This window comes from Pandoraea sp. E26 (genome assembly GCF_000681415.1).
Lineage (GTDB): Bacteria > Pseudomonadota > Gammaproteobacteria > Burkholderiales > Burkholderiaceae > Pandoraea > Pandoraea pnomenusa.
In genome coordinates, this window is record NZ_AYXJ01000029.1 from 113242 (window position 1) to 170912 (window position 57671).

Genomic DNA, 57671 nt, shown 5'->3' on the forward strand with positions numbered 1-57671 from the left:
GCACAGCCGGACAGCCATGGGCCGGAAGCCAGGCGGGCGGTGCAGGCGCTGGCGGAACTGTTTAGTGGTGTGCGCTTTAGCCTGAAGCCCGCCGAGTGCGATCTCGGTACCTTTACAGTCGCAGCGGGTGTCGGCTCCAGGGAGGCGCGGGACGTGCTGGATCACGCAGAGAACTGGTCCTATCTGGTCAAGGTGAAGGGGGGCGGAAGTGACCGGAACGACTCACACGCCGTCGCTGACAAATATCAGCTTAGCCCAATGCTGGCTCCTCGATGGGAGGTCTCTGAACACCGGCGTGGAACCATTGAACTAAACGAGAACCTGTTCAATGCGATCTTTGATCCGCGAACGACCGCAGAGCACCTTGACAGGCTGAGCCGGGAAAGATTGCGGGGCATGGTAGAGCCATATATCAAGCAGAAAGATCGTCCCCATGATCAACAAGAAAAGTTGTTCTAATCAGTTATGAAGCTTGAATATCTGGCGAACCGTAAAAGCGTGCTCGATCTCTCCGGCAACATCGACGAACGTTGGGATCTCTTCATTTCTGCGTTCAATGACAGCCGCCGTGTGCAGTCGGTGTTTTCTAGTTTTCCCGCGAACGCGAAACGTTGGGTCGTGCTTCCCGAATACGGCTACTCAAGCACTGAAATTTCTGCCTTGCAGGATCCGATTGTGCCTGGTATCGGGGCCAACGAGGCAGACGTCATCCTTGCGGTTGCACAGAGCGTTGGCATGGACAATCTGTGCTCGGGCCGTCTCTGCGTTGATATGACGGGGTTCATGCGTCCGCACATTCTCTATCTCGTCAAATATCTGTCCGATCAAGGCGTAAGGCGCTTTGACATGGTATATACGGAACCAGCTCACTACTCACGCAAGGAGAACACAAGGTTCTCGAATGAACAAATCGAGTCTGTCCGGCAGGTAATGGGATACGAGGGGATGCACGACGATGAGATGGCTGGCGACGTGCTTGTTATTGGCGTCGGCTATGACCACGCACTTGTATCCCGCGTCGCGAACGATAAAGACGGTTCGAGACTTATCCAAATGCTTAGCCTTCCTTCGCTGAGTGCAGACATGTATCAGGAAAGCATCCTGCGGTTGGATAGGACTGGCTCGATCTTCAATCAGGACATGGAAGACCGGATGTTCTTCGCGCCGGCGAATGACCCGTTTGTCATCGCAGCAGAACTTAGCGACAAGTTTCAGGAAATTCAGAATCGTAGTCACGTCACAAACACTTATTTGTGCCCGCTTGCGACCAAGCCTCAGGCGTTGGGATTTTCCCTTTTTTATCTGAGAGAGCTGGTGGATTCAGCCGCTAGCATCATTTTTCCATTTGCAAGGCACTATGATCGCGAGACAAGCAAGGGCGTGGGTCGGACGTGGCTATACGAGGTCAACCTGTGACGCCAGCAAACGGACAGTTGCGGCTTTTTTCTGTAGCGCTCCATGCCATTGCTCAGTGCCTTGTGTCTATCCGCGTCGCGAATTGACAGGAGGCGCCGGGGTGAGGCCGTTTCGCGAGGAGGTCTATTGAGGCTCTCGCCATGCGGCCAGGCCGCGTCCTTGCCGGAATATCCGGGATTCCTGGCGGTCCCCAGCGAACGTCACTTCCATCAGTGATGGCTGCACGTGCTCCAGCCTCTGCCGGATTTCGGTGACGAGCCGGTAGTCCGGTGTCATGACCGATACTGCGCCAGTCGCCGGGTCAAGATGAATGCGGCCAGGGAACCTCGGATCGGCGAAGTCGGGCACTGGACCTCTCAAAGGCCATTCCTGCGTGTTCCACTTGTGACTGGCCGTGACCAAAGCGTCATTGCGAAACTTGTTCCAGATCGCTGATGTCTCCGGTGTCGGCCATGCAGGCTGGCTTGAGAGCGCTGTGATCTGCGGGCTCGATAGCCAGCGATTCATTTCAGCGTTGCCTGTGAACGTCGGGTTTGTCGCGTGGACCGCCGTTATGGCGGCTACGCGTGATGGCAGACCGTTACGAATAAGCATTGCCATCATCGCGGACGGTACGCCTGTTTCCAGTGTTGCCGCAGCGCCTCCCTCAAGGACTTCCGAATCGCCACCGTAGGCGCGTCGCCGCATGCGGATGGCCTCCATCGCCCAGACGAGCCGGTAGATAAACGCATCCTCGATGATGCGCATGTTCTCCAGACCGATCTCGGAAACCTCGGTGCCTTGAACCCAGGATCTGAGCAGTGCCTCCCAGTTGGCAGGTAGAGGATCGTCCGGAACAAACGGGCGTATCGCGAATAGATGCCGCCCGATTGCGATGAGTGCCGCGCTGAGCGCGTCGGGGTCTTCCCGCAGGGCCGCGATATCCGCCTGATCGAGCGTCGCCGTAAGTTCATTACCGATCGCATCGATGGCTAAGCCGGATTCCAGGCTCACACCCATCGCGAATATTGCTTTTCGCTGGACGAAGGTTGACCGGTTCCAGATGAGCCGCGCGCGGGCCTGCAGTATCCATCGTTGATCATTGTGCGAATGCTGGGCCAGTCGGGCGATCTGACGGGACCAAAGAGATCCTACAAGCGCTTCATCAATGAGACGAGGAAGATCGGCAATGTCTGCGTCTAGCGCCTCGACCAGCCCGAGGACGGTCGCATCGAGCTTTTCGATCAGATTCTCGATCGGTTCGGTATCGTTTGGCTCATCGTTCGGAAACCATGCGTCTTGAGCGTTGGTTAGGTATTCCATTGCGTCGGCACGCGCGAATACGTTGGCGCGCCTGAGACGCTCGAGCACCTGCGCGACGATGATCACGATACCGCTGGTAAGTGATCTAGCTCTAGCGGAGTTCACGAGCGTTCGCCACGCACGAATTCTCCATGGCAGCGGTTCATACATCACATGCAGTACGAGACCTTCAAGATCGACGAATGCGCGTCCTGCCCGACCCGCGACGTTCGCAAACTCCTCGCCTAAGAGCGGAACGCCAGCCCTGTAGAGGTTAGGGATCAGCAGGACAGCTGCATTAAGATTTAACCCCTGCGCCAGTGTGGGGGAAGCGATGGTGACCCGAAGAACATTGGCTGAGAGTAGTGCCTCGACCTGGCGAAGAAACGGTCCAGGAAGTCGGCCGTGATGAATGGCGACGCCGAGCCCAAGACAGTGAACGGCCGGATGATTCTGTCCCAGCCACTCCCTGCCGACCGCCATCGCCTGCGCAACCAGATTGGCATCTTCAATGAGGGGCACGAGGTAGCCACGCCTGTGCAGATCGACGATCGCCTCGGCGTATCCCTCGACGTGGTCCCGCTGGGTACAAAAAACAAGGGTACGCTTGCCTTGTGTAGAGAATTTCCAGGCGGCGGCCAGCGTCAATTCTTTGGTGTCGCGTGGAAACGGCACCCTGCGGCGACCGCGTCCGGGTTCTTGTTCAATGAAGTGGCGAATGAAAGGGCCATCGGCTTCCAGGTCGAAGCCTAGTCGAGCTGAGCGCCCCAGCCACGCCAACGTCCCGAAACGTTGCCGCGTCGGACGCCAACCGGACTGGATCGGGGCGCCGGGAGAATCATTGCGTATCCATGCGGTAAGGTCGTTGAGCTGGTCGCCTTCGGGTAGTATTGCCGAGAGGCAAACGATGCGACGACGGTTGCTGTCTGGCCGACGAAGCAGCCGTTGCACCAGGTTTTCGTAGCGTATCTCCCGTTCGTTGGGACCGATCAGATGGCCTTCATCGAGCACAACGAGTCCAATATCGTCAATGATTGTGCGGTCATTGCGGAGCGCGAAATCCAGCTTTTCTGGAGTCGCAATTACGATGTTCCTTGACCGCAGCGCGTCCTCATCGCCAAGCGCGGCGCCGCTTGCGCCATAAAGTGATGACACGGAAAAGCCAAGGCTAGAAAAGGTTTTCCGGAAGGATCGTTCGGTCTGGGCCGATAGAGCGCGAAGGGGGGTGACAATGAGCACACGGGCACCTGAAGTCAGTGCCATGAGGGATGCAATTTCCGCGATTCTCGTTTTACCGGCGCTTGTCGGCAAGGCGACCACAAGATCGTCCGCGGTATCCGCGGCACGACGAGCCGCCTCGGTTTGCGACGGCCATAGCTCAATTTCGGCAACGCGTCTAGAGAAGAGTTCGCCGATGAAGAGTTTTCGAAGCGCTTCATAGTTCTCTACGCCAGGTGGGCCGATGCGCGGGAGAGTGACGTGAAGGCTGCTTTGCCACAGGTCGTCGATCAGATTAAGCGAGATGCGCGCGATCCACCACATCGTCACGGCGTTGGCTCTTTTTGCCAGCGCGGTAGCGCGCTCCAACAGCGATCTTGCCTCGTCGATCAGTGTTGATACTCCAGTCTGGAGGCCAAATTCAAAGAAAGCCAGAGCGCGGAACACGGTCGAAGACAGGACAATCTGAATGACATCGTCGACCTCGAGTTCGTTCGCGCGTACCAGTTCAGTGATCCGTTCATCATTGTGACCGGGGTCGAGCAACCAGTCGCGCGCGCGTGTGCGCAGCGTATTAAGATCCCGGAGAATGAGCAGTGCGACAGCGTCTTCGGCGGGTGACGTATTGCGGGTGCCGGAGGGTTGCGCGAGAAGGGAGAGGGCCAGTGCGGAATAACTGCCGAGATGGAAAGCTGCTGCGCCGGCAATGCGGTATAGCCCCCGTGCCGGATCATCCGGGGAGCCGTTTTGCACGAGCGCTTCGAAGGCATTGCCCGCCCGCGTAAATCCGTGACGCCAGAGGTCCGGGGCACCATTGGCTTCGCGGAGTGCCAAGGACGCGCGCATAAGGGAGAAGGCGTATTCCGCCAGGTCGCTATCGATCGAGTCACCGAATGCCGGTGCGTCTTCGGCGAGCAATCCGTCCCGGCGGATCAGCGCCCGGGCCTCACCCCTTGCCTGGAGGCGTCCACGCGCGCCGTCTGCCGTGACTTGTATGAGAAACGCAGTGAGTTCGTCAATTGTCTCCAAGGACGAGCGCTCCTTCGTATGCAGTTCGAATGAATTCCTGGTGATCCGCTATGTGCAGGTGAACTACAACATGATTTCTGTCCAGACTCGCGGCGCCGAGATCTGTTGTGAGTGCCCGCGGCGGCCCGTTCCCGGACATCGTAAATAGCGCGTGGTTGACACGGGTCGCCGGAACCGATCGTAGCGCGACTTCGTCCCGGATCTTCCTGCCGAGCGTGGCGGGTGCTCCCTCCCGATCCATGAGACGGTCGGCGATGAACAGCAGTGACGTAGCTGTTGGCCGCCCGTCGTCGCGCGATAATGCGGCTCTCGCTTCGGCAATGGTAGCTGCGGTGAGGTTGGCCCGACTTTTGGCTTCCCCCTTAAGCAAGTGCAGTTCTTCGCCAGCGTCGGTCCTGATTCCTATGAAGTCGTCCCCGCGCAGGGCCATTTCGCGACCATCTTTATAGCGAAGCCGTCTCACAGGCACCTCGAAACCCAACTGTTCTTCGACCAGCTCCGTCGCAAGGATTTCGCCAAGCTCCCCCGAGCGTGCACGCGCCGAGCGCGGCATCCGCTCCGCGAGAATGGCGGCAGCCCCGGCGTAACCCAGAGCTTCAATGTCTTCTGCGATCCGTGCTGTTTCGTCGTAGTGAGAGCGCATCACTCCCGGCAATCGAGCGACAACTTCAGCTCTTCCACCGTCCCGCTCAGTAAATTTCAACAGGCGTTTGCGGCCATCCTGTTCGACCTCGCATGCACACCACTCCTGGAATAGCGTCACTTTCTTGTCCCCCCCGGATGGTTTTCTGTGCGGTAGCGGAGATTGTACCGTCACCGCGCAAAGCCTTGCCCCGTTTTCCGAGACGCGTCTCTTGTCATGCGATCTGAACAGTCCGAGCACTATGCTAGTCGGATTCCCGCACCGTCAAGACCAACGTTGAGATCGTGCGGGTCGCCGACATCAAGGAGGTCACTGCCAAGATCCACGAAGCGGCGGTGGCACTGCATGGTTGATCACCAATACCGCAAACAAACCCGTGTGGGAGCGCTGAGCGCAGGTGGGCAGCACCGTCGGCGGCTTAAGCGAAGGTCATAGGCGTTTGTGTAGACGAAGCGTTCGAAAGCAGCGCCTCCACCATGCCCCCTTAGGGTATGGGTCCGGGAGGTTGCAGAAGCGGCGGGTAACTCGGTTCTCGGTGTCGTCTAGGAACAATCTCAGTCCCACATTGCCTGGGCGCGGGTCCGTCTCTTCGAAAATCCGATCAAAGTCCGCATGTTCCACCGGGTCTGGGCGACCGTCCGGCCACTTCGCGAACGCGTGGACGATGACGGCGGAATGCGGTTCAATCCCGCCGGTGCGCTGAGCCCGGGGTGCTGCGATCGGTTCGCGGTAGTAGGTTGGCTGGTGGTACGCGTTACCTTGGAGCGCAAGGTAGAACAGGTGGCGCCAATGTTCCTCGTGATCGTCGGCGATCCGGCGGTGGACCTTGACCACGATCTCGTTTTTCAGCGCCTTGTACGTTTCCAAATTTCGGGCGGCGGTCAGCCAGTTCAACCGGTCCGCCGGGACCGGCTCCGTCTGGGCGCCGTCAACGGTCAGGGCGCTGTACGCGCGTTCGAGCGCGCGGACGGCTTGGTCGAGGAGCGCCGCGTTCTTCTGATAGCGCAATGGGCGGGTGATCGCGAAGACCGAGATGAGTACCGTCACCACCGACACGGCGCCAGCCAACAACCGCAACTCGCCTTCGTTGAGGCCCCCGACGAACGACACCACTGCGGTCCAGGCCGGCGACAACCACGCGATCATGTTCGACCTCCCGGCGCGGGCACGGTCAGAGCGACTGGCGTCAGCTCGACGCTCAGGCGGTATTCCATGAGCTGAACCCGCGGGGCGACCTTACCTGCGTATTTGAGCTTGTCGCTGATCAAGTTCGCCACGATCACACCGGACACGTTCTTGCCGTTGGCCAAGTGGTGCTCGATCCATCCCATGTAGCGTTGCACTTGGCCGAGGGCGGCGTCCGGCCCTCGGCCAAGTTTCAGCTCAAACACCACGAAATTGCCCTCGCGGTCCCGGAAGATGACATCCGCGGGCCCGCAGTCGGTCTGGTACTCCACGCCATCCCGACCGTCCGCGTCGACGAACAGGCTGAGGGGGCCGTGCGACGTGATGTTGGGAGGGTTGCGCGCTAAGTAGTCCCGCAGGTGGCTTTCGAGCGCGAACGCACCGCCGCCGAACCCATCGTCTACCGGTTCCGCGCCGTCAATGTCGGGCATGGCTACCGCCTCCTCGATGGCGTCGTCCAGGCGGCGCACAGCTAGGCCGTCCGACGTCTGCTCGATCGACCACAAGCCGTGCTTGTCCGCGTCGTACCACACGACGCGACCGCGGCCGGTGGCAAAGAGGAAGTCGTACGGACCGTTCGCCAGACGAGGCTTTTTGTTTTCCGGGTAGTTAACCCGACCGACCCGGTTGACTGTGCAGATGGCTATCTGGCAGGCGATGGTTGCTTCGTTGAGGTCCGGGTACGCGCGCAGCAGGAGTTGCTTAATCTCCACGTTGCTTGTCTCGCGGCCCAATGGAGCCACGGCTTCGTGGATGAGTTGCCAAATGGGCGGTCGGTTGGTGGTGCTCACGGGTCAGTTTGCTCGCGTTAATATTGTCGTCGAGTCCTGCGCTTATACGGTATCCAGGACCGCACTGAAAACGGCCTGACGGTATCAGAGCCGGTATTGTGCTAGCAAATTGTTCTGAGGCACTAATTCCCGCGATCTTTGAAACATAGCGGGGGGGGGATTTTCTGGTGTGGTCTGAAGTGAGTCCCTAAGTGCCGAGCGAGATTTTCGGTATTGCTGGCGGTATCGACAACGCGTGGTCGGGCCGACACGCCATGCCCACGCGGCTCTAGCCGCTGGGTTGACAATCGAGTGGGGATGATATGGCGCGTTGGGGCCAGCCCGATCCCTGCACGGTCACTAGGCCATTTTCGGACGCTCGGACACCTGTGGCAGGCGGCCTCCCGCCAACTGGACAAAGTGCGCTACGCTATACGGCGCGCTTTGAGTCTGTGGCCGCTCGCGGCTCTTTTGGCCTGCCCTGGGGCGGTTCGCGCGTTTCCTTACTGCCTCGCCGACGAAAGAGCAGGGGATCACCCGTCTACCGCGCAGAAATGGCCGCTGTCTGATGGATTGCCGTCATTTAGCCGGCCCAGCGACGAGCAGGACAACTGATTAACGACGTCACGGTGAAGCAAGGTGCGTCGACCAGTCGGTCATCATCGCTGCGCGTTTTTCGAGTAGATCACCGCGCGCATATGCTGCCTCGGCTTTATCTTTCAGCAAGTGGGCGAGCGCAGCCTCGGCCACTTCTCGCGGGTAATGCGTCGTTTCACCGACCCAATCACGAAACGTGGATCGGAATCCGTGGGCCGTCAGATCTGATCGGCCCATGCGCTTCAGCAACTGAAGGAGCGCCATGTTGGATAGCGGTTTATCTTTGCGCTGGCCGGGAAAAACGAACTCGTTCTGCTTAATTGACTGCATGTGTTCTAGCAAAACCTTGGCGGCCGGCGACAAAGGTATGCGGTGTTCCTTTCCTGCCTTCATGCGTTCCGCGGGGATTCTCCAGACTCCCGCCCCAAGATCGAACTCGTCCCAGCGAGCTTCGATGACTTCGCTAGTGCGCGTAGCCGTCAATATCAGCAGCTCCAGCGCTTTCGCTGCCATCGTGTTGGTGGCCCGTAGTTGCACCATGAATTTCGGTGCGTCGACATAGGGAAGGGCCGCGTGATGAACTACTGCCTGGACCTTGGATCGTTTGGGAAGCAAGTGGTCCAAGTGCCCTTTCCATCTCGCAGGATTTTCTCCAGTACGGTGTCCACGTGCGGTGGCCCAGTCGAGCACAGATTCGATCCGGCCACGCAGGCGCGACGCTGTTTCGGTCTTTGAAGTCCAAATTGGTTCGAGCACCTTCATGACGAGCCCGGTGTCAATATCCGCGATCGGTAGCGAGCCGAAATGGGGCGAAGCATAGGTCGCGAGCGTGTTGCGCCATTGATCCGCATGCTTAGCGTTCTTCCAGCCGCTCGAATGAGCGTCAATGTAGGCCGCAGAGCATTCGTCGAACGTGGTCACCTTGACCGCACTGACCTTTGCCAATGCCTGATCTTGTTGCTTCGCGTCGAGTGGATCGATTCCCGCGAGAAGCTGCCTGCGAACGTCGAGTGCCTTGATGCGAGCATCTGACAGACTGACTGTGTGGACGGGGCCAAGACCCATACCACGAGCTCGACCGTTCCTCATATACCGGAACAGCCAAGATTTGACTCCTCCCTTAGTGATCTGCAAGTAAAGACCTGCTCCGTCGCCATAAAGTCCAGGCTTCGATAGTCGATTGACCTGGAGCGCGCTAAGTTTGTTGATTGCGTTTGCCATACTGGGATTCTATCCGTTGACTATCAAAATGACTATCAAATTGTCGTTGGATTTGTCTGGAACGTTCTGGAAGTCGCTTGCCCCATCCATCGCCAGATCCCTTGTGAAATATGGGTTCTATGGATCTTCTAGGTATCTCTTGGAATTTGGATTGGCGGACCCTCTCTCCGCCACCGACACACAAGGCTTTGCGCGGTAGTGCCTGCTCCGATTGGGCGATAGATCCCCACTTGGGCGATAGAGCGGGCTTCGCAAGGTTCAATTCAGCACACGCAACTCAAATCCGTTGACCGATCCATTAGCGTTGTCGCCACCGACAGCAGGGCCTGGATCCTCGGTTTGAAGCCGATTGGCCGATCGGCCGCTTACGAACCTACTAGCCCATCAACCGGAACACCCGCGCACGGTGATCTCGTTGAATCCCAGCGGATACGCGACCGCCCGATAGCCGAACGGCGGTGACTTCTCGATCAAAGCCTTGATCGCCGCGCCGAACGTCTGTCTTCTCCTCGATCAGGACGTGAGCAGGTTTCCACCGCCTCATAAATTTATTCCAATGCCGATCGAATACAACCAGGCGCGCCGCCACCACTTCCGACCGTGACAACTTCGGTCACAAAATCCGAGTCAGATCCATTGCGCGACGCCCCGTTGCGTGCAGGCGCCGGAAAAGCATAGGAAATACCGATAAAAGCGGATCGAAAATTCCCACTTGTTCGCTCTGGCCCAGCGTTCTTAAACTCCGCTCTGTCGCACCGGATTCGACTACGAACGGTGTGAGCAAACCACACTAACAAGATGCGGAGACTACCCATGCTGATCGAACCTCTCGGTCATCCCGGGCGCGAGTTCGGCGCCGTCATTCACGACTTGCGCCCGGAAGAACTACGGACCGAAGCGACCATCGCCATGCTCAATGACGCACTCGCACGGTATGCCGTGGTAGGCGTGCGAGGTATGCCGCTCGATGACGAAGCCCAACTCGCGCTTGCCGATCGATTTGGCCCCATCCATCAGTCGATTCTCGACGCGTCTCGCCGGCGACTCGCCGACCGGCGACTTAACGACGTTGGAAATATCGACGTCAAGGGCAACCTCAAGGACGCGACCGCTCCTGCTTACGGAGATTCGAATTTGCTCTGGCACTCGGACCTGACGTTTCTCGCGCGTCCGGCTCGAATTACCTTACTGTCCGCGCGTGCGCTCCCGCCCGAGCCGCCACCCACCGAGTATGTCGACATGCGAGCGGCATGGGACGCCTTGCCGTCCGATCGCAAGGCGCTGCTCGCATCGCTTGAAGTCGAACACAGCGTGCTCGTACAACGCGCCAAATGCGGGTTCACGGATTTCACCGACGAGGAGCGTCGTCAGGCGCCCGCCGTACGCCACGCATTGGTCCGCCAGCACCCCGTGAGCGGCCGACGGTCGCTCTACCTGTCGTCAAGCGCATCGCATATCGTGGGCTGGCCGCTTGATCAGGGACGCACCCTGATCGAGGAATTGCTCGAGCATGCCACCCAACCGGCTTTCCTGCTGAGCTACGCCTGGCACGCGAACGACCTGCTTCTGTGGGACAACAGCGTCACCATGCATCGCGCGACGCCCTTCGAATCGACAGAGCATCGTCGTGAGCTGCGCTGGACGGCTGTCGTCGAAGCCGCCTGAGCCTCATATATAGAATGCGCCAAAGCGCATCGCCAGGAGACACATCAATGAGCACGGCTTCCCCGTCTGTATCTCTCGATCTTGCCGACGCCGAGCGCGCCGCATATCGCAAGATCGACCTGCGCATCGCAGCGGTCCTGTTCGGCTGCTTCGTTCTGTCGTTCATCGATCGCGTGAACATCAGCTTCGCACACCTTCAGATGCGCCAGGACATCGGTTTGAGCGACGAACAGTACGGCTTCGCGGTCGGCCTTCTGTTCTTCAGCTATGTCCTTTTCGAAGTGCCCAGCAACTTGTTGATGGTGCGGATCGGGGCACGCAAGACGCTCTCGCGCATCATGATTGCGTGGGGCATTGTTTCCACACTGACGTTCGCCGTGCAGACGCCCACGCACCTGTACTTCGCGCGTCTCGCCCTGGGCGCGGCCGAGGCAGGCTTTTTCCCCGGCGCACTGCTGTTTTTCACGCATTGGTACCCTGCCAAGCGGCGCGCACGAGTGATCGGAATCTTTGCACTTGCCGTACCCGTTTCCGGATTTCTCGGTGGCCCGCTCTCGGGCTGGATTCTGCATGCGATGAACGATGTCGGGGGAATGGCGGCGTGGCGTTGGCTATTCGTGATCGAAGGGATTCCCTCCATCGTGGCGGGGGTGCTGCTTTACTTCTTCCTGACCGAGCGGCCTAAGGATGCCCGATGGCTGACCGACGCGGAAAAGACGCTGATTGTCAGTGCCCTCGAAGCCGAGCGAAACGCCAAAGGTCAGGACGCAGCGTCGCATCACTTCGGCGCGGCATTGAAATCCCCGCGCCTTTACATTGCGGCGCTGGTCTATACCGCGGTGCCGTGGGTCGCCAACGTCATCACCTACTGGAGTCCGGCCATCATCAAGCAGGCCGGCGCAGCCAACGCCTTCGATGTCGGCCTGATATCGATGATTCCCTATGCGATCGGCGCGGTCGCCATGCTGCTGATCTGCCGCAGTTCTGATCTGCGGCTCGAACGCCGCTGGCATTGGGCTGCGTGCGGGACACTCGCAGCGGCGTCGCTTGTCGGATTGTCGTTCGTCATGCACGACCTCATGCTGACCGTCGTCGCCATCACGTTCCTCACGATCGGCTTTCTCGGCATCGCGGCGCTGTTCTTCACGATTCCGCTGGCATATCTGTCCGGCACGGCGGCAGCGGGCGGGCTCGCGTTGATCAGTGCGCTCGGTCAACTCGCCGGTTCGCTGGCGCCCATGGCGATCGGACACATCAAGCAGCAGACCGGCAGCGTTGCCGGAGGCTTGTACCTCGTCGCCGCCGTGGTAATGGCTGCCGTGGCGGTGGTTCTCTGGCTTATCCCGTCACGCACGCTGCACGAGCGCGACTGACGCTCGAATATCGGCGCCCAAGTGCGCCTGCCCAAACCGACCACTTCGTCGACCACTTCGTCGACCATTTTGGGCATCACAACCATTGGAGACACGATGAACAAGGTGCTGCGCCTCTGTGCGCTAGCGCTCGGGGCAACCTGCGCGCATTCATCCTACGCAGGCTCGAGCGTAGCGCTTTACGGACTGATCGACACCGGCATGACCTGGTCCAGCAACCAGAACGGAAGCCGCAACCTGGAGATGACCTCCGGCAAGCTGTCGGGCGCGAGATGGGGCGTGAGAGCAATCGAAGACCTCGGCGGCGGACTGCGTGCGCTCGGGGTGCTCGAGAGCGGCTTCAACTCCGCGAGCGGATCGACGCTGCAGAACGGCAGAATGTTCGGACGTCAGGCGTACGTGGGGCTCTCGGACAACCAGTACGGCACGCTGCGCTTGGGTCGGCAGTACACGCCGCTGGCCCTTTATGGCGGCTTTCTCACCGCCGCGCTGCGGTGGGGAACGTCGCTGATGGTCCATCCGCTCGATCTCGACTTGCTCGGTGGAACCACTCGCTTCAACAATGCGATCGACTACGAAAGTCCGAACTATGTCGGCGTGACGTACCGGTTGCAGTACGCCTTCAGCAATCAGGCCGCTACGGACAGCGGCGGCTTCGCCAATAACCGCGAATGGGGCGGGGCGGTTCGTTACGTAGGCCATGGACTCGAACTGTCTGCGGGCTACACGCAGATCGACCGGCCCGACGCCTTATCCAATTCCGCAGGGGCCGCGGTCGGCGACTATCAGACGGCGCTGCCATTATGGATTCGGCAGGTGGACGCCAAGATGTCCGGCGGCCCATCGACGGCCGCGCTGGCCGTGGGCACACAGAAAACGGGGATGGTTGCCGCCGTGTACACGATCGATCGCTGGAGTGTCGGCGCCGTGCTCTCCCGAACACTCCTGAACGATAACCGTATGACGCTTGCTCGCACATCGGGGCTCAACGGTCCCGGTAGCCTGGCGCTGAACGTCGCGGAAATCAACCTTGCATATCAGGCGACGCCCGCCAACGTCACCGGCATGATGCTGACGTACTCGTCGGGCCAGTTCCGTAGCGGCAGCACGCATAACGCTCCGCATTGGTGGCAGATTGGCATCGCCAACGACCACTTCTTGTCCAAGCTTACCGACGTCTACGTTGCCGCGGCATACGAGATCGGTTCGTCACCCGATGCAATCGCGCAAATCACGCTTAACGCCCCCTCATCGAATCGAACGGAAGCCGGAGTGAGCGTCGGTTTGCGTCATCGCTTCTAGGTGCACGAACATGAAACTCCTTTCATTCACGCATGGCGACGCCTCGCGGTGGGGCGCACTCGTCGATCGCAACGCGCACGGCTTCGACGTGGTCGACGGTCAACGGGCAACGCATGGCCGTTTCGCGACGCTCGACGAGGTGCTCCGCGCCGACGCCCTGGTCGATGTCGCCCAGGCTGTCTCGCAATCCGCGCCCACTTTCCGTTCCGACACGATCCGGTGGCGGCCTCCATTGCAGCGGGGCAAACTGCTTGCGGTCGGCGGAAACTATGCGGAACACGTGAAGGAAATCGGGCTGCACGCACAGGCGGCGCCGATATTCTTCAGTCGCTTCCATGACTCTCTGGTGGGCTCCGGCGAGCCGCTGATTCGTCCGCGTGTCTCCGAGCAGCTTGATTTCGAGGGTGAACTTGCGGTGATCATAGGCAAGCCCGGGCGCTACATCGATGCCGCTGATGCGCAGCGGCACATCGCCGGTTATTGCTGCTTCAATGATGGGAGCGTGCGCGATTTTCAGAAGGCGTCGATTGCGGCGGGCAAGAATTTCTGTGCGTCCGGTTCGCTTGGACCGTGGATCGTCACCGCGGATGAGCTGCCGGACCCGACCCGATGCGTGCTTCGTACGCGAGTCAATGGCGAGGTGATGCAAAGTGCGCCGCTGTCGAATCTGATTCACCCCATCGCGTCACTTGTCGCTTACGCATCGACCTTCACCCAGTTGGCCGGTGGCGATGTGATCGCAACGGGGACGCCGGCGGGCATTGGCGCACGCCGCACGCCACCGCGGTGGCTGGCGCCCGGCGACGTGGTGGAAGTGGAGATATCCGGTGTAGGCGTGTTGAGAAATCGGGTGGTCGACGAGTTATCGCAAGGGGCGGCGCGCATTGCGATGTAGCGCATCGTACTCAACGATACGATCCACCACCTGTCGAACGATGGACTGACGCTCGTCCGTACGGTAAGCAAGGGTCAAATCGTAATGCTCCGGCGGCAAGTCGGCCGATAGATCTTTCACCCGCGCAGCCTCGAGCAGCGGTTTGGCGAGCGCCGATGCCACCAGTCCGATGCCACCGGTCCATTCGATCATTTGCAGCATGCTCATCATGTTGCTGCAAGTGTTCACATTCGAAAGCGACGCGCCGTGGCGCCTGAGCGTCTCGAGGGAGCGCGGAAAGAACTCGGAGGGGCGTGACACAAACCACAGTGGTCGTTCGTTCATACAAGACGCAATGTCGGCGGACTGCGCGCTGTCTTCGTCAGCCGTGCGCACACCCATCAGCCAACGAAGCTCTTCCGGGGCGAGCCGCGAAGTTGCGAGCACCGGGTGGTCTATACGCCCCGCGATCACTGCGAGATCCAGCTTTCCGGACTCCAGCTTGTGCAGCATGTTCATGCTCAGATCGGTGTCGATGTCGTATTGCACCAGGGGCATGTCGCGGCGCAGCTGCGCGAGGACTTCGCCGAACCACGTCATCGTCACGATGCCGATGCCGAGTCGCAACGTGCCACGTGCCGACGCCGTGTCGGCGTGCGTCGCGACAGCCTCTTCAAGCTTGATGACGAGCGGTTCGACACGTTCGATGAATTGTCTCCCTTCTTCCGTCAGTTCCATGTTGCGTCCGCGCTTTCTGAAGAACTGGATGCCGAGGGATTGCTCGAGCTCGCGTACTCGCCCCGTCACCGTCGGTTGGGACGCATTGAGTCGTTCCGCCGCAGCGGAAAACGTCCCGGCGCGGGCGATGCAGCACACGGTCTCGAGATTGGTCAGGTTCAGTCGACTCATGGATAGTGGGGCGCCGCAAAACGATTGGAAAGATCGATCGGATGATATTGAAAATCCCGGCTTATTTGAATAGGCGCTAGCACGTAGACTGCATTGAACAGGAGACACTCGATGCAACCGACTTACGTTGAAAAGCTCGCCACCTTTATTGCTTCACGCACGGCCGACGCACTTGGCCGCGCCGTGATCGACAAGCTGCATGCTTGCCTGCTGTTCAATCTCAGCGTTGCGCTGGCCGCACCCCCCGCCGATAACGTGCGCCGGGCGCTCGAGCACACACATGCCGCGCCCGGCGATGCCCGATGCTGGCGAACCGGTGCGGCGCTGTCGCCCGCGGACGCGGCATTTCGCAACGCGGCGTTGATTACCGCGCGCGGCCAGAACGACACCCATGCCGCCATGAATGGACATATTGGATGCGTTGCGATTCCGGCAGTCATTGCGCTGGCGGAGGAAACCGGCGCGTGCGCCGGCGACGTTTGCGCCGCGCTGGCTTGTGCCTACGACGTTGCGCCGCTCGTCGCGCGTTCTGCCGCCATGAAGAGCGGCGAGCGTGGCTTTCGTGGCACGTCGTTGTATGCCGTATTTTCCGCGGCGGCGGGTGCGGCGCGCGTTCTGAGACTCGACGCTGTGCAATGCGCGGCGGCGCTGTCGATCGCGAGTCAGTTCAGCGGGGGCACAATGCAATGTTGGGCGGAGGGGACGCCTGAATGGCTGTTGCAGGTTGGCATGGCGAGCCGTGCTGGCGTCGTGGCGGCACGCCTGGCGCAATATGGCATGGGCGGCGCTGCCCATGCACTGGAGGGACCTAACGGCTTCTATCGTGCTTTTGCTGGAGAGGTTCCGCAGTGGCAATGGAATGGCGAGGCGCCAGACGAAATCCTGGCGGTGACCTTCAAGCCGTTCCCAGGCTGCACAATCAACCAGCTACCGGTCAAGACGCTGATCGACGGGAAGCGCCGCGACGGCTTTACGGCGAGCGATGTCGAACGCATGACGCTCGCCTTGCATCCCGCATACGCCCGTTATCCCGGGGTGGACCGTCATGGGCCGTTTGATAGCGCTTCCAGTGCCATCATGAGCGCGGCATTCATGCTGCAAACCGTGCTCGAGAACGACACGCTGACATTGGCCGACTTTACGCCAGGGCATGCGCCTGCCGCGTTGCACGACAGGAGCCGCCGAATCGAGGTGGTCGCGGACACGTCGCTTGCGCCGTTCCATTGCCGAATCGATGTTGTATTGCGCGATGGCCGCGTCGTGCGACTGGACTCCGGCGCACCGTCGGCGCTTGCCTATACGTTGGACGAAGTCAAGTCGCTGACCCGACGGATGTCCACTGAGTGGCGAGTTGCCGAACGCGACGTCGCGTACGATCGACTGTCGCGCCAGTTGGCCCAACTTTGCACGCCGGGCGCAAGTGAGCGAAGGTTTGACGAGGTCTTCGACCTCGCTCCCGTTATTGGAATCTCGCAACGGCGCGCGAAAATGGCCGGAGTATAGGTGTTGCCCATTCCTTCGAGGTGAAAGAGAATTTCGGCAATTCACCTCATGCCTGGATCGCGCCAATGGAACGCCGAGAGTCGCTTCCCCCGCTAAACCCTGCACGTGCTTTTGAAGCGACTGGGCGCTTGTTGAGCATTACAAAGGCGGCGAACGAGTTGGCGGTGACACCGGCGGCGGTCAGCCGGCAGGTGAGGGCGCTTGAGGATTACCTTGGCGTCGATCTGTTCGAGCGGGTGAAAGGTCGGCTCGAACTGACTGCCGCGGGTGCCAGCTATCTGGCCGAATTGATGCCGTTATTTTCTGCGCTTCGCGACGCGACCACAGGCATTCGCTCGTCGGGACGTCGGGCTGCCGTATTGAAGATTCGCTCGCCTGCCACCTTCGCAGTGAGGTGGCTGATCCCCCGGTTGGCCAATTTTCACCGGTTGCACGCAGACATCGAGGTGCAACTTACGACGTCTCCTGCGCCGCTGAATTTCGCTCGTGAAGCCATTGACGCCGGCATTCAGTTGGGAGACGGCACCTGGCCTGGGGTCAACGTACAACGCCTGATGCGCAACGTCCTTGTCCCGGTGGTGGCGCCGTCATGCCCGATCAACCGCGACGGCCAGCTTCGTTGCGAAACGCTGCTGCATTCGCTTGCGCGCCCCGAGGATTGGAATCTCTGGCTCAAAGCCGCAGGCATGCCGTTGAATCCGCGGCGACGTGAGATGCGCTATGAGACGTCGTTGCTTGCCTATCAGGCTGCGATCGAAGGCCACGGCGTCGCGATTGCGCAGGAAGCGCTGGTGCTTCCCGAGCTGGCCAATGGCACGCTCATCGCGCCGTTCTCGTTTCGGCTGGACCGCGGCGAACACACCTACTACTTTGCCTGGCCCGAGACGCGCCGCGCCTCGCCGGCGCTTGAAACCTTTCGGGATTGGCTGGTGACCTTAGTCGCCGAGTAGCCGAGTAGCCGAACCTCTTAACAAAAAGTCAAAGCGTCGGTTCGAAAAAGTCGATTGTCGCGTGCGAGCGCGCTACCTATGCTCGCCTGATGGCTTGGCATTCCGGCAAGTCAGGAGACAGGACAATCGAAAATGTTAAGAGACAGCCTAAGTCGCGTGCGAGTGCTCGATTTCTCGCACGTCCTCGCGGGTCCCGTGTGTTCAATGACCCTGGCGGATCTCGGCGCGGACGTCGTCAAGATCGAGCCGCCGGAAGGGGAACTGGGACGCAAGATCGGGCCACCTTGGGTGAATGGCGAGAGCCCGGCATTCATGAGCGTCAATCGCAATAAGCAGAGCGTTGCCATCAACCTGAAGACCGAGGCGGGTCGGCGCGTGGTTCGCAAGATGCTCCGTCATGCGGACGTCCTTGTCGAAAATTTCCGCCCGGGCGTGATGGCATCCATGGGGCTCTCTTTTGCGTCGGTGCGCGAGATCAACCCCCAGCTCGTTTACTGCTCCATCTCGGCGTTCGGGCAGGGCGGGGCCAATCGTACCCGCCCTGGCGTCGACGGAATCATCCAGGCGGTGAGCGGACTGATGAGCACCTTGGGATCGGCCAACGCCGATCCCCTGAAGGTTCCGGTGCCGATTGCCGACATGGTGGGTGGCTATCTGGCCGCGGTCGCCATCCTCGCGGCGCTCCACCGTGTCCGTGACGGTAAAGGGGGACAGTATCTCGATGTCAGCCTTTACAACGCAACCGTGATGCTGCAGCAGATCGGCTTCGCATCGTTTTTCGCGTCCGGTCGAAATCCCGACAGAGTAGGCAGTGCCGCACCCTATGCGGCGCCCAACGAAGCCTATCCGACGCAGGACGGATGGATGGTCGTCGTCGCCTATCACCCGGCGCGTTGGCGCGCATTGTGCGACGAATTGGCTGTCCCCGAGCTTGAGGCGGATCCGCGGTTTTTCGACAACGACGCGCGGGTGCAAAACCGCAACGCGCTCCACGAACGGCTCTCCGCGATATTCGCTGAGCGGTCCACAGCCGAGTGGATGCGGCGGCTCAGTGCGCGCGACATCATTTGCGCTCCGGTCGCGACGTACAGCGATGTCATCGAGTCCCGGGAGTATGCCGAAAGCGGGCTGGCGGCGACGATGGCGCATCCGGTCGCGGGGCGCATCCGGACGAATCGATTTGCATTGAGTGCCGCGGAAGGGGCGCCTGACTACGAGGACAGGGCCGCGCCGCTCAACGGCGAGCACACAAGGGACGTGCTCGCGAGTTATGGCGTCAGTCAGGAAGAGATTGCCAAACTGCTCGATGACGGCGCCATTCATCAATCTTCGAAGGGAGGCGCAGTTCATGCCAACGCAAGTTAAGGAGGGCGGGTCGCTGATTCTGACGTCATTGGATTCGGGGGTCTTGACGATAACGTTGAATATCCCGGAGAACGGGAATGCGCTGACCGTCGAGATGTCCGGTGCGCTCTCGGACACGCTCGAAGGGATTGGGCGCATGCCAGATGTCCGTTGTGTGCTGCTGCGCTCGTCGGGCGAGCACTTTTGCACCGGCGGCAACGTGAAGGACATGCAGAGCGGGCGTGATCTCATGGACGGCGGCGTAGAAGCAGTGCGCGAGCGCTTGCTCGGGTGTTTGCATCGCATTACGCGAGCACTCAGTGACATGGAGGTCCCGTCCGTGTGCGCCGTCAATGGTGCGGCGATCGGTGCCGGCTTCGATATTGCATTGATGTGCGATATCCGCATCGCTGGCGAGCGGGCCGTTTTTGCGGAGAGTTTTCTGCGGCTCGGTCTGGTTTCCGGCATCGGAGGCGCGTGGTTTCTCAATCGTGTCGTGGGACCAGCCAAAGCGCTTGAGATGACGCTGACGAGCGAGTTTGTCGATGCGTCGGAGGCTCGTCGCCTGGGCATTGTGTCGAAGGTCGTACCGGACGATCGCCTCGATGCCGAGGCATTGGCCCTGGCCCGGAAGATTGCTGCGCATCCACCGAAAGCCGCGCGCATGGCGAAAAGTCTGGTGCGCCAGTCGGCGACCGCTTCCCTCGCTGCCGCACTGGAAATGGCTGCCGGCATGCAGGCCATCCTGCTTTGCGGAAGTGAGCATAAGGCGGCGGTGACGACCTTTCTCGAGAAGCGGGCTGCTGCAAAGCGGCACTGACAGCAGGCAGAACAGAGCCGACGTCGCGATCGATCCGATCAACGACGCAACGGCCCGACAACCCATACATGGAGACACCCATGCTCGTCGATCAACGGGCGGCGCATGCCCGCCCCAGCATGTTTCGCATCATCGCCAGCGCAAGCGTCGGCACTTTGCTCGAGTACTACGATTTCTTTGTCTACGTCGCCCTGACCTCGACGCTCACGGGACTTTTCCTGCCATCGGCGGATCGGGTGGTTGCCGCGCTGGCCGGGGTGGCGACGTTCGGCATCGCCTACGTCGCGCGGCCAGTAGGCACGCTGATTTTCAGTCCAATGTCCGACCGTATCGGGCGAAAGAGAACCTTCGTCATTACGTTGTTGATCATGGGCGTGGCGACCGTGGGTATCGGATGTCTGCCCACCTACGCCGTCATAGGTAGTGCGGCGCCGGTCGCGCTGCTCTTGCTTCGGATCATTCAGGGTGTCGCGCTCGGCGGAGAGTACGGATCCGCGGTCGTCTATGTGATGGAGCATTCGGCACCGGGGCGCAAGGGAATGGCGACGAGCGTGCTTCAAAGCACGGCAAGCGTCGGCTTGCTGATCGCGTTGCTGATCGTCGCCGGTCTCAAATGGGTTCTGGATCCGGAGAGTTTCCTTTCATGGGGCTGGCGCGTTCCGTTCCTGCTCTCCGCACCGATCGTTGTCGTCGCCACCTGGGTTCGGCTCGGCATGACGGAGACGCCGATTTTCTCCGAACTCAAGGACGCAGGGTTGCTCTCCGCATCGCCGCTGAAGGATACGATCAAGAGCAGAACGTCGTGGAAAGCGATTTTCGTGACGATGTTCGGCGCTCAGGGCTCCACGTCCGTCTCGCTCTACACATCGATTGTCTACATGCTCTATTTTCTGGAGAACGTCCTGAAAGTCGAGACCGTGAGGGCGAGTCTTTGTCTCGGCATCGCCATCGTGATCGCCGCGCCGACTTACCCGCTGTTCGGGCGGCTGTCCGACGCGATCGGCCGCGCCAGAGTGATTCTGATCGGCATCGTGCTTTGGTGCGCGGCGGCCTACCCATGTTTCACCGGTATCCGCGCGAATGTACTGACGGCTCAGTGGACGTACGTAACAGCGCTAATTACGATCCTCGCGCTGCTCACGGCAATGATCATGGCGCCGCTGCCCGCCTTCATCGCCGAGTCGTTCCCGCCGCAAAGCCGAACCACCGGATTCGGGCTGTCGCAGCAGTTGGGGAACGTGATGTTCGGCGGGTTTCTTCCGCTCATCAGTCTGACGCTTGTCAATCTCACAGGGAATCAACTCGCCGGTGTCGCCTATTCGATCGTCTCCATGATCCCATGCCTGTTGGTGACGTGGTTCTGGGGGCTTCGACAGGACGCCCGCCGCCTCCGTGCCGCGGAATCCGCCGGGCGCCTTTCCATCAGTGCGCCAGGAAGTCGATGACCATGCGATTGAATGCGTCCGCGTGTTCCCACTGCACCCAGTGTCCGCAGCGATTGAACACGTGCAGTTGGGCGTTCGGCAAGCCGGCCAGCAGGCGCAGGCCGACGTCCATCGGCACGAACCGGTCTTCCCGTCCCCAGACGATCAGCGTCGGCGCCGCGACCTCGCCCAGCCGTGCACCGTAGTCGGTGAACTGCTTCGGATTCGCGGCCAGGCTCTTCACGAAGTTCTCGAGGTGTTCGCGATTCGCGAGCATGTTGTCGAGCCGGGCTTGCATCAGCGCATCGGTGATCGAGCTCGCGTCGAAGACGAACACGTTCATCATGCGCTTCAGGTTCTCGAGCGTCGGCGCCTTGTACAGACCGTTGAGCAGCTTGATGCCTTCCGTCGGCATGGCCACGAACTGGCTCGGACCGCCGGTGCCGCCGCCCATCAGGATCAGTTTGCCGATTCGCGCGGGATTCGCCAGCGCGAAGGCCACCGTGCTGTGTCCGCCCATCGAATTGCCGATGATGTGCACGCGCTCGATGTCGAGCGCGTCGAGCACCGCCCTGAGCACACGTGCGTTCAGTTCGGACCGCGATCCGGTGTTCACCACCGGATCGCTTTTTCCCCATCCGGGGCAATCCACCAGCAGCACGCGGTAACCGGCCTCGACCAGCGGCTCGACGTTGCGGCTGAAGTTGGCCCAGCCCGTCGCGCCCGGCCCGGAGCCGTGCAGCATCACGACCGTCTCGGCGCCATGGCCGGCGTCGTTGTAATGAATGCGAAATTCCGTGTCCGCGTCGCGGATCGTCACGAAACGGCTCGTGGACGCTTCCGTGAGCGTCGCGCCAACCGGTTGCGTTGTCGTCATGATGACTCCCTCTACGAATACTCAATTGTTGATGGCGGCGCATTTCGCATCGAAACGCGCCGCCTGCTCAAGAAACTTCCGGGCATTCGACGATGCTCGGTGCTGCCGGGTCAGCGCCCTGACTGAGCCATCCCGGCGACAACGCGCGGCGCGAACGTGCTCACCACGCTGAGCGCGGCAATCGCCGCGATCACGATCAGCGGAATGCTCGACGACACCAGCATCGACGCACTCTGTCCCAGCGCGAACAACTGGCCGGCGATCAGCGGCCCCAGGATCGAACCGAGACGCCCGACGGCCACGGCCGCGCCCACGCCCGTGCCACGCACCTCCGTCGCATATGCCTGACCGGCCATCGAGTACAGCACCGATTGCCCCCCAACCAGGAACAATCCACAGAAGAACGCGCCGCAGGCCATCGTCAGGGCGCCGTTGGCCGCCGACAATCCGGCCAGCGACAACGCAATGCCGAGATACATGCCGATCACGGTCAGGCGCGGCGAACAGCGATCCATCACTCTGGCAATGCCGATCGCGCCGATGCCGCCCCCGATGTTGAACATCATGATGGCCATGCCAGCCTGCGCGCGGGACAGTCCGTTGGCCACGACCATCGACGGCAACCAGTTCATCAGGAAGTACAGGACGATGAGTGTGCCGAGGTAACTCACCCACAATGCAATCGTCGTACGAGCGCGCCCTTCCTGCCAAAGCGCATGCGTGATGCTCGGTGTCGCGTCCGGCACGGCGTTCGCCGCGGCTGTGCCGGAACCACGTCTGGCACGCGAAGCAACGAACTGCGCGGACTCACGCAGACAAAGTCCCAGCAACGGCACCATCAGCAACGGACCGAAACCACCGACGTAGAACACGTGGCGCCATCCCTCGTCGCCCGGACTGACGATGCCGATGACGGCCGCCAAAGCCGCACCGAACGGCATGCCGCAATACATGGCGCCAACGGCCGTGTTTCGCTGGCCGTCCGGCGCGGCCTCGGCACACAGCGCAATCAGGTTGGGCATGGCCGCCCCCATGCCGAGACCGGTCAGAAAGCGCGCCGCGAGCAGCGATTCGAAGTTCCAGACGTGTGCCGTGACGAGCGAGAAGATGCCGAACAGCGTGACCGACAGCATCAGCACCCGTTTGCGTCCCCAGCGGTCGGCAAGGCGCCCGCCGAGCGCCGCACCCGGCAGCAGGCCGATCGCCCCGGCGCTGAACGCCCACCCCATCTGCGCCACCGACAGCGCAAACTCCTTGGCGATGCGCGGTGCCGCCACGCCGGCCGATTGCAGGTCCAGGCCCTCGAGCAGGGCGATGGCCAGACACAGTCCGATGGTCGCGAGGCTACCCTTCGTGGGCGCCGCGCCTTGCGGTGATGATGCTTGCATTGCTTTGTCTCCGGTTTCAGGAAAGTCCGCTCTTGTCGGCGGTCATGTGATATCTCGGGAATCGCGCTTGCTACCTCTCGATGCTCGTCCAGGCGTCCTCGGGCGTTCTCATGCGAACGTGGCGCGTACGCTGCCCAGGCCGTGGATTTCCGTCACGAACGTGCCTGCCCCGGTCACAGGCACCATCGCGCCGAGCGCGCCGGTCAGCACCACGTCGCCCGCGCGCAGTGGCGTGCCGAGTTGCGCCATGCGATCGGCGAGCCAGACCGCAGCATTGAGCGGGTTGCCAAGGCACGCCGCACCGTTGCCGCGCGAGAGCACCTCGCCATTACGCGACAGCGTCATCTCGCAGGCTGTCAGGTCGAGGTCGGCGAGCGAGACAGGCCGGCTGCCCAGCACGAACATCGCGCTCGACGCGTTGTCGGCCACGGTGTCGACGAAACGGATATTCCATTGCTCGATGCGACTGTCGACGACTTCCACGGCGGCGACCGCGTAGGCGGTGGCGCGCAGGACGTCGGCGAACGTGTGCTTCTCCCACGTGAGATCGCGTTCGATCACAAGCGCGATCTCGGCCTCGACCTTGGGTTGAATGAGGCTCGCGAGCGGCATCGGTTGCGCGTCACCGTAAGCCATACCCGCAAACAGCGCGCCAAAGTCCGGCTGATCCACGCCGAGTTGCCGCTGTACCGCGAGCGACGTCAGGCCGATCTTGCGGCCGACGATGCGCTCGCCTCTGGCGACGCGCGCATCGACGTTGCACTGCTGCACGGCATAGGCGCTCGCCATGTCGTCGGGGGCGATCTCGCCGCGAACCGGCGCGATGGGCGTGCGCGTGGCCTCGGCATGGCGAAGACGCTCGGCGAGGGTTTGAATCAGCGGGGAACTCGACATGAAAGACTCCTTTTCTCAGGCCGCGGCGGCCAATGACGTTTGCGGCTCGGCATGCATTGCGGCAAAGCCGGCAATCCACTCGGGAATCGCACGGTAGTAATCGAGCGACGCCCCGTAGTCACCATACGCGGCGAGCGCCGCGAATGCGGCGACCCACGTGCGGATTTCGTGGGCCGACTTGCCACCCTCGCGTGTGATGGAATCATTGCTGATGGCGTCGACGGCGCTCAGATTCCCGCTGGCGAGCACGTCGAGAAACGCGCGGTCCCACTGCGGATTGAGCGGATGCAGGTGACTCTTGCCCGCCGTGAATGCTTCGGCGGCAGCCACCGTGCGTGCCTGACGCGCCGCGCGCGACTCGGCAGAAGGATTACGCCCGGCGATCAGGCGCTCGGCGACTTCCTCGGTCGCGCCAATCAACTCGGGCACGGGGGGCTCATGCGAGATGCCGCCCGACCCCACCACCAGCACGCGCTTGTCAGTGCGTGCCAGGTAACGGCCGATGGCGTCTCCGAGCAGGCGCGAGCGGCGCAGCGTTGCCATCGGCGGTGCCACGGAGTTGATGAACACCGGCACGACCGGGTAGACGTCGAGTCCGCCCGCGAGCACTTCCAGGGCATAGGCGCACCCGTGATCGACCTGCATGCGATAAGACAATGAGACATCGACCTCCGACGCCAGCACGTGCTCCGCGAGCGCATGCGCGATGTGCGACGGCACCGGCAACTCGCCGGCCAGACTGTTGAAGTCGCCGATGGCCGTGGCCGCCGCGCCGATGCAGAAGGGCGGCATCACGTCGTAGAAGAAGCCGTTGAAATGATCCGGCGCGAATACGACGACCAACTCGGGATCGAACGCGCGCACGCGCTCGCGTGCCTGCGCCTGCACCCGCTTCACTTCCGACACGACCTCGTCGGGAGGATCGAAGTAGCCATGCAACGGCGTATGCGAAATACATTCGAGATGAATCGGCATCGCTCAGGCTCCGGCAACGCGTTGCTGTGGCCGCACGACGGCCCCGGCGTGGTTCGTTGGCGCGCGCAGCGGCGTTGGCTGGGGCATGACGATGTCGGCGAGCGCCACCTTGCCCGCCAGTTCGATCAGGGTGTCCGACACTTCCTGAGGTGCGCAGACTCCCGCGATGAAGCGATCGGGGCGCAGCAGCACCACGGATTGCGAACGCGCGCCGAACCAGTCCTTGAGGCGGTTGTGCGGATCGCCGATCGCGATCACGCCCTGCGGCACGTCGTCGGTATGCGCCATCTGCACGTCGGGCTTGGCCAGCACGAAGCGCACGCCCAGCTTCTCGGCGACAGCGCGCGCACGCGGCGTCAGGCCGAATGTCGGATCGGACCCCCAGCCGAGCACGACAAAGTGATTGCCGATCACGTCGTCCAGACGCTGGACCTCGCCCGTCGCCGTGCGCACCCTGGGCTGAATGAACAGGCGGCCGACCGGTGAACTGGCGAACGGGTCGCGGCCATATACGCAGCGCCCAAGCCACGAATCCCGCTTCTCGCTCATCAGGCCCAGCAGACGGCCCGGCGCCGAATTGCCCGAACGCTTCAGCAAACGGGCCAGCCAGCCGCCGGTCGATTTCGCGGGCGGAAGCAGCACCACTCCCGATTCGTAGCGCGGCATCGGCTTGAAGCGCATCTCCACGAAGTAGCGCTTGACCGACGGAAACAGGGTGAAGCTGCGCACGAACGCGTCGCGAAAGCGCACGCCGAAGCGCGTCGTCGGCGCGAAGATGTCGCCCGCGACCTCGGACAGATGGATCATCGAGCGCGCATGCGGCCGACGCTCGGCGGTGTAGGTATCGAGCAGGTCCGGCAGACTCTGCCCCTTGACCACCATCGCAAGCTTCCAGCCAAGGTTGTTGGCGTCGCGAATGCCGCTGTTGTAGCCCTGGCCCTGCCAGACGGGCATGATGTGTGCCGCGTCGCCCGCCAGCAGCACGCGATCCACGCGGAACGTTTCCGCCAGTCGCGCGTTGTGCGTGTAGACGCGCTTGCGGATGTAATCGACACGGTCCGGGTGCGTGACTACCTTGCGAATCAGCGCGGCCATGTTCCCGGGCCGGGAGAGTTCTTCCTCGGTCTCGCCCGGCATGACCATGAACTCGAAGCGGCGAATGCCGTGCGGCAAGGCCGCCGAAACATAAGGGCGCTCGTGATCGCAATGCATGTAGACGTGGGGGGCACCCACCGGGTCGTTGCGCACGTCGACCACGATCCACTGGTTGGGCTTCGTGCGCCCTTCGAACGGCACCTGAAGCAGGCGGCGAATCATGCTGTTGCCGCCGTCGGCGCCCACAACGTACGCCGCGCGAATCGTGCGAACGTCGCCATCGTTCGTTCGTGTGGTCAGCGTCACGCCCCGAGCGTCTTGCGCGAGCGCCTCGACGCCGTGGCCGAAGCACACGTCCACATGAGCGAAGCGCTCGAGTCCCTCGAACAACACCCGGTCCGCGAGCGGCTGGATGAATGCGTTGCGGCGCGACCAGCCGAACTCGTCGGTCCGCGGCTCGATCGACGCGAAGCAATGGCCGTCGCTGGTGAGGAACCGCATCCAGTGATCGGGGGTGGTGTGCGGAAGCAGCGCGTCGGCCAGGCCGACCGCCTGGAACACCCGCAGGGCCTCGTCGTCCAGGCCGATGGCTCGCGGGTAATCGATGAGTTGGTCGAGTTTCTCGACGATCGTGACGCGCACGCCCTGCAAGCCGAGGATGTTGGCGATCATCAGCCCGACCGGTCCGGCGCCGACGATGGCCACGTCCGTCGTGATGTCGGGCGTGGTGCCGGCCGCGGTATTTGCGGTATTGGCGGCATTGGCGGCATTGACGAATGCACTCATGTGTCTCGCTCCTGTTTTTTGAGCGCGAGCGCGCCCCGCGCGCCGGGCTGGCGCGTTCGAATGGCGTACTGCGTTCGTTGATTCAATCGCGGCTCGTGTCGTCCGCTAATCGTCGGGCTGGGGGCCGGCCGTCGAGCGACGCGTGTTCGGTCATGCTCGTCCGCACGGAAAGGAGGGTGTCTCCACTAGCTCTCTGATTTTTCGATGAGTCTAGGCAGCTGACAAAAAGCGCTCAACAATTTCGCCGAAATGTGCATAGAATGCACATCGTTGATTTTAAAAACTATTTAATGAGCAAATATCCGAATGTACGGGGGCTGTCGCGCGGCCTGCTGGTGCTCCGGGCGCTCAACGCGATGGAGCGCGGACGTGCGACGCCGCAACAACTGAGCGAGGCGACCGGGCTCCATCGCACCACCGTGCGGCGACTGCTGGAGACGTTGCTGGAAGACGGATTCGTGCGGCGCAGCACGTCCGACGACACCTTCCGCCTGGCGCTCGCGGTGCGCTCGCTCAGCGAGGGTTTCACGGATGACGAGCGCATCGCGACGATCGCGCCGCCGATCATGGGGCAGTTGATGCAGCGGGTGGTGTGGCCCTCGGATCTGACCACGCCGGACGGCGACGCCATGATCATTCGCGAGACGACGCATCGTTTCAGTCCCTTGTCCTTTCACCGCGCCATGGTCGGTCGACGCCTGCCCATGCTGTTTACGGCTGCCGGGCGCGCGTACTTCGGCATGTGTCCCGAGGCCGAGCGCGAGGACATTCTCGATTTGCTGCGCACGGGCGCGGGCGGGGAGTTGCAGCAACGCTTTGCCAGCGACGATGCGTTCATTCGCAATCTCGTGCGCCAGACGCGAGAGAACGGCTTCGGCTCCAATCATGGCGACTGGCTCGACCAGCGCAAGATCGGTGCGGTGGCGGTTGCCGTTGCGTCGCAGGGGCGTGTGTTGGCGAGCCTGAACGTGATCTATCTCGACCAGGCAGTGAGCCCGGCCGAGGCCGTGCGGCGATTCGTGCCACCCCTGCAGGAGGCGGCGGCGCAGATGGCGGCGGCAGTCGCTCAGGTGGACCTTGCGCGTGCGATGCCCGCCGACGATTAGCCGGCGCAGTGGGTTAGGCGCCCCGTGTCCGGGCGCTCGCGCCGCTCTGTGCGCGTGGCGTGCGCGACGAATTGTTCTGGCGGCCCAGCGGGTTTCGGCGACAATGCGAGCTTGTCGATTCCCCTGCGGAACTGCGCGAATTTGCCGACTTGCCGGCTGACCGACCATCATGAAAGTTGAAAACTCCGAGCTCGAGGCGTTCGTCGCGGTGGCTGAATTGGGCAACTTTGCGCGCGCTGCCAAAAAGTTGCACCTGACGCAGCCCGGCCTGTCACGGCGCATTCAGAAGCTGGAACAGACGCTCGGCGTCGAATTGTTGCATCGGACCACTCGCAGCGTTTCGCTCACCAGCGTTGGCCGCCAGTTCCTGCCGATGGCGCGCGAGCAGATGGCGCAACTTGGCATGATGCTCTCGTCCATTCAGGAGATCGCCGAAAAGCGCTTCGGCAAGGTGCGCCTTGCCAGCATTCCGACGGTCGTCATGCAATTTCTACCGACCGTGCTGCGCCGTTTCGCGGCTAAATATCCGCACCTTGGGGTCCAGGTTTTCGACGGCAATCACGATTTCGTACTCTCGCAAGTGCGTGCCGGACTGGCCGAGTTCGGCGTCAGTCTTCATCCGGGGACCGACGACGATCTGGTCTTCGAGCCGCTTATGGTCGATCGCTACGTGGTGGCGATGCACCGGGACGACCCGCTCGCCGACGCCACCTCGGTATCGCTGTCCGATCTCCGACAGTCCCGAATGATCATCGGCGGGCGCGACAGCGGCAATCGGTTGCTTCTGGAGATGCTGCTCGGGCAGACATCGATGCGACTGCGATGGTTTTACGAGGTGGAGCACATTTCGTGTGTTGCCGCCCTGGTCGACTCGGGCGTGGGATGTGCGATCCTGCCGGCCACCGCGGTGCGCGCGCATCATATGCCTTCGGTGCGAACGGTACCCATCTCGAACCCCGAGATATCCCGGACCATCGGTATCGTTCGACATCGCTCCGTCATGATGTCGCCCATGGCGGCAGAGCTTTGCGATTTGCTGAAGGTCGCGACGCGCTAGACGCTCAGGCATGCGAGTGCGCCATGCGGCGAAGCGTTGATGACGTTTTCGCATGAATCGCAAGCAGACCGGCATTGGACGCTGGCTTTATGGCTGTGGAAGATGGTGTCGAGTATCAAGGAGACACCATGCAGCAGCACTACGACGCCATTTTTCGAGGCGGAGAGGTTATCGACGGTACGGGCGCGGTGCGTTTCACGGCCGACGTCGGCGTGATCGGAGAGCGCATCGCGGCGATCGGCGACCTGGGCCACGCCCGCGGAACGACGGAGATCGACGCAACGGGGCGTATCGTCGCGCCCGGCTTCATCGACAGCCATACGCACGACGATGCATTCGTCCTCACGAGTCCGGATGTCGAGCCGAAAATCTGCCAGGGCGTCACGACCGTGATCGCGGGCAATTGCGGCATCAGTCTGGCGCCCCTTGTCGCCGAGCGCGAAGTGCCACAGCCGTTGGATCTGCTCGGCGCGTGGGACACGTTCCGCTTTCCGAGTTTCGCCGCATACCTGAGCGCGCTCGACGCATCGCCCGCGGCAGTGAATACCGCCGCACTGGTCGGGCATTCGACCCTGCGCGTTCGCCACATGACGTCGCTCACGCGGCCGGCCTCGACCCGCGAAGTGGCGGCGATGGCCGCCGACGTTCACGAAGCACTCTCGGTCGGCGCGTTCGGCGTCTCGTCGGGCACTTTCTATCCGCCGGCCATCGCGGCGACGCAACAGGAGTTGATCGAAGTCTGCGCCCCGATGCGCAAACTCGGAGGGGTGTTCGCCACACACCTGCGCGACGAGACCGCTCACATCATGGACTCGCTCGAGGAGGCTTTCGCCATTGGGCGCGCGCTCGACGTGCGCGTCGTCCTCTCCCACCACAAGGTGGCGGGCAAGGAGAATCACGGGCGCTCCGCGCAAACGCTTGCGCGCATCGACGCACAACGCGCCGTGCAACCGTTATGTCTGGACTGTCACCCTTACCCGGCGACTTCCACCATGCTTCGCGCCGACCGAATCCGGCAATCGTCCCGCGTCATGCTCGCCTGGTCGAAAGCGCGTCCCGATCTCGCGGGGCGGGACTTCCACGAACTGCTGCCACTGTTTGGCAATTCGATCGACGCCGCCATCGAAGCGCTGCGCCCCGCCGGCGCGATCTACTTTGTGATGGACGAGAATGACGTGGAGCGAATCTTTCGTCATCCGCTGACCATGGTCGGCTCCGACGGGCTGCCCAACGACACCATCCCGCATCCGCGTCTGTGGGGCACGTTCCCGCGCGTGCTCGGCGAGTTTTCGCGCAATCGCGGGCTCTTCTCGCTGGAGACGGCCGTGCGCAAGATGACCGGCCTGACGGCCGAGCAGTTCGGACTGCACGAGCGCGGTCTGGTGCGAGAGGGGTACGTCGCCGACATCGTCGTGTTCGATGCGCAACGCGTCATCGACCGGGCGACGTTCAGCGAACCGACGTTGCGCCCCGAGGGCATCTCGGAGGTCTTCGTGGCCGGCCAGGCGGTTCTCGCCGACGGCCGGCCAACGGGGGCGCGTCCAGGCAGGGCACTGCGCCGCGTCGCCGGCGCGCCATCGAATCAACAGGGGAAAGGACAATCATGACGGCACTCCACTCGCAAAGCCGCAGCCATGCCGGGAACCCCGGCAGCACCTACGCCGATCAACGCGTCGACGTCGATGTGCTCTATCGCAAGCTGACCTGGCGGATCATTCCGCTGATCCTGCTCTGCTATTTCTTCGGCTATCTCGACCGCGTCAACGTCGGCTTCGCCAAGCTCGAAATGGTATCGGACCTTGGGCTGTCCGAAGCCGCCTATGGTGTCGGGGCCGGCCTGTTCTTCCTCGGCTACCTTCTCCTGCAGGTGCCTGCCGGCTTTCTCGTGCAGCGCGTCGGCGTGAAGAAGTGCCTTGCCGGATCCATGCTCGCGTGGGGTGTCGTTTCCGTCGCAACGCTGCTGACGTCCGATCAGACGTCGTTCTACGTGCTGCGATTCCTGCTGGGGGTCACCGAGGCGAGCTTCTTCCCCGCCGTCATCGCCTATTTCAGCATCTGGTTCCCGTCTCGTCGACTCTCCAAGGTGATGGCGCTGCTGTTCCTCGCGATGCCATTCGGCGTGATCGTCGGTGGTCCGCTGTCCGGCTGGATCATGGACATCACGCACGGAGGCTTCGGCTTGCGCGGCTGGCAATGGATGTTCCTGGTCGAAGGGCTTCCCGCCGTACTGCTGGGGCTGTATCTCATGCGGGCCGTGACCGAACGTGTGGACGACGCCACCTGGCTCACGGATGCGGAAAAACGCACGGTGCACGCCGAAATGGCGACCGAATCGGAGGGCAAGCGCGCAAGCCTCGGCCCTGCGCTGAGAGAGCCGACACTGTGGCTGCTGTTTGCCACGTCGTTCCTCTATAACGTGGGGAACTACGGCCTGGTGTTCTGGTTGCCGACGATGATCAAGGCGCTGGGTCAGTTGAGCAACTTCCAGACCGGGATGATCAGTGCCGTGCCGTATCTCGTCGCTTCCGTTGCCATGGTGCTCAACGCCCAGCATTCGGTGCGTACGGGCGAGCGTCGCTGGCACACGGCATTGCCGGTCGTGATCGGCGGCGTGGCGTTGCTCGCCAGCGTCAGGGTACAGGCGCAACCCGTGCTCGCAGTGGCATGTCTCACGGTCGGTGTCGCCGGCATCATGAGCACATTGGCGATGTTCTGGAGTCTGCCTTCGCGCATTCTTGCCGGCACGGCAGCCGCAGGCGGCGCCGGTCTCGTCAACATCGGCGCGGCCGTCGCCGGCTTCGTCGGACCATCGATCATGGGATACCTCAAGGGGATCACGGGCAGTACCGAGACGGGCGTCGCGCTGCTCGCCATCACCTTGTTCGCGGCAGCGGCACTGATTCTGATGATTCCGCGCCGCTTCATCGGACGTACGGCATGAGTCCGACGGACGCCCTCTCCATCGCGGCGGCGGTACGCGCAGGTCGGAGGACCGCGGAGTCGTTCGTGCTCGCCGCGCTCGCGGACATCGCGAGATCGGACGGCGACATCGGTGCCTGCGCTGCCGTCTACCGCGAAGCGTCGCTCGAGGCTGCGCGCGAGGTCGACGCGCGAGTCTCGGCAGGGCAGTCGGTGGGGCCGCTGGCGGGCGTGCCGTTTCTCGTCAAGCACAATCTCGATGTGGCGGGCTGCGTCACCGTCGCTGGATCGCCCGCGCGGCGGAACCATTCTGTGGCCGAGCGTGACGCCTGGGCGGTCGCGAGGTTACGCGCGGCCGGCGCCGTTCCGGTGGGCGCCACACACATGGACGAACTGGCGTGCGGTGCGACCGGCGAGAATCCTCACTTCGGCGCCGTGCGGCTACCGCAGGATCGCAACCGGATGACGGGGGGCTCATCGAGCGGTTCCGCCGCGGCGGTCGCGGCGGGCTTCGTTCCGGTGGCGTTGGGCACCGATACCAATGGCTCCATTCGCGCGCCCGCGGCGCTTTGCGGCGTATGGGGATGGCGTCCCACCCACGGCGGTGTCTCCACGTCCGGCTGTGTGCCGTATGCACACACGCTCGATACTGTCGGCGCATTCGCCCGCAACATCGACGACCTCACCGTAATGTGGAAAATCATGTCGGAGGACGTCACGCGGACGCCCGGTGCCGAAGGGCGGGACGCGGTCCTTCGGGTGGGCGTACTCGTGGGCGACTTTCGCGAGAATTCGGATCCACGACAGCATGCAGCGCTCGCACGGGCCGCGGCATGTTACGACGGGGCGAAGCCGGTCGTTCTTTCGGTTGAGGAAATCGCACCGGTGCGCGCCGCGGCGGTGATCGTCTCCAACTATGAAGTCGCGCGTGAGCATGGGGCTCTGCTGCAGGCGTCGTTGTCGGAAATGATTTCGCCCCGGTTGCGACAGCGTCTGGAAATCGGGCTTGGCATCTCCGACGGCGAGTATGCCGCGGCCCTCGCGTGTCGCGAACGATGGTGCGAGCGAATGAACGCACTATTCGCCCACTTCGACGCACTGCTCGCACCGGCGACTCCATATTCCGCGCCGCGTTTCGATACCCCTATACTCGAGATGAACGGGCGGCAGTGGGTCGTCGCGCAGACGCTCGGCATGCTCACACAGCCTGTCTCGTTTGCCGGACTGCCAGTCGTAAGCGCGCCGGTGCCATCTTCGGACGCGATTGCCTTGCCATGTGGCGTACAGGTCATCGGCGCATGTGGCGCGGATGCGATTGCCTTTGCCGCTGCCCGCCGATTGAGCGAGCGGTTGTGGGGCGGTGAGGCGAAGGCGCAACGCTGATCGCAGGCTCGGCGGCAGTCCGGGCATTACCGACATCGCCGTACCGCCACTGCGCGAGCATCCCGAACAGGAGGCAATCTAAAGTTTCATTTCCACTGGCCGATAACCCGATATGTGGGGTTCTGCGCCGACATTCCGCTGGTGCGGTGTTCGCGCAGGGCCCGGATTGCATAACGGTCGACTGAAGGGTCGAATATCCGGACCTGGTGAAGTCATGCCATGTGGGGGAAGTGTGGACAGTGAATTTGAAGACGTGCAGATCACCGCACTCGAAAAGCTGGATGCTCAGGGGATGGATGCGTTGCCGTTCGGCGTGATCGGGTTCACCTCGGACGCGATGGTGACGACATACAACGCCACGGAGTCGAAAAATGCCGGATTGAGCCCGCAACGCGTATTGGGTAAGCATTTTTTCGAAGAGGTCGCGCCTTGCATGAACAACTTCATGGTCGCGCAACGCTTTGACGATGCGTCCGAACTGGACGAGATCATTCCGTATGTCCTGACGCTGCGCATGCGCCCGACGCCGGTGCGTTTGCGGTTGCTCAAAAGCGCGCATTGCGCGACGCGTTATGTCCTCATCGAGCGGAGGACGGGCCAGTGAATGCACCGAATACGGACAACTACGACCTCGAGTCCGAGTACGAAGCCTTGCTGTCGTTCATGTATCTGTCGCCGGTCGGGATTGTCCGCAGCGACAAATCCGGCGCTGTCGACATGATGAACCCGCTTGCCGCGCAGCTGCTCATGCCGCTGGTGAGAGGCGGGAGCATCGAGAACATCTTCGACAGCCTGGCATCCGTCGCGCCGGAGCTTCGCAATCTGGTGGCCAGTTTCGAGGCCGAGCGCGGGCCGGTTTGCGAGAATCACCGGATTTTCGTCACGCCGGCCAAGGACGACGCCGTCGTGCTGGCATGTTCCATCATTAAGGTGAGCGCGGACGTGCTGATGATGGTGCTGACGGACATCTCACGCCAGGTCGCCGCCGAGCGTCGGGCGCGACAGACCGAGTCGTGGCTTGCGGGCATCTATACGAGCGTCAACGATTTCGCGTACTTTACGCTCGATGCGCAGGGCTGCATCGACACCTGGAACCCGTCGATCGAGCGTCTGACGGGCTATGAAGCCGCCGACGTGATCGGGCACATGCTGTCGCGCTTTTACGCCGACGACGAGATTGTCCTGCACCGTTCGCCAGAACATATGGCGCTCACGCGCGACGACGGTTGGCACGTGGAGGAGTTCTGGTGCAAGACAAGATCCGGACGGCGCTATTGGGGGCAACTGCTCGTTGCGGTGCTGCGTGAGGAGGACGGGGAGATATCGGGATATTCCGCCGTGCTCAGGGACATCACGGAGCGGAAGATCCACAGCGACAATCTCGCGCGCCTCTTGACGACGGACCATCTGACCGGCGTGACCAACCGTGCGCACTTCTTCGAGATCGGGGAATCCGAAGTCGCCCGGTCAAAGCGAAACGGTCGTACATTGTCACTGGTGATGCTGGACGCGGATCACTTCAAGCAGATCAATGACAATGCCGGGCATCAGGCCGGCGACGAGGTCCTGAAGCGGATCACGGACGAGGCACGGGCGCTTCTGCGGCGATCGGACATTGTCGCCCGGCTCGGCGGGGAAGAGTTTATCTTGCTGCTCCCGTCGACAACCGCGCAAGAGGCAATGGCGGTCGCGGAGCGACTGCGCGTCGCCGTCGAGCAGGCGGCGATCGAAACGGCGGTGGGGCAATTGAATGCGACGATCAGCCTTGGGGTCGCCAGTCTGGAAGATGAGAACCAGACGCTCCAGGACTTGCTGGCTGCCGCCGATCATGCGCTGTATGACGCGAAGCAAGCCGGTCGAAACTGTGTCCGCGGCTTCGTCGTGCCGACGGAAGATGCCGCGAATGTTGTCGGTGAATCCGGCAACGCGGTGTCGACGTAGCGATCGTCCGGCCACGGCCGCAACGTTTGCAGACTCAACCAACCCATAGACGCAGCCGGAAGAAAGATGAATGCTTTCAAGATTCACAGCCACGACGAGGCGGCCGCGCAATCGGCAAGTTGCGCCGGATGCCGGAACACGACGCCGTTGCCGGTCGAGATAGATTTCGCCTTTCAGCCCATCGTCGACGTCGACACCCGGGCTGTGTTCGCATGCGAAGCCCTGGTGCGGGGTGCCAACGGGGAATCGGCATATTCCGTGCTCTCGCAGATCGACGATGCCGCGAAATACCAGTTCGACCAGTACTGCCGACAAACGGCAATTGCCCGCGCGGCGGCGTTGGGGCTCGACGCGTTTCTGTCCATCAACTTCATGCCGAACGCCGTCTACCGACCGGAGGTCTGCATAAGGAGCACGCTGGACGCCGCGCAGGCAAACCATTTCCCGCTCGAGCGGATCATCTTCGAGACGGTCGAAGGAGAGCATCTGGCCGACCGTACTCACCTGGTCCATATTTTCAGAGCCTACAAGGAATACGGGTTCCTGACGGCAATCGATGACTTCGGCGCCGGATACTCGGGGCTTTCGCTCCTGGTGGACTTCCAGCCCGACATCATCAAGCTGGATATGGAACTGCTGCGCGGCATCGACACGGACACCGTGCGCCAGCGAATCGTTCGGAATGTCATTTCCATGTGTCACGACCTCGGCATCAAAGTCGTCGCGGAGGGTATCGAAACCCGCGGCGAGCGCGATTTCTTCATCGCGCATGGCGTGAGCCTGATGCAGGGCTACTTCTTTGCAAAGCCGGCCTTCAAGGCGATTCCGGCGATCGACGACGCGTCCTATCTGCGCTGAGCGTCGCGCGACCGGTAGGCGCGACGTCGACAGGGTCGTCGCCGCGCCTCCGTTCGTCGAGTCCGCCGACTACGCCGCCATTGCCGCGCCGTCGCTGCGCGGGTCGTGCGCGCCGCTGGCCAGACCGTCGTCGGCGATGGCGATGACACCCGCCTGACCTGCCAGGGGGCTGTGCGGCGGCAGCGGCGCCACCGCATGACCTCGTTCGGCGAGCGACACGAACACGGCTTCCCCGGCATCGCGCTCCAGCTTCAGATTGTCGCGACTGTCGGAGAATGTCCTCCCCAGCAGGAAGCGCGGATGCGACAACGCCTCGTGCGGCGGCATGCCATAGTCGATCAGGCGCGTGAGCAGCGCGCTCAGCGTTTGCGGCTGTCCGTCCGCGCCCTGTGTCCCATACAGCAATCGCGCCCGTCCCGCCCGAAGGTACATGCCGGGATTGAGCGTGTGAAAGGGCCGCTTGCCGGGCACCAGCGCATTGGGATGCGCACTGCCCGCGGGCCGGAACGCCGCGCCCCGGTTGTGCCACAGCACGCCGGTGTCGCCGGCCATCACGCCGCTGCCCCAGTCGAAGTAAATCGTTTGCAGCACGCTGATCGCCCGACCGGCCGCGTCCGTGGCGGCGAAGTACACCGTGTCGCCCTCTCGGAACCGATGTGGCCAGTCGAGCGCCACACGGTCGTCGATGCGAGACGCCGCCTCGCTCAGATACCAATCCGATAGCAGCGTCGTCACCGGCACATCGACGAACGCCGGATCGGCGACGTAGCGATCGCGCGCGATGAACGCCTGCTTCACCGCCTCGACCAACCGGTGGTAATACGTCGCGCTGCCGTGCGCGCAGTCCTTCAGTCCCAGGCGTGCCAGGATTCCCATGATCTGCAGCGTCGTCACGCCTTGCGTTGGCGGCGGCAACGTCGCCAGCACTCCGTCGCCGTATGGCAGCGTCAGCGCGGGAGTGAGATGCACGCGTGTGGCCGCGAGATCGTCGCGTGTGATCGGCGAGCCCGCCGCATGCAATCCATCGGCCAGACGCGTGGCCAGCTCACCCTCGTAGAACTCCCGGGGGCCGCCGTCTGCCAGCCGCCGCAGCGTCCACGCCAATGCCGGCTGCCGGAAACGTTCGCCAACCGCCGGTGCGCGGCCATCCGGCAGGAACTCGCGCGCGAAGCCCTGCCAGGTCGAAGCGTCGCGCATCTCCTCGGCGCGGTACGCGTACCAGAAATCCTGCGAGGCGCTGGTCGGGAAGCCGTCCTCGGCGGCGGCAATGGCCGGCGCCAGCAGCGATGCCCACGACAGGGTGCCGCCCCATTGTTCCCGACTGACGCGGTACGCCGCTTCCCATGCCGCGACCGTGGCCGCCGTCGTCAACGCCGAGCCGGGCCCGCGCGAGGGAATGGCCCCGCCGTCGCGCAGTGCCTGCGGCACGTGCCGCGCCGCCTGCCCGATGCCGGAGATGGCCAGCGGTGTGTCATCGCCGACGTCGCCGGGCTCGCCGCGGGCCAGGAGCCAGAAGCCGTCGCCGCCCAGCCCGGTGAAGTGCGGCATCGTCACGCACAGCATCGCTGCGATGGCGATGCCCGCTTCGATGGCATTGCCGCCTTGACGCAATACGTCGCGGCCGGCGGCGCTCGCCAGCGTGTGCGGGCTCGTGACAAGACCCGCGCGCCCGATGGCGCAGGTGGGCGGAGCCGGGGGCACCGACTCGCGCGCCGTCATGCCGCGGCTCCCGCCTCGTGCGCACCGCCGAGGTAGGCCGCCGCGAGCCGAGCGTCGCCGGCGAGCTCGCTCGCCGGGCCGCTCACCGTCACCCGGCCTTCTTCGAGCACGTAGCCCCGGTCGGCGATCGACAGGGCCATCGCCGCCATCTGGTCGACGAGGAGCATCGACAGCGATTCCCGCCGCAACGCGTCGAGCGACGCGAACAGATCCGCAATGATCTTGGGCGCGAGGCCCAGCGACGGCTCGTCGAGCAGCAGCACGCGCGGCGACGACATCAGCGCCCGCGCAATCGCCAGCAATTGCTGCTCGCCGCCGGAGAGCAGGCCGGCGCGCTGATGCTGCCGCTCGCGCAGACGCGGGTACCGCGTGAGCATCTGCTCGATGCGAGCCTCGAGCGTGGCGCGCGGCAAACGTCCGCAAGCAAATGCGCCGAGACGCAGGTTGTCGAGTACTGACAGCTCCGGGAACACCTGACGCCCTTCGGGCACGAGCACCACGCCCAGCGCGGCGATCTTCGCGGCGTCCAGGCGCGACAGGTCGCGCCCGTTGAAGGTGACACCACCACTCACCGGACGATGCAACCCGGCAAGCGCGCGCATGAGGGTCGACTTGCCCGCGCCATTGGCCCCGAGCAGCGCAACGAGTTCGCCCTCGCGCACCTGTATCGAGACGTCGTGCAACACCGGCGCCGCGCCGTAGCCGGCCGTGAGCTTGCCGACGCCCAGCACCTCGGGGTTCGTGGACGCCACGCGCGCGACGGGCACGGCGGCGTCGGCCGAGACGGCGCCGAGATAGGCCTGACGCACGCGCTCGTCGTGGCGGATTGCCGCAGGCGTGCCCTGCGCGAGGAAACGGCCCGCATCGATCACGACAATGCCGTCCGACAGGCTCATCACCAGCGACATGTCGTGCTCCACCAGGCCCACGGCCACGCCGCTGTTCGCGATCTGGCGCAACAGCCTGCCCAGTTGTGCCTTGTCCTGCGTCGACAGGCCCGCCGCCGGTTCATCGAGCAGCAACACGCTGGGGCGGGTGGCGAGCGCTCGCGCAATTTCCACGAGACGACGGTCGACGTGCGCGAGATCGGACGCCATCAGATCGACATCGCCGTGGTAGCCGCACGCGCGCAGCAATGCCAGCGCCTCGCCGCGTCGCACGCGGCTCTGCATGCGCGCCACGCCGAGCAGACCGCCAAGGCGTCCCGCACTCAGGGCGAGCGTCACGTTGTCGAGCACGCTCATGCCGCCGAACAACTGCGATGTCTGATACGTGCGTGCCACGCCGTTTCGCGCGCTGTCGCACGCGCCTGCGGCCGGAAGTGCCTGCGTGCCGAGCGAGCGGGTACCCGCGAGCGGCCGGTAGAAGCCCGAGAGCATGTTGAGCACGGTCGACTTGCCTGCGCCGTTCGGGCCGATCAGGCTCGTGACCCGCGCCGCAGGAAGTTCGAAGGACAGGTCCGACACCGCCTTCACGCCGCCGAACGTCATCGTCAGCCCGTGCGCCGCGAGTCCCTTGCGCTGAGCCGGCGGGAGCGCCGGCAGTGTCAACGTCGACGCCGTACCGTCGCCGGTGTCCTTTGGCGAGGCGGGCCGTCGCGATTTCCACCATTGCCCCAACACGCCGATCACGCCGTTGGGCGCGCCCCACAGCACCATCAGCAGCAAAACGCCGAAGCACAGCAGGCGCAGGTTCTCGAGACTGGCGAGAAATTCGGGCAGCAGGCCGACGATCACCGCACCGACCAGCGGTCCGGCAATGGTGCCCGCGCCGCCGATCATCACCACGAGGACGAACAGGATCGATTGCAGGAAGGAGAACATGCCGGGGGTGACCATGCCCTGCAGCGGTGCGAACAGGCCACCCGCCAACCCCGCGAGCGCGGCTGAGAACGCGAACGCCACGGTCTTGACCACAAGCGGGTTGACGCCGATCGATGCCGCGGCCGTTTCGCTGTCGCGCACGGCCCGCATCGCCGCGCCCCAGGTGCCGCGAGAGATGCGTGCGTAGACGATCAACGCGACGGCGAGCACGGCCAGCGAGGCGACGGCCACCACACGTTCGCTGCCCGCGAAGCCGAACACACCCGGCGGCATCACGCCCATCAGTCCGTTCTGCCCGCCGGTCAGTCCGCGCCATTCGACGGCGCCGTGCTCGACGATGAACCCGAACGCGATCGTCACCATGGCGAGTCCCGGCCCGCGCACGCGCAGCGCCGGCAGCGCCAGCACCGCGCCGGTGACGGCGGCCACGGCCCCGCCGGCGAGCCAGGCGAACCAGAACGGCCAGCCCGCCTGCGTGGTCAGAATGGCTACGGCATACGCGCCGATCGCGTAGAAGCCCACATGGCCGAACGACATCTGCCCGGTGAGCCCGAGCAGAAGATTCAGTCCCACGCCGCAAATCGCGAGCAGGGCGACACCGGCGATCACCACCACGAAATAGCCGTTCACGACACACGCCGCACCGGCCATGGCCAACAGGGCAATGGCGAGGGCGCCGGAAAGCGCAAGGCCGTCGCGCGTGGGCCCATCGCCGGAATGCGCCGGCGATTGCGCAGGACGGCGCGCCAGCGGCAAAGAAGAATCGCTCATACCTTGCGCACCTCCGCGCGGCCGAACATGCCGTCCGGTCGCATCGCCAGCAACACGATGACCAGGCCGAACGTGATGATTTGTGTGTAGCTCGAACCCAGCGTCGCCGTGATCATCGACTCGGTCACACCGAACAGCAGACCGGCGATCATCACGCCCCACGCACTGGACAACCCGCCGAGAATCGCCACGGCGAAAGCCTTGAGACCAAAGACCGTTCCCATGTCCGCCTGCACATTGAACAACGGCGCGATCAGCACGCCGGCGATACCGGCGAGCAGCGTCGAGATGGCGAATGCGCCGGCAATGGTGCGCTGGATGGGAATGCCCATGAGTCGCGCGGCATCACGGTTCTGTACCACCGCCAACATCGCGATGCCCCAGCGTGAGCGGCGCAACACGTAATGCAGCAGCGCGGCAAGCGCGAGTCCGACGACGGGGATCAGCAACTGTAGCGGGTAGACGCCGAGGCCCGCGTCGCCGATCCGAAGCGAGCTTTGGGCGAGCGGCGAGGGCAGGCTGCGCGGCTCCGTGCCGAACGTGAGCATCACGAGGTTGTCGAGCACGATACCCAGCGCCACCGTCGCCATGAGCCATGCGCTCGAACCGCGTCGCACGAACGGCTGCACGGCGAGGCGCTCGACCGCCAGTCCGTAGACGGCGCAAAGCGCCAGCGCCGCGACGATCGCCAGCGGCATGGGCCAGCCGAGCGTCTGCGAGAAGGTGTAGGCGAGCACGGCGCCGAGCATCATCGAGCTGCCTTGCGCGAAATTGACCGTCGCGCTCACGGCGAATGTCAGATGAAAGCCGAGCGCCATGAGCCCGTACATGCTGCCGAGCCCGAGGCCGGCGACGAGCGCCGAGATCCATTGCATGAGATGTCCTCCGCGACGCCGCTTCGCGGCGTCGCTTCATTGCAGGTGTCGAACGACCTGCGTTGAACGACTTACTTCGCGGCCACCTTCGCGGCCACTTTCGCACCGGTCGGCGATACCGGCACGATGCGGTTGTCGATGAACTGCGCCCACACATAGTCGTGCGCGGAAAGGGCGTCGTGCTGTTGTTCGCTGAACGGCTTCACGTACGTCTTGATCAGTCCTTCGTAGCGGTCGATCTTGTAGAAGCCGGTGCGGATCGCGTCGCCGTTGGTCGAACCCGCGCGATCGATGGCGAGCGCGGTGAGACGCATGGCGTCGTACGCGTTGGCCACGCCCACCGCCGGGGTGATGTCGTCAGGACCCTTGATGTCCGGGTACTTCGCCTTGAGGGCTGCCACGACGCGTTGGCTGACCGGCGTGGTCGCGCCAAAGAAGCTGTACGTCTGCACGAAGTGCACGGTCTTCGCGTTCGGGCCCGCCAGTTCGGTGAAGCGCCCGCCCGCGGGCCCCCAGTGCGAAACGATGGGCACCTTCCAGCCCATGCGATCGAGTGACTTCACAACCTGCGCGGACGGACCGACGTTGCCGACCATCAGCAGCGTGTCAGCCCCCGCGGCTTTCAGACGCCCAAGCTGCGGCGTGACGTCCACGTCGGTTGCCTCGAATTTCTCGATCGCGGCCGGCTTCATGCCCTTGGCCGCGAGCGCGGCGACGATGCCTTTCTCGTTCGACTCGCCCCATGGGTTGTTCACGAGAATCAGGCCCAGCTTCTTCGCACCGAAGGTCTGCTGTGCGTAGTTCACCATCGCACCGTCGACAATTTCATCGACTGCCGACACGCGAAACACGTAGTTCGGATTGGCGCCGTTGTGGGTAATCGGCGTGCCAGCGGCCCACGGCCCCATGAACGGCACCTTCTCCTGATTCGCAATGGGCACGATGGCCATCGACACCGGCGTGTCCAGACCGCCGAAGAGCACCGCCACCTTGTCCTTGTAGATCAGCTCGCGAGCGGCGAGCACGCCCTTGGCCGGGTTGCCTTCATCGTCGCGGCGCACCAGTTCGAGCTTGCGGCCGCCGAGCACGCCGCCGCTCGCGTTGATCTCGTCGATGGCGATGGTCATGCCGCGCGTGAGCGCTTCGCCCGCGCGGGCCGACTGGCCCGAAAGCGCCGTGACGAGGCCGATCTTGACGGTGTCGGCTGCGTAACTCGACAGACTCACGAACCCACAGGCGGCCGCCAGGGCCACGGTGCCGTTGCGAAGCCAGCGACGGCGGGAAGGGACGGATACCGGGGTCGCGGCGCTGGCGCCGACGGCGTGGTGACTTGCAGAGGCAGACATGGGCAATCTCCGTGGGGACACATCGAAGCGATGCATCGGAAGCGAATCGAAAGGGACGCAACGGCGTCCCGGCAACGGGCGTGGCCCGCCATGTCCCCGCCATACGCAAGAGGCATGCCACCTCGTCGACATTTCGAACGAATGACGTTGCGCGATATGAATGCCAAGGTGTTGACGATCTGGCACTGAAATTGCGAACGATTGCGTATGACGTTCGTTGACGATGCGCTTTGCGCCAACTCGGAACGCGCCCGCACTGCGGCGGTGCGCGAATGTTTCAAGACGACACACGATGACCCTTACGCTTCCTCTTACGCTTCCCGTCTCGCAACCTGACGATGCCGAGACCGGCGACGTGCGCTTCGGTGCACTTCGCACGCATGATCGCTTCGACTATCTGCCGATCACGGCGCGCGACACTTACCGCTGGCCCAATGGCGCGCGCCTGGCCGTCTATCTGGGCTTCAATCTCGAGCATTTCGCCTTCGGGGAGGGACTTGGGGCGAATCTGGGACCCGTCTCGCCACAGCCGGATGTGCTCAACTACAGCTGGCGCGAGTATGGCAACCGGGTTGGCGCGTGGCGATGCCTCGATCTGTTCGACGATCTCGCGATGCGCGCCGGCGTGGTGCTCAACACGGCGCTGCTCGATCACTGTCCCGACCTTGTGCATGCGTGCGTGGCGCGTGGCGACGAGTTGATCGGGCACGGGCATACCAATGCCCATCGCCAAAGCGATTTCGAATATGCGCACGAGCTCGATTTGCTGGCGCATTGCCGCTCGCGCCTGGCACAGGCAACGGGCCACACGCCGTCGGGATGGCTTTCGCCATGGATTTCAGAGACGCATCACACGCCCGACCTGCTCGTTCGCAACGGCTACCGCTATACCTTGAACTGGTGTCACGACGACCGCCCGGTGCGCATGCGCACTGCCCACGGCACGCTTTGGTCGGTGCCCTACCCGCAGGAAGTCAACGATATTCCGATGATCGTCGGGCGTCAGATGGACGGCGCCGCATTTGCCGACATGATTGCCGACAACTTTGACGAGATGTACGCTCAGGCAGAGCATCCGACGCGGGGACAACCGCTGGTCATGGGCATCGCGCTGCACCCGTACCTGGTGGGCCAGCCCTATCGCCTGCGGCATCTGCGACGTGTGCTCACGCCCATCGCTCAGGCGGCCGGACGTGGCGAAATCTGGCTGGCCACGCCGGGTGACATCGCCGCGCACGTGGACTCAGTGAGTGTGGCCGAGCCCGGTGCCATCATGGGATGAACCCGGCATGACGCTCAAACGCCATTGCCCCGACTGCGCGACTTCGACCTTACTGCCCTTGTCATCCATGCCTGCTGCCAAACCCCCCCTGACGCCACGTCGCCGCGCCGCCGACGTGGCTGCGTCCGCCGCTGACGACCGGGACACCGAATCCCGTCTGCGCTCGCTGCACTCGCCCGTGGCGAGCGATGACGAGCAGAGCGCCGAGACGCGCATCGAGACGCACATCTATCGCACGATCGTCGACGGCGTGCTAGCGCATCGCCTGACGCCCGGCACGAAGCTGCCCGAGCCGGAGCTCTGCCAGTTGTTCGACGTGGGACGGGCGGTCGTGAGGCGCGTGCTGGAGCGTCTTGCGCATGACGGCATCGTCACGCTCCGACCGAACAAAGGCGCCGTGATTGCGGAGCCGACGCCCGAGGAAACGCGCGAGATCTTCGAGGCGCGTCGCGCGCTCGAACGTTCACTGGTCGAGCTCGCCGTGTCGCGCGTGACCGACGACGACCTCGCCATGCTGCGCCGCCAGCTCGATGCCGAGCACGACGCCATGCATCGTTTCGATCAGCCGTCGTGGGCGCGTCTGGCGAGTGATTTCCACCTGCGTGTGGCCGCGCTCGCCGGTAACGCCGTGCTGCTGCGCTACCTCACCGAGCTGATCTCGCGGTGTTCGCTCATCGTGGGGTTGTACGAGCCGCCAGGCTACGCGCCGTGCGAGCACGATGAACACGCGGCCATCGTGGCATGCATCGAGGCGCGCGACGCCGCGGGCGCTATCGCCCGCATGCAGGCGCATCTCGAGGAGCTGGAGCGTCGCATCGAGACGACCCGGATGCGAGGTCAGAAGAGTCTGGCGTCGCTGCTGGGTCTGCCGGAGGTGGTTGAGCCCGGGCACGATGCGTCACCGCCCGCGCCCGTCAGGCGCACTGCTCGCAAACGCGCTTGAGACGCAAGGGATATCGCATGGAAATCGACTTTCGGGAAATCACCGCTTACCAGCGCTACAAATTGATGGCCAGCCTGATCGTGCCGCGTCCGATCGCGCTCGTCACGACGATCAACGAAGGCGGCGCCATCAACGCCGCACCGTTCTCGATGTTCAACATGCTTGGCGAGGAACCGCCGATCGTGATGCTGTCGATCAACCGGCTCGACGACGATTCCCTCAAGGACACCGCCACCAACATTCTCCGGGATCGGGAGTTTGTCGTGCATCTCACCGATGAGGCGATGACTGCCCGCATGCACGCGTGTGGCGAGCGCTTGCCGCCGACCGAGAGCGAGCTGACGCATGCGGGATTCACGCCGGTGGCGAGCCGTCTCGTCGCGCCACCGCGCATCGCGCAGGCGCCGGTGGCGTTCGAGTGCAAGCTGTGGGAGACGCTGGAGACGCCGAGCCGCCACATCTTCATCGGGCGCGTCGAGCGCATGCACGCGCGCGACGAGCTGATCGACACCGAAACCTGGCGGGTCCGGTTGCAGAACTACTTCCCCGTAGGGCGTTTCGGCGCGAGCTTCTATGTGGACACCCGTAATCGTTTCTCCCTGGAGCAACACGACGGTCAGCCTACCGCCGCGACAGCCGTCGACGAGATGTGAAGGGGCCGGTGAGTCAGCAGGATGAAGGTTCGGAGTCCGTCGATATTGATGGGGCGGCCAGGATTTGGGGGGGGCGGTTTTCGTCAGGAAATCCTGTATCGAACTAATAGAATTGATGTGGTTTCCTGATAATTCGGACGCCGATTTTAAAATAATGAAAATATATCAACGGCACGTTTAATATTTCTTTTTAAATGCGTGTGGGCCTTTACCAGAAAGGCTCCCGCTTGGAATTCTTTCGCTTTTTCGCGGCGGTTAAGGTCCGGGATCGGAAAACTTCGATCGATAACTTAAAGAAATTTCGGAACCCTTCCGTAATGCTCTGTCTGGGCCGGTTCTCACTGGCTAGGAATTCGAAGGGCGCGGCACTCTGCGCAAAGTCGGCACGACACGATAGCCGGCGCGCGGGGCGCCGTTCGGGGACCGCATGGGGCAGGGCGATGGCCATGCCCGCTGCGGCCTTCGGATGTTGCGAGCGGTACGACAACCAGAAAAACGAAAGATCAGATGCCTTGGCAATCAACGCGCGAAGTCTCGCCGTTGGCCGGCGGGATTGACGGGCACACTTCACACGGTTCGGGGATTCAGCGGTTTCGGGCGTCTCAGACGCGTCAAACGGTAAGACGGGTATTCGGCTTCAGCCTGGCGACGGTACTCGCCATGGCCGCGCATTGCCGTGCCGCGGGCATCGTTCCCGACGGCGGCACGGCGACGTCCGTCACCATTGGCGCCGATGGACGCCAGAACGTCGCGATCGCCCCGCCGGTGCGCGGGGTGTCCCATAACACCTACGCCAGCTTCAGCGTCGATCGCGCCGGGGCGACCCTCAACAACAGCGGGGTCAACGCGCGCACCATCGTCAACGAAGTGACGGGTACGGCCCCCAGCCTGATTCAGGGCCAGATCGCCGTGACAGGACCGCGAGCGAACGTCGTGCTCGCGAATCCCAACGGCATCACGGTCAATGGCGGTACCTTCGTCAATACCGGCCACGTCGCGTTGAGCACCGGACAAGTGTCGTTCAGCGACGTCCTCGTCGCGCCCGGCGTGTATCAGCGCAACGTTGTGCTCGACACCGGACGCGGCACGATCGAAGTCGCGGGCGGCGGGCTTGCGGGCACGCTCATCGGCCTGGAACTCATTGCGAAGACGGTCAGGGTGAGCGCGCCGATCACCAACGACTTTTCGTCGCCCACCGCATATGTGCGCGTGATTGCGGGCAGCAGCCGGGTGTCGCTCAACACCGGCTTCTCGCCCGACGACAACAACAACGACTGGGTCACGCTCGCGAGCCGGCAGCAGGCGAACCCCGATGCCATCGCGCTCGACGTCGAGCCGTCCGGCAGCATCACGTCCGGCCGCATCCAGCTGTTGACGACGGATCTTGGCGCCGGCGTGCGCCACGCCGGATCGATGATGGCCAACGCCGGGGATTTCTCGCTCACCGCCGCCGGCGATGTGCTACTGGCGCCGTCCAGCAGAATCGATGTCGCGAACAACCTCTCCTGGCAGTCGGCGGGACAGACCACCATGCAGGGCGCGGCTGTGCTGACGGGCGGGTCGATTCAGCTCTCGAGCCACGGCGTGCGCATCGCCAACGCCGGCGCCACGCAATCGACGCTGGTGTCCCAGCGCAGCGGCGTCGTGATCACCAGCCAGGGTGACATCACCAATGTCAGCAGCCTGATCCAGGGCGTGACGCGCGATACGGCGATGACGACGTCGGCGGGCGCGGTCACCCTCGACGCCACCGGTACCATCACCAACACCTCCGACGTGTCCCGCCCGGGCGGTGCGTTCGGTGTGGTGTTCGGTGTGAACGACGACGTCGTGATGCGCGCTGCCGGCGATATCGTCAATCTGAACGCCCGAGTCGAATCGAATCAGTCGGTGTCGATGCAGGCGCAAGGCGATCTAAGCAATGTCATTTCGCATCTCGAAGGTGCGAACGGCGGTGTCGCGACGGCCTATGCGAACAGCGGCCGCCGCTGGCTGCTCTTCTCCAAGCGCGACGAAGGCTTCTCCGTCGACTACGGCGCGATTCCGGCGCCGGGGCAACTGTCCTACATCATCGCCGACGCCGGCAACGTCACCCTCTCCGGCCGCAATGTGTTCAACACCGGCGGCACGGTGCTGACCAATGGCGGGAACATTCAGGTGACGGCGACCGGTCAGTTCGTCAATCAGGCGGTCATGGCGGGACAGGCGTCGTATCGGCGCTCGTGCTTCATTGTCTGCAAGGCGGAGGCGTCCAGCACGACGACCTCATACGGTGGGCAGATGCAGGCGGCCGGAAGCATTGCACTGCGTGCCGGACAAAGCGCCAGCAACGTTGGCGGCAACGTGATCGCGTGGTCCGGCAATCTGACGGTCGACGCCCCGCTCGTCACCGCGCAGGGCCTGCTCGGGTATACGGCCTACAACGGCACGCGTGGCCTGAAGGCCTGGTTCGGCAATCACTGGGCCGCCATCTATGCCCAGAACGACGGCGGCCTGTTCTCCGCCGCCTCGGGCGAAGTCGTGCTGACGGGACGTGGCCTGATCAAGGGCGGCGTGATCACCGGGGCCAGGGGAGTGAGGGCGGCGCAGGGCATCGAGACGGCCTACGTGCCATACCGTGAACCGGCGCGCATCGGCACGCACCTTGGCTTGATGACGTGGTTCGGGCTATGACGATACGCACAACGATCGCCACGCGTGCCTGGGCCGCGGCACTGGTTGTCATGGGGACGGTGAACACCGCGTTCGCGCAAACGCCACCGGTACCGGCGTTGCCGCCGGGCTTGGCCCCGCAGCAGGATCCCGGGCAACGACTGCTGGAAGAGCAGCGCAACAGCGCGCTGCAACGCGAGCTCGATCGTGGGCCCGCACAGATCGAGACGTCGCCCTCGGCCGCGCCCGGGGTTCCCGATCTGCCCGCGAACGCCGACGTCGATACCTTGCCCGACCCGGAGCCGACCTTTCGCATCGACCGGGTCGAGTTCAAGGGCGACGCGGTGCTCGCGCCGTCGCGACTCGACGAGATCTGTGAGCCGTTCCTGCACAAGGCCCTTGGCCGTCGCCGCATCGATCTGCTGCTGCGCCGCCTGACAGAGGCATTCGTGGCGGACGGGCTCATCACCACGCGTGCCTATCTCGCCACGCCGCAGAATCTGTCCTCCGGGACGCTCGCCATTACGATCGTTGCGGGCCGCATCAGCGGCTTCACGTTGAACGGCGGTGCATTGCGTCCGGCGGGCGACGGCAAGCCGGGCGACGGGGGAGGGCTGCTCACGGACGCGGGTACCGCGTGGGCCTTCCCCGCATCGGTCGGCGATGTGCTGGCGCTGCCCGCGCTCGAACAGGGTGTCGATCAGATCAACCGGCTGCGCCGCAATCAGGCGCAGATCCAAATATTGCCGGGGCAAGCGCCTGGTGAGTCCATTGTCGCGATTCAGAACCCCTTCGGCAGCCGTCTGAACTACAACGTTGGCCTGGACAACTACGGCAGCACGGCAACGGGACGGTGGCGCACGCGGGCATCCGTGGACGCCGGCAACGTCATCGGCTTGCAGGAGTCATTGAGCCTGGCTTACACCGGCACGCGCGACAGCAACGCGCTCGTCGTCTCGGCTGCCGTTCCCTACGGCTATCAAACATTCAGCTACACGGCGGCGCTCTCCGAATATCAGCAAATCATCGGGGGCACCGCGCTGCTCTACGGCCGCACCCTCAGTCAGATTTTCGGCTGGAACACGGTGCTCAGGCGATCGGCGTCGCAACGCGTGAGTCTGGACGCCACGCTCACCAAGCTGTCCACCGAGCGCGATGTCAACGACATTCCGCTGTCCCCGCAGGCGCTCACGATCCTGCGTGTCGGTATCTCCGGACTCTGGCGCTTCACCCGAAACGGGCAGCCGGGTGCGTTGACCGCGTCGCTGGGCGTCTCGCAAGGCCTGCCGTGGTTCGATGCCACGCGCGACTTCGACGGTATCCAGAAGCAGGACGCGCACGCGCAGTTCACCAAGGTGGACGCCGGCACGACGGTGCAATTGCCGCTCGCGCGAATCGGCCCGACGCAATGGACATGGCGTACCACGTTCACCGGCCAATACAGCGCCGTAGCGCTCTTCGGCAACGCGCAGATTTTCCTCGGCGGCACGGACTCGGTGCGCGGCTTCATGCAGGGAGGCATTGCCGGCGACAGCGGCTTCTACCTCCGGAACGAGGCCGTCTGGGCCAATGCCCCGGTATGGCAGGGACTGCGCTGGGAGCCTTACGCGTTCCTCGACGGCGGCAAGGCTCACCTGGTGGCCGAGCCCGGCTGGCCGACGCTGATCGGCGCGGGAGTCGGCGTGCGTGCGCAATGGCAGTTCCGGGGGCAGACGTTCTCGGGCGAGCTGATGGCCGGGCGCGCACTGGTGCAGCCCGCGTCGCTCGGCCCGAAGGGCAGTGTCGTGCTCGTCACGCTCAACTGGGCGGGATGAATTGTGAAAACGCAGGCGTAAGGGCCATTCGCTCGCGGCGCCTGCCAACGTTGTGGGAGAGATGTCGATGAAAGCGAAGTTCATCCGGGGGTGGGGTGTGGCGGGTGCCGCGGGCGTATGGGTGGCGCTGAGCGTTGCGATGGCGCCGGCGATGGCAGCCAGGGCGGCCAAGACCGACAGTCAGTCCGAGACGAAAGCCGGGGAGAAGGTCGACAGCAGGACTGCCGCGCCGAAGCCGCTGGGCGCCGATGTCGTCGCGAGCGTCAACGATGTCGGGATTCCGAAAGCGTCGGTGGACGCGATGGTCAAGGCGAGCGGCCAGCCGGACAGCGCGCAATTGCGCGAGCTGTTCAAGGGGCAACTGATCGCGAACGAATTGCTCAGGCAGGCGGCGCTACGGCAGCACTACGAGACGCGCCCGGAAGTGCAGGCTGCGCTGGAAGCCGCAAAGACGGTGATCGTCACGCGCGCCTACATGACCGAGCATGCGAAGGCCGCCCCGGTGACCGATGCCGACGTCAAGGCCAAGTACGACGCCGTGGTCGCCTCGCTGGGCGAGAACGAATATCACGCCAGCGCGATCGCTGTGCGCGATGCCGCCACGGCACAGACCGTGCTCGACGAGATCAGGAAGGGGGGCGATTTCGCGGCGTTGGCGCGGCAGTACAGCCAGGGGCCGAACGCTGCGCAGGGCGGCCAGTTGAACTGGGTGTCGTTCAAGACGCCGATCACGGCAGGCAATACGCAGAACTGGCCGCAGCCGATCGCCGAGGCGCTGGTGAAGCTGCCCAAGGGCGGCGTGTCCGCCGAGCCCCTGAAGGTCGGCGAGCAGTTCTGGATCCTGCGCGTCGACGACAGGCGCGCCACGCAGATCCCGAAGTTCGAAGAGAGCGCCCCGCTGCTGCGCAAGCAACTCGAGCAGGTGGCGATGGAAAAGGCCACGGCGCAAATGATTGGCGATCTCGTCAAGAGCGCACGCATCCAGCAGTAATCCGGGAGTCACCGATCGACGCCGGGCGCGGTCGAGCCGCCCCGCCGGGCGTCGTTCGACCTTGTCGCGTTTCGCCGAATCGCGGTTTGCCGCACGCAGTCGTCGGCGGTTAGCAGTGAGCAGGTCATCGAGCCGCCGCATGTTGCGTGGCGGTCTCGCGCTACACACGTCCAAAGAACGAACAGGTCACGTCATGAACGCATCTTCGCGAGGAATCACCGAAGTTGGGGAAAACGCACGTCAGTCGATCAATGTCGACGACGAGGCTATGGATTCCCACTTCCCGGAGAAGCCCGCGATTCGAGTGTGGCAGCGCGCCATTGCGGCGTGCGTTGCGCTGACGCTGCTCATCAGTCCGATCTCGGTGACGTTCGAACTGAGCCAGTCAGCCGCTCGCGAATTGGCCGCCAACGCGACCGGTAAAGCGGGCTTCGACGAAACCGCCCTGACGGTGCTGCGCTCGCTCGCGTCGTTGCGTCTTCGTGTCGGCATGCAGACGGTGTCGGCGGCGCCGATCACGGATCCGACGGCGCCGGTCGTCTTCGCACCGAAGATCACGACGAGCGGTAACGGCGTACCCGTCGTCAACATCACGGCCCCCAACGCGGCGGGCATCTCGCTCAACCAGTACCAGAGCTTCAACGTCGATGCTGCCGGACTGATTCTCAACAACAGCCTTCTCAACGGCACGTCGCTCAACGGCGGGACGATGGCCGCGAACCCGAATCTGTCGGGCCGCACCGCGAGCACCATCGTCAACCAGGTGACGTCGTCGGGCGGCGCTTATGCCTCCGCGCTCAATGGCCCGCTCGAAGTGTTCGGCGCGCCCGCCACGGTGATCATTGCGAACCCGAACGGCATTTCCGTGCGCGGCGCGGGCTTCACCAACACCATCGGCGTGACACTGACGACGGGGACACCGCAATTCCTCTCCGGGCCGGGCGGCACGCCTACCGATTTCGCTAACGCCAACGCGCTCGGCTACAACGTCACCGGCGGCCATATCCAGCTGGAAGGGAATGCGGGAATGACCGGCCCCGGCAGCGGCATCGAAGGCACCGTCGGCGCTATCGATCTCATCGGTCAGACGGTCGGCATCAACGCGCCGTTGTATGCGGGCACGCGCATTAACGTCATCACCGGAAATCAGCAGGTGCTGACAGAGGCAGTCGACGGCACGGGTACGCGCTACATCACGTCGGCAAACGGCACGGCCAATACGGCGCAAGCCATTCAGAGCGCTACGGGCAACGCGCAGGCGTTCGCCATCGACGCGACGCGCTTCGGCGCGATGACCGCCGGGCAGATTCAGGTCATCGGCACGACGGCTGGCCTTGGTGTGCGCATGGCGGGCGATCTCGCGTCGACGACCGGCGACCTCACGCTCTCGTCGGGCGGCGATCTGACCGTCGCCAACCACGCGGCGCAGCAGCAGGTGCAGATAACGAGTGCGGGTAATGTCGCGCTCAGCGGCACGGGACTCGGCGAGAACGGTTATCGGCTGACGGCGAGCGGCGATGTGACGTCGTCCGGCTCGCTGCAATCGGGCAAGGCAATGGACGTGCAGGCGGGCCGCAATCTCACGCTCGCCAACCTTCAGTCGAACGGTAACACCGCGCTGACCGCAACGAAGGGACTTGCGCTGAACGAGGCGCAAATCGGCGGTGATCTTTCGCTCTCGACGCAGGACGCTGCGCAGGGCGACATCCGTCTGACGGGCCCTGAGACCGTGGGTGGCGCGCTCGTCGCCAACGCGGCGCGCAGTCTCGTCGTGTCGGACAGCACGGGGGCCAACGGCAACGTGTCCGTCGTTGCGGGTGGCGATTTCCAGATCGCGCAGGCCGCAAAACTGACGGGCCATGGCGCGGTATCGACGCAATCGGGTGGTGACACGCGCATCGATGGGACGCTGGCGTCCGGCGCGCAACTCGACATGACGTCGAATCGCCGTCTCGACGTACAGGGCGATGTGGCGTCGAGCGGCACCGCGCACCTGAGCGCGGGCGAAACGCTGAACGTCGACGGCACGTTGCTCGGGCAAGCCGACGCGACGCTGCGCGCAGGCAGCGACATCACGGGCAAAGGCAAGCTCGCTTTCGGCATGGATGCCACATTGCGTGCCGGGCGCGACATCTCGCTGACCGGGGCGTTGCTCGCAGGTGGATTGGACGTCGAAGCCGCGAACGGCCTGTCGCTGGCCGATGTGCAGAGCACGGGTGTCGCCGCATTGCGTGCGTTGGGCAATGCAGGCGGTGGCGACATCGCCCTGCAAGGCAAGGTCTCGTTTTACGGCGCGGCGGCGCTCACGGCAGCGCGCGACATTCTCGTGAACGGCACCACGGCGGGTGCGGATGCTGTGACGCTGAACGCTTCGCGCGACGTCAACGTCGCAGGCTCGCTTCAAACGGCGGGCACCGGGAATCCGCTGACGATCGCTGCGGGCAATGCCGTCACCGTCCCGGGCACGATTCAGGCGAGCGCGGACCTCAAAACGAATGCCGGTGCGACGCTCGACGTAGCCGGTGCCGCGACCGCGGCGGGCGACGTCGCCCTGCAATCCGGCGGTGACATGCGCGTGACGGGCAACGTGTCCGGTCAACTCACCGGCAAGCTCGACGCAGGTGGCAATCTCGACATCGGCGGTGGCGCGCATTTCCTCGGCGACACCTGGCTGACGTCCGGTGCGAACGCCACGCTGAGCGGCAAGTTGCAGACGGCGAACCTCGTCGTCACGAGCCGCAACGCGGTCACGCTGGGCGATGTCCAGACCGGCGGCACGCTCGACGTGCTGGCGCGCGGTCTGGACGGCAGCGGCGACATCCGCGTGGCCGGACCGTTGGCGTCCTTCGGCGCGGCGACGTTGAATGCCGCACGCGATGTCGCCATTGCGAGCACGGGCAAGATTGAAGCGAACGACAGGCTCGTCATCACGGCACAACGCGATGCGCAACTCGACGGTAGCGTGGCGGCAGTCGGCGACGTGGCGATTACCGCGACGTCGGGCAATCTGAACACGACGGCGAATCTGAGCACGAATAGTCAGCTCGCATTGACCGCCGGGCAATCCGTGGCGCTCGGCGCACCGCAGACGAGCGCCATCGGCAACGCCACGGTCACCGCGGGACAGGACATCGTGCTGAACGGCGCGCTGGTCGGCCTCGCCGGTGCCTTGCAAGCCGGACGTGATCTCGTCGGCGCAGGGGCGTCGGCATTCACCAACACCGCGACGCTCGGCGCGAACCGCAATGTCAACCTGTCCGGCGTTTTACAGGGTAACGGTGTGAGCGTGACGGCGGGCAGCAGCGCGACGGTCTCCAGCGTCACGTCCAATGGCCTGTTCTCGGTATCGGCCAACGGCAATGCGGATGGTGGTGATGTCGTCGTCAACGGCGAGTCGAGCGTGGTCGGTGCTGTTAATTTGAAGGGCGCGCGCGACGTCGCTGTCGCAGGCACCTTGCAAACGGGCGCAGATGCCTCGCTCACCGGCGCACGCGACGTCAATATCACGGGCACGGTCCGCTCGGCGAAGGACGCGACGCTGACGGCGACGCAAGGAAGCGTCAACGTCGACGCGCAGGGCAAGCTCGGCGTGGGCGGACAACTGATCGCGTCGGCGGGGACGGATGTCGTCATGGGCGGGCAGACGGCCGTTGCGGGCAACACGACGCTGACGTCGGGGCGCGACACGCTCGTGCAGGGCGCGCTGAACGGTCAAGGCACCGGACGCATCGATGCAGGCCGCGACGTAAGCGGCGCGGGTTCGGCATCGTTCACCGGTGCGCTCGACGTGAGCGCCGCGCGCGACGTCGACCAGAGCGGCTTGTTGCAGGGCGGTGATCTGACGGTTGTTGCGGGCAACAGCGTCACCGTCAAAAATGCACAGTCGACCGGCGCATTGACGCTGACTGCCAAAGGCCTCGCAGGCGGCGGCGACATCGTCGTCAATGGCGAATCCGGCGCACCGGGCACCGTATCGTTGCAGGCCGCGCGCGACATCAACGTGGCAGGCACGCTCGGCGGCGGCGCGGGCACCACGCTCGACGCGCAACGCGACATCGTCGTGGGCGGCGCGATCCAGTCGGTAGGCGACGCCAACCTGACGGCGCACGGCGGCAGCATTCGCGCGACCGGCGGTGTGAGTGGCGGGGCGAATCTCTTGTTCAACGCAGCGCAAGACGTCACGCTGGGTCAGTCGACCAGTGCATTGCGCGACGTCACGATTAACGCCGGACGCGATCTGCAACTCGGTGCCGTGTTGCTCGGCGTGAACGCGAACCTGACGGCAGGCCGTACGTTGCTCGACACCGGTGACGGCAGCAGCACGGCTGTCTTCACGGGCAACGCCACGCTCGCGTCGGCGGGCGACACGCGACTCACGGGCGGTGTGCAGGCGAATGCCATCGACGCGACGGCCGGTGGCAACGCGACTTTCGGCGTCCTCAACTCGGCCACCGGCATCAAGGTCACGACGACCGGCACAGCGGGTACGCTGGGCGGTCCGGGCGACATCGTCTTCAACGGCGCGGTGTCGTCGCCGAATGCGTTCTCGGCGACGGCTGCGCGCGACATCCTCCTTGCAGGCAGCCTGGCGTGCGGTGCGGCGTGCGAACTGACCGCACAACGCAATCTGTCGATGACGGGTACGGCGCTCACGATGAGCGATCTCTCGTTGATCACGCGGATGGGCGACCTCGCCATCAGTGGTGAGGTGACGACAGCGGGTGCGCTGCTGGCGACGAGCGCGGGCAACGCAACGCTTGGCGGCAAGCTGAGCGTGCAAGGCGACTTGCGCGCTGCTGCTGCCAACGATCTCACGCTGACCGGGCAAAGCAACGTGCAGGGCATCGGTGCGTTGCGCGCCGGTCGCGACGTCCTCGGAGACGGCACAGCATTGTTCGGCGGCGACGTCACGCTAGATGCCGGACGCAACACGGCGCTCACGGGCGCATTATCCGGCCAGAACGTCGACGTCCACGCCGCGAACAACGCGGGCCTGCATAACGTGCAGGCGACCAATGCACTGACGGTAACGGCGGACGGCGGCGATGTGGCCATCACCGGCGACGCCGTCGCACTGGGCACGGTGATACTGACTGGCGCACGCGACGTCGCCGTGGCTGGCAAAACGGTCGGTGGCGACAACGTCACGGTGACTGCCGCGACGGGCGACATTCGTCTGCACGGCGATACGGCTTCCGAGCGCAATCTCACGCTGACGGCGGCGAACGGTGCGATCACGACGGGTAATGCGGGTGCGCAGGGTGACGTCACCGTCAACGCGGGCAAGTCGCTGACGATGCAAGGCGATACGACGGCCAACGGTCTGGTGCGTCTGACGTCAGGCGGCGATATGACGCTGGGCAATGTGCGCAGCGTCGTCGCAGACGCTGTTGCCGGGTTGCTGACGGCAGGTGGCAAGCTCAGCGCTGCGTCGCTCACGTTCGGCAATGGTGGCCTGACCACGCTGTCAGGAGGTGCGACGCAAGTCACGGGAGCCATCGTCGCAGGCGATGCCCTGACGATGACGACGACGGGCGACCTGACCGCGGGCGCTATCCAGGCGGGCAAGTCAGCCATGCTCACGGCGGGCGGTGTGGGAGACGTTCGCGTTGCGGGCGACATCGGCACGGGTACGAGCTTGACCGTCAATGCAGGACGCGATGTGACCCTCGGCGGCGCAGTGACAGCGGGTGAGGGCGTGAGCGTCACGGCCGCACGCGACCTGTCGGTGACCGGCGCGCTGTCGGCGAATCAGGACATCGCACTGACCGCGACGCAAGGCAGTGTCACGCTGACCGGCCCCGTTACTGCGATCCAGAACTTCACGGCAAAGGCGGGCGGCGCGCTGTCGATGGGCGCCGCGCAAGTCAACGGCGACACGTTGCTGACGTCCGGTACCACGATGGCACTGGGCGGTCATCTCATCGGCAAGGGCACGGCGACGCTGCAATCCGGCGGCGACATCACGGGAAGCAACGGTGCGCTGACGTTCGGTAAGG

41 protein-coding genes (2 of these 41 only partly in view) are annotated in these 57671 nt (G+C 63.8%); 26 read left to right on the forward strand and 15 right to left on the reverse strand.

Going from position 1 to position 57671, the window contains the following annotated elements; translation table 11 throughout:
• Positions 1–459 carry the 3' portion of a hypothetical protein gene (locus W930_RS0118380; RefSeq protein ID WP_028731223.1) on the forward strand. It extends 1599 nt beyond the left edge of the window, so the window shows 459 of its 2058 coding nt (coding positions 1600–2058); the start codon falls outside the window, past its left edge; its stop codon occupies positions 457–459.
• Positions 460–465: 6 nt separating this feature from the next.
• Positions 466–1416, forward strand: a complete 951-nt coding sequence (locus tag W930_RS28050) for a hypothetical protein (RefSeq protein WP_051610664.1) — start codon at positions 466–468, stop codon at positions 1414–1416.
• A gap of 123 nt (positions 1417–1539) precedes the next feature.
• Here W930_RS28050 and W930_RS28055 read toward each other — a convergent pair whose 3' ends face one another.
• From W930_RS28055 to W930_RS28060, 5 genes are all read right to left on the reverse strand, one after another.
• Positions 1540–4833, reverse strand: a complete 3294-nt coding sequence (locus W930_RS28055) for a DEAD/DEAH box helicase (RefSeq protein ID WP_152552664.1) — start codon at positions 4831–4833, stop codon at positions 1540–1542.
• A 97-nt stretch (positions 4834–4930) separates the two neighbouring features.
• On the reverse strand, positions 4931–5707 hold the full coding sequence (locus tag W930_RS0118395; protein ID WP_028731224.1) for a Hachiman antiphage defense system protein HamA: 777 nt from the start codon (positions 5705–5707) through the stop codon (positions 4931–4933).
• A 309-nt stretch (positions 5708–6016) separates the two neighbouring features.
• On the reverse strand, positions 6017–6733 hold the full coding sequence (locus W930_RS0118400; RefSeq protein WP_028731225.1) for a hypothetical protein: 717 nt from the start codon (positions 6731–6733) through the stop codon (positions 6017–6019).
• Complete coding sequence (locus tag W930_RS0118405; protein ID WP_235195559.1) at positions 6730–7563, reverse strand: endonuclease NucS domain-containing protein; 834 nt, start codon at positions 7561–7563, stop codon at positions 6730–6732. The genes W930_RS0118400 and W930_RS0118405 overlap by 4 nt, the downstream gene beginning before the upstream one ends.
• A 603-nt stretch (positions 7564–8166) precedes the next feature.
• On the reverse strand, positions 8167–9360 hold the full coding sequence (locus tag W930_RS28060) for a site-specific integrase (RefSeq protein WP_036656118.1): 1194 nt from the start codon (positions 9358–9360) through the stop codon (positions 8167–8169).
• A gap of 813 nt (positions 9361–10173) precedes the next feature.
• Between W930_RS28060 and W930_RS28065 the strand changes: the two genes are divergently transcribed.
• From W930_RS28065 to W930_RS0118435, 4 genes are all read left to right on the forward strand, one after another.
• Positions 10174–11025, forward strand: a complete 852-nt coding sequence (locus W930_RS28065; protein ID WP_025249777.1) for a TauD/TfdA family dioxygenase — start codon at positions 10174–10176, stop codon at positions 11023–11025.
• Between the two features lie 47 nt (positions 11026–11072).
• Positions 11073–12398 carry an MFS transporter gene (locus W930_RS0118425; protein ID WP_028731227.1) on the forward strand — a complete coding sequence of 442 codons (1326 nt, stop codon included), beginning with the start codon at positions 11073–11075 and terminating at the stop codon, positions 12396–12398.
• 96 nt (positions 12399–12494) lie between these two features.
• Positions 12495–13700: a porin gene (locus tag W930_RS0118430; protein WP_025249775.1), complete on the forward strand. Its 1206-nt coding sequence runs from the start codon at positions 12495–12497 to the stop codon at positions 13698–13700.
• Between the two features lie 88 nt (positions 13701–13788).
• On the forward strand, positions 13789–14595 hold the full coding sequence (locus W930_RS0118435) for a fumarylacetoacetate hydrolase family protein (protein ID WP_160117968.1): 807 nt from the start codon (positions 13789–13791) through the stop codon (positions 14593–14595).
• Here the strand turns inward: W930_RS0118435 and W930_RS0118440 are convergent.
• On the reverse strand, positions 14563–15483 hold the full coding sequence (locus W930_RS0118440; protein WP_028731229.1) for a LysR family transcriptional regulator: 921 nt from the start codon (positions 15481–15483) through the stop codon (positions 14563–14565). The two genes, W930_RS0118435 and W930_RS0118440, sit on opposite strands and share 33 nt — an antisense overlap.
• 111 nt (positions 15484–15594) lie before the next feature.
• Here W930_RS0118440 and W930_RS28070 point away from each other — a divergent pair, with 111 nt between their 5' ends.
• The 5 genes from W930_RS28070 (at position 15595) to W930_RS0118465 (ending at position 21545) form a co-directional block, all read left to right on the forward strand.
• Complete coding sequence (locus tag W930_RS28070) at positions 15595–16986, forward strand: MmgE/PrpD family protein (RefSeq protein WP_051610666.1); 1392 nt, start codon at positions 15595–15597, stop codon at positions 16984–16986.
• A gap of 65 nt (positions 16987–17051) precedes the next feature.
• On the forward strand, positions 17052–17936 hold the full coding sequence (locus tag W930_RS0118450) for a LysR substrate-binding domain-containing protein (RefSeq protein ID WP_028731230.1): 885 nt from the start codon (positions 17052–17054) through the stop codon (positions 17934–17936).
• A gap of 132 nt (positions 17937–18068) precedes the next feature.
• Positions 18069–19301, forward strand: a complete 1233-nt coding sequence (locus tag W930_RS28075; protein ID WP_023873208.1) for a CaiB/BaiF CoA-transferase family protein — start codon at positions 18069–18071, stop codon at positions 19299–19301.
• On the forward strand, positions 19285–20100 hold the full coding sequence (locus tag W930_RS0118460) for an enoyl-CoA hydratase-related protein (RefSeq protein WP_023873209.1): 816 nt from the start codon (positions 19285–19287) through the stop codon (positions 20098–20100). The genes W930_RS28075 and W930_RS0118460 overlap by 17 nt, the downstream gene beginning before the upstream one ends.
• 80 nt (positions 20101–20180) lie before the next feature.
• The gene (locus W930_RS0118465) at positions 20181–21545 is read left to right on the forward strand and encodes an MFS transporter (RefSeq protein WP_023873210.1); all 1365 of its coding nucleotides are present in this window, start codon (positions 20181–20183) and stop codon (positions 21543–21545) included.
• On the opposite strand, the gene W930_RS0118470 is transcribed toward W930_RS0118465, so the two are convergent.
• From W930_RS0118470 to W930_RS0118490, 5 genes are all read right to left on the reverse strand, one after another.
• Positions 21523–22401, reverse strand: a complete 879-nt coding sequence (locus W930_RS0118470) for an alpha/beta fold hydrolase (protein ID WP_023873211.1) — start codon at positions 22399–22401, stop codon at positions 21523–21525. The genes W930_RS0118465 and W930_RS0118470 overlap by 23 nt on opposite strands.
• A gap of 110 nt (positions 22402–22511) precedes the next feature.
• A complete protein-coding gene (gene mhpT, locus W930_RS0118475; RefSeq protein WP_023873212.1) occupies positions 22512–23789 on the reverse strand; it encodes a 3-(3-hydroxy-phenyl)propionate transporter MhpT in 1278 nt (425 codons plus the stop codon).
• 108 nt (positions 23790–23897) lie between these two features.
• Positions 23898–24683, reverse strand: coding sequence for a 2-keto-4-pentenoate hydratase (gene mhpD / locus W930_RS0118480; RefSeq protein WP_023873213.1), 786 nt, complete (start codon positions 24681–24683; stop codon positions 23898–23900).
• 15 nt (positions 24684–24698) lie between these two features.
• Entirely contained in the window at positions 24699–25658 is a 960-nt protein-coding gene (locus W930_RS0118485; protein WP_023873214.1) for a 3-carboxyethylcatechol 2,3-dioxygenase, read from the reverse strand.
• Between the two features lie 3 nt (positions 25659–25661).
• Positions 25662–27539, reverse strand: coding sequence for a bifunctional 3-(3-hydroxy-phenyl)propionate/3-hydroxycinnamic acid hydroxylase (locus tag W930_RS0118490; protein WP_023873216.1), 1878 nt, complete (start codon positions 27537–27539; stop codon positions 25662–25664).
• 290 nt (positions 27540–27829) lie between these two features.
• Here W930_RS0118490 and W930_RS0118495 point away from each other — a divergent pair, with 290 nt between their 5' ends.
• The 8 genes from W930_RS0118495 (at position 27830) to W930_RS0118530 (ending at position 36803) form a co-directional block, all read left to right on the forward strand.
• Positions 27830–28645 (forward strand): DNA-binding transcriptional regulator, encoded by an 816-nt coding sequence (locus W930_RS0118495; RefSeq protein WP_023873218.1) that lies wholly within the window; start codon positions 27830–27832, stop codon positions 28643–28645.
• Between the two features lie 169 nt (positions 28646–28814).
• Positions 28815–29702, forward strand: a complete 888-nt coding sequence (locus tag W930_RS0118500) for a LysR family transcriptional regulator (protein ID WP_023873219.1) — start codon at positions 28815–28817, stop codon at positions 29700–29702.
• A 128-nt stretch (positions 29703–29830) separates the two neighbouring features.
• Positions 29831–31309 carry an amidohydrolase family protein gene (locus W930_RS0118505; RefSeq protein WP_023873220.1) on the forward strand — a complete coding sequence of 493 codons (1479 nt, stop codon included), beginning with the start codon at positions 29831–29833 and terminating at the stop codon, positions 31307–31309.
• Positions 31306–32643: an MFS transporter gene (locus W930_RS0118510; protein ID WP_023873221.1), complete on the forward strand. Its 1338-nt coding sequence runs from the start codon at positions 31306–31308 to the stop codon at positions 32641–32643. Before W930_RS0118505 ends, W930_RS0118510 begins: the two co-directional genes overlap by 4 nt.
• Entirely contained in the window at positions 32640–34004 is a 1365-nt protein-coding gene (locus W930_RS28080) for an amidase family protein (RefSeq protein WP_023873222.1), read from the forward strand. The genes W930_RS0118510 and W930_RS28080 overlap by 4 nt, the downstream gene beginning before the upstream one ends.
• A 232-nt stretch (positions 34005–34236) precedes the next feature.
• Entirely contained in the window at positions 34237–34608 is a 372-nt protein-coding gene (locus W930_RS0118520; protein WP_023873223.1) for a phosphonate transporter, read from the forward strand.
• Positions 34605–35945, forward strand: a complete 1341-nt coding sequence (locus W930_RS28085; RefSeq protein ID WP_023873224.1) for a sensor domain-containing diguanylate cyclase — start codon at positions 34605–34607, stop codon at positions 35943–35945. Before W930_RS0118520 ends, W930_RS28085 begins: the two co-directional genes overlap by 4 nt.
• 66 nt (positions 35946–36011) lie before the next feature.
• Positions 36012–36803 (forward strand): EAL domain-containing protein, encoded by a 792-nt coding sequence (locus W930_RS0118530; RefSeq protein WP_024788667.1) that lies wholly within the window; start codon positions 36012–36014, stop codon positions 36801–36803.
• Positions 36804–36872: 69 nt separating this feature from the next.
• Here W930_RS0118530 and W930_RS0118535 read toward each other — a convergent pair whose 3' ends face one another.
• From W930_RS0118535 to W930_RS0118550, 4 genes are all read right to left on the reverse strand, one after another.
• Positions 36873–38522 (reverse strand): gamma-glutamyltransferase family protein, encoded by a 1650-nt coding sequence (locus W930_RS0118535; RefSeq protein ID WP_023873227.1) that lies wholly within the window; start codon positions 38520–38522, stop codon positions 36873–36875.
• Entirely contained in the window at positions 38519–41116 is a 2598-nt protein-coding gene (locus tag W930_RS0118540) for an ATP-binding cassette domain-containing protein (protein ID WP_028731233.1), read from the reverse strand. Before W930_RS0118540 ends, W930_RS0118535 begins: the two co-directional genes overlap by 4 nt.
• Positions 41113–41991: a branched-chain amino acid ABC transporter permease gene (locus W930_RS0118545; protein WP_023873229.1), complete on the reverse strand. Its 879-nt coding sequence runs from the start codon at positions 41989–41991 to the stop codon at positions 41113–41115. Before W930_RS0118545 ends, W930_RS0118540 begins: the two co-directional genes overlap by 4 nt.
• Before the next feature lie 71 nt (positions 41992–42062).
• Positions 42063–43337: an ABC transporter substrate-binding protein gene (locus W930_RS0118550; RefSeq protein WP_080685199.1), complete on the reverse strand. Its 1275-nt coding sequence runs from the start codon at positions 43335–43337 to the stop codon at positions 42063–42065.
• Positions 43338–43629: 292 nt separating this feature from the next.
• Here W930_RS0118550 and W930_RS0118555 point away from each other — a divergent pair, with 292 nt between their 5' ends.
• The 7 genes from W930_RS0118555 to W930_RS28095 all read left to right on the forward strand — a co-directional run.
• Positions 43630–44619, forward strand: a complete 990-nt coding sequence (locus tag W930_RS0118555) for a polysaccharide deacetylase family protein (RefSeq protein ID WP_023873231.1) — start codon at positions 43630–43632, stop codon at positions 44617–44619.
• A gap of 67 nt (positions 44620–44686) precedes the next feature.
• Complete coding sequence (locus W930_RS28090) at positions 44687–45562, forward strand: GntR family transcriptional regulator (RefSeq protein WP_141572759.1); 876 nt, start codon at positions 44687–44689, stop codon at positions 45560–45562.
• Positions 45563–45579: 17 nt separating this feature from the next.
• A complete protein-coding gene (locus tag W930_RS0118565) occupies positions 45580–46215 on the forward strand; it encodes a flavin reductase family protein (protein ID WP_023873233.1) in 636 nt (211 codons plus the stop codon).
• 507 nt (positions 46216–46722) lie between these two features.
• Positions 46723–48888, forward strand: coding sequence for a filamentous hemagglutinin N-terminal domain-containing protein (locus W930_RS0118570; protein WP_235195560.1), 2166 nt, complete (start codon positions 46723–46725; stop codon positions 48886–48888).
• The gene (locus W930_RS0118575; protein WP_145929425.1) at positions 48885–50681 is read left to right on the forward strand and encodes a ShlB/FhaC/HecB family hemolysin secretion/activation protein; all 1797 of its coding nucleotides are present in this window, start codon (positions 48885–48887) and stop codon (positions 50679–50681) included. Before W930_RS0118570 ends, W930_RS0118575 begins: the two co-directional genes overlap by 4 nt.
• Positions 50682–50748: 67 nt before the next feature.
• On the forward strand, positions 50749–51672 hold the full coding sequence (locus W930_RS0118580; RefSeq protein ID WP_051399323.1) for a peptidyl-prolyl cis-trans isomerase: 924 nt from the start codon (positions 50749–50751) through the stop codon (positions 51670–51672).
• A 193-nt stretch (positions 51673–51865) separates the two neighbouring features.
• Positions 51866–57671, forward strand: partial view of a filamentous hemagglutinin N-terminal domain-containing protein gene (locus W930_RS28095; protein WP_023873238.1) — the start only. 5981 nt of this gene lie beyond the right edge of the window; only the first 5806 of its 11787 coding nucleotides appear in the window; its start codon is at positions 51866–51868; its stop codon lies off the right edge, out of view.

What these genes read in the sequence shown, in the direction of transcription:
- W930_RS0118555 (WP_023873231.1), top strand. Translation starts at nt 43,630, where the DNA reads ATGACCCTTACGCTTCCTCTTACGCTTCCCGTCTCGCAACCTGACGAT.
- W930_RS0118470 (WP_023873211.1), bottom strand. Translation starts at nt 22,401, where the DNA reads ATGACGACAACGCAACCGGTTGGCGCGACGCTCACGGAAGCGTCCACG.
- W930_RS0118540 (WP_028731233.1), bottom strand. Translation starts at nt 41,116, where the DNA reads ATGAGCGATTCTTCTTTGCCGCTGGCGCGCCGTCCTGCGCAATCGCCG.
- W930_RS0118490 (WP_023873216.1), bottom strand. Translation starts at nt 27,539, where the DNA reads ATGAGTGCATTCGTCAATGCCGCCAATGCCGCCAATACCGCAAATACC.
- W930_RS28070 (WP_051610666.1), top strand. Translation starts at nt 15,595, where the DNA reads ATGCAACCGACTTACGTTGAAAAGCTCGCCACCTTTATTGCTTCACGC.
- W930_RS0118550 (WP_080685199.1), bottom strand. Translation starts at nt 43,337, where the DNA reads ATGTCTGCCTCTGCAAGTCACCACGCCGTCGGCGCCAGCGCCGCGACC.
- mhpT (WP_023873212.1), bottom strand. Translation starts at nt 23,789, where the DNA reads ATGCAAGCATCATCACCGCAAGGCGCGGCGCCCACGAAGGGTAGCCTC.
- W930_RS0118530 (WP_024788667.1), top strand. Translation starts at nt 36,012, where the DNA reads ATGAATGCTTTCAAGATTCACAGCCACGACGAGGCGGCCGCGCAATCG.
- W930_RS0118495 (WP_023873218.1), top strand. Translation starts at nt 27,830, where the DNA reads ATGAGCAAATATCCGAATGTACGGGGGCTGTCGCGCGGCCTGCTGGTG.
- mhpD (WP_023873213.1), bottom strand. Translation starts at nt 24,683, where the DNA reads ATGTCGAGTTCCCCGCTGATTCAAACCCTCGCCGAGCGTCTTCGCCAT.
- W930_RS0118535 (WP_023873227.1), bottom strand. Translation starts at nt 38,522, where the DNA reads ATGACGGCGCGCGAGTCGGTGCCCCCGGCTCCGCCCACCTGCGCCATC.
- W930_RS28050 (WP_051610664.1), top strand. Translation starts at nt 466, where the DNA reads ATGAAGCTTGAATATCTGGCGAACCGTAAAAGCGTGCTCGATCTCTCC.
- W930_RS28090 (WP_141572759.1), top strand. Translation starts at nt 44,687, where the DNA reads ATGCCTGCTGCCAAACCCCCCCTGACGCCACGTCGCCGCGCCGCCGAC.
- W930_RS0118510 (WP_023873221.1), top strand. Translation starts at nt 31,306, where the DNA reads ATGACGGCACTCCACTCGCAAAGCCGCAGCCATGCCGGGAACCCCGGC.
- W930_RS28075 (WP_023873208.1), top strand. Translation starts at nt 18,069, where the DNA reads ATGTTAAGAGACAGCCTAAGTCGCGTGCGAGTGCTCGATTTCTCGCAC.
- W930_RS0118500 (WP_023873219.1), top strand. Translation starts at nt 28,815, where the DNA reads ATGAAAGTTGAAAACTCCGAGCTCGAGGCGTTCGTCGCGGTGGCTGAA.
- W930_RS0118565 (WP_023873233.1), top strand. Translation starts at nt 45,580, where the DNA reads ATGGAAATCGACTTTCGGGAAATCACCGCTTACCAGCGCTACAAATTG.
- W930_RS0118485 (WP_023873214.1), bottom strand. Translation starts at nt 25,658, where the DNA reads ATGCCGATTCATCTCGAATGTATTTCGCATACGCCGTTGCATGGCTAC.
- W930_RS0118425 (WP_028731227.1), top strand. Translation starts at nt 11,073, where the DNA reads ATGAGCACGGCTTCCCCGTCTGTATCTCTCGATCTTGCCGACGCCGAG.
- W930_RS0118575 (WP_145929425.1), top strand. Translation starts at nt 48,885, where the DNA reads ATGACGATACGCACAACGATCGCCACGCGTGCCTGGGCCGCGGCACTG.
- W930_RS28065 (WP_025249777.1), top strand. Translation starts at nt 10,174, where the DNA reads ATGCTGATCGAACCTCTCGGTCATCCCGGGCGCGAGTTCGGCGCCGTC.
- W930_RS0118460 (WP_023873209.1), top strand. Translation starts at nt 19,285, where the DNA reads ATGCCAACGCAAGTTAAGGAGGGCGGGTCGCTGATTCTGACGTCATTG.
- W930_RS0118505 (WP_023873220.1), top strand. Translation starts at nt 29,831, where the DNA reads ATGCAGCAGCACTACGACGCCATTTTTCGAGGCGGAGAGGTTATCGAC.
- W930_RS28060 (WP_036656118.1), bottom strand. Translation starts at nt 9,360, where the DNA reads ATGGCAAACGCAATCAACAAACTTAGCGCGCTCCAGGTCAATCGACTA.
- W930_RS0118570 (WP_235195560.1), top strand. Translation starts at nt 46,723, where the DNA reads ATGCCTTGGCAATCAACGCGCGAAGTCTCGCCGTTGGCCGGCGGGATT.
- W930_RS0118450 (WP_028731230.1), top strand. Translation starts at nt 17,052, where the DNA reads ATGGAACGCCGAGAGTCGCTTCCCCCGCTAAACCCTGCACGTGCTTTT.
- W930_RS0118440 (WP_028731229.1), bottom strand. Translation starts at nt 15,483, where the DNA reads ATGAGTCGACTGAACCTGACCAATCTCGAGACCGTGTGCTGCATCGCC.
- W930_RS0118465 (WP_023873210.1), top strand. Translation starts at nt 20,181, where the DNA reads ATGCTCGTCGATCAACGGGCGGCGCATGCCCGCCCCAGCATGTTTCGC.
- W930_RS0118400 (WP_028731225.1), bottom strand. Translation starts at nt 6,733, where the DNA reads ATGATCGCGTGGTTGTCGCCGGCCTGGACCGCAGTGGTGTCGTTCGTC.
- W930_RS0118545 (WP_023873229.1), bottom strand. Translation starts at nt 41,991, where the DNA reads ATGCAATGGATCTCGGCGCTCGTCGCCGGCCTCGGGCTCGGCAGCATG.
- W930_RS28080 (WP_023873222.1), top strand. Translation starts at nt 32,640, where the DNA reads ATGAGTCCGACGGACGCCCTCTCCATCGCGGCGGCGGTACGCGCAGGT.
- W930_RS0118580 (WP_051399323.1), top strand. Translation starts at nt 50,749, where the DNA reads ATGAAAGCGAAGTTCATCCGGGGGTGGGGTGTGGCGGGTGCCGCGGGC.
- W930_RS0118430 (WP_025249775.1), top strand. Translation starts at nt 12,495, where the DNA reads ATGAACAAGGTGCTGCGCCTCTGTGCGCTAGCGCTCGGGGCAACCTGC.